The sequence below is a fragment of the Bacillus sp. 01N45 genome (assembly GCF_056399205.1).
The window spans coordinates 1-57671 of the sequence record NZ_JBFTQW010000017.1; the positions used below are offsets into that span (position 1 = coordinate 1).

The window sequence follows — 57671 nt, forward strand, 5'->3', positions numbered from 1 at the left end:
GGGACCTTCTTAACGTACGGAAAAAGCAAGTTTCCTTCTTAACGTACGGAAAAAGCAAGTTTTTTATATGAAAAATTCCTTAGCGTACGAAATCCGCGTTTTGTTGGTGAGACCCCGTATAGTATACTTTTCGCTTTCCTATTTGGTATTCAATATCTTATTACTAAATTGACATGGTACAAAAATAATAAAAACTAATAAATATAGCTCTTCCTAATTAGGAAGAGCTATATTTATTTAAGAAGTCATTTTTTGTTGATTTGATAAAAGTTGGTATAGTTTATTACTCTTAATTAATTGATCGTGTGTACCAAACCCCGAAACTTCTCCCTGATCTAAAACAACAATTTGATCAGCATTTTGAATAGTAGAAATACGATGAGCAATTACAATAGTTGTTTTTTTATAAATAAGATTATCTAATGCATGTTTAATCATATTTTCTGAATTAGTATCAAGATTTGCAGTAGCCTCATCCAATAATAAAAATGGAGTATCTCTTAAAAATGCCCTAGCAATAGATATACGTTGTTTTTGACCTCCTGAAAGATTAATTCCTCTTTCACCTAAAACAGTATCATATCCATCTGAAAAATTTGTTATAAACTCATGACAGTTTGCCAAAATAGATGCATTTATAATTTCATCTTCAGAAACTTCTCTTTGAATACCATATGTAATATTTTCACGAATTGTCCCCACTAATATAGGGCAATCTTGTGAAACATAACTAAACATAGATCTCCATTTATCAAGGTCTATATTCAAATGAGATTTTCCATCTAATAAAATTTCCCCTTTAAGAGGATCATAAAATCTTTCTAATAAATAAAATAAAGTAGTTTTTCCAACTCCACTAGGACCAACAAGTGCAGTAACAGTATTAGGCATAATTTTTAAATTAATATTTTCAAAAATACTTTTTTCATCATAAGCAAAACCAATATCCTTAAATTCTAATGTTCCAAATGACGGTTCCTCTAAAAAGTCATCTTTATTTTTTTCATCTTTTTCATCTAAAATATTAAAAATTCTTTCCGTAGACCCTTTAGCAGATTGAACATTTGTAATAAAGCGACTCATCACACCCACTGGTCCTACAATTTGAAATAAATATAAAATAAATGCTAATAATTCACCAGAAGAAAGATAACCTTCACTTACTCTATATGAACCAAATCCAACCACAACCACTATAATAAGAGTAATTGATACAGTCATTAATGGAATTAAAATAGACTCTATTTTTGCTCTTTTTATTCCATTTACATATAATTCTTCTATTTTCTTTTTTCCTCTTTCAAATTCAAAATCTTCCGTACCATAAGATTTTATTAAACGAATTTCTCCAAGAACCTGAGAAAGCAGAGCTGTAAATTCTGACATTTTTTCTTGTTGTTCATAAGATATTTTATAAATCTTTTTACTAATTGGTATAACTATAAATAAAGTAACTGGAACTGCAGATAAAAGTGTTAAAGTCATAGGCACATCTAATAAAAACAAAATAACAACAGCACCAATCATAGATAATCCACTTGAAAGCAAATCAGCAATTTCACTGGATAATAAATTCATAGTAACTGTTGTATCATTAGTAACACGACTAATAATTTCACCAGGTTGATTTTTACTATAAAAATCAACTTTAAGATTTAAAACTTTTCTCCATATCATTTTTCTTAAATTAAGAACAACCCTTTGTCCAACCAAAGATAAAAGATACAAAGAAAGTCCCATTGAAATAATCTCTACAATTAATAAAAATAAAACTAGAAATAATAATTCATATGAAAAACCTTTAGAAAGTTGTTCAATTTGCTCTTTTAATATTAAAGGTATAATTAAAGAACATCCTGAATTAATTAAGCCAAATATTACCCCCCAAAAAAGTGTAACTTTAGGTGGTGTTGTAATTTTCCATAATGCTTTTAAACTAACATCTTTATCTTTCTCCATACTGCATGTACTCCTTCATCTATTATTTAATTAAATAATTTACATTTCTTAAAAATTAGGATCTATTAAATATAATCAAAAATATATGAAATATATAAATATATCTAACTAAATAATCAGTTTTTTAAAACATAGCCATTAATAACATTTTATTATCATAATATTATTTAAACAAGATTTAATTTTACAAAATTATCATTAAATGAAAAAAAATACAAAAATAAAAGAAGGTGAAATATAATGGGAGCACTTTTTAAAGCTGGTTTAAAGGCTGCTACTCGTGGCGCAGGCGGTTAAGGTGCAGAAAGACTTTAGAATTGGTATAATAAATAAAAAATCCAGCTTAATTCTTAAGCTGGATTTTTTATTTATTTATAATTATATACGGATAAAAAGATTATTACTTAATTCTTTTACCTGTATAACCTTCAACTAAACCTTTATAAAATTCCATATAATTAGCCCACATTTAACATTCACCTCCACATTTCATTAAATAATTAAATATTATCTAAACCAACTACCAATTGCACGACCAAGATCACGCCACATAATTCTCACCTCTTTTTTTATAAATCATATATATAAATATACACTTGAAAAAAATGTAAGTCAATATTTTTATGGCAATTATTGCATAAAATTCAAAATATATATAAAAAACAAAAAAAGAACCCGCTGAAGTTCGGGTTCTTTCAGAAGTGATGATGTTTTCTCGGCTTCGGAAAGTGAGAAAATACCAAAATATAATACATCGAAATTTAGAGAATTTCAATACTTAAATTGAGTATATACTTCTTCAATCCAAATTAATTGTTGAACCTGCTAATAATTCTGGACGTAACTTATTAACTCTTTTCAGATAAAAAACATGCATATTTATTATTAAAAGTATGGGCATAAAGAAGATGCCTAATAATGCTATGATATTTATTAAATTTAGATATTCAAATACTGAAATTATTATTAACATAACAATAAAAACGAGAATATTACTACCAATTACAAAGATACTACCCTTCTTAGAAATGTTCCTAATAAAAATAGAATACTTATTCTTTTTTAACTCATAGTATATCTTAATATCCTTCTCTTTTACTGATTTTAAATCACGATATATCACTACCCCGTGACATCCCTCATCTTCTTTACCGTTCCTACTTAACACCACCTGAGATTTACTGATAACCCTCAATATTCTCCATTCTTTATCCCCGTAATTAACAAACATTTTAGATACAATAGGATTAAACTTTTCAAATGAATTAATTATTATATATACATATAAAGATATAAAGAGGGCCATTATACTAATTAGTAAAAAAAATAATTTCGTACCATACTCTTCTCCAAACTCATTATATAAAGGAAATGCCATGGAAATACTTCCAAAAACAAAACTTATTAAAATATTAGCTAAGAAGATTTGCAGTCTTTGAAAATTAGTTAAAAACCTCTTTTCAATATCTGTAATATTAAAATTATTAATCATAAAATATATAATTGGTATTAAGAATGGAATAAATCCCATTTTCGTTACTATATTTAATAGTTCTGTTAAATCATCCAACTAACTCCACACCCTTTTCTCATACAATTTAAATTTTATCTTATTAAAATAACTAACTCTTATACTAACTCCATTTTCTCATCCCCTTTATAAGCGAAACTTTAATTTGCTCATTCTAATTAAATTATACATTAATTACCACAAAAATTTCATTACACAAATATCGTTTGTAAAGGTATACCTTTACAAACAGGTAGTTCCCACTTATAAAACGTTGAAACCTCAAGTTTATAAAGGTGTGTCGAAAGTTTTTATAAACGTTTATTTATTGTTACACCTTTTCAAACAGAGTGTTATAATAATAGTAACAAATATAAGGAGTTCATATCGCATGGCAAATATTTATGGATATATACGTGTAAGCACAAAAGATCAAAATGAACAGCGTCAGCTACATAAAATGATGGAACGTGACGTGGAAGCTAGAAAAATTTTTGTTGATAAAGCAAGTGGCAAAAATTTTGATCGCCCGCAATATCAATTATTAAAAAAAATATTGAGTAAAGGTGATATTGTTTATATAGATGCATTAGATCGTATGGGACGAAATTATGATGAAGTCATTTCAGAATGGAAATACATAACAAGAGAACTACAAGCTGATATTGTCGTTTTGGAAAATGAAACTTTGTTTGATAGCCAGAAGTTTCGTGAGATGGGTGATATGGGAAGGTTAATGGAGGATCAGTTTTTATCCCTGCTTTCTTATGTTGCTGATCAAGAGCGTAAAAAAATTCGTCAACGTCAAGCAGAAGGAATTACTTTGGCTAAATTTAAAGGGAAACATTTAGGACGTCCTCAATTTAATCTCTCAACATTAAACTCTAAACAACTACTTATAATAAAAGACATTTATCCAAAGTGGAAAAATAAAGAAATTAGTGGGGTTGAATTTATGAAACTATTAGAACTAAAGAAAAATACATTTTATAAAATACTCAAAGAATATGAGAAGTCATTAGCACAGTTATAATCTTGTTCTCTTTTCCGGCAGAAGGCCCCCTCAATTAGTGTGAAAGTGTGATAGTATCAACAAATACGGAAGAGACGAATGGCGGTTGACGTAAGCCAAAATGTTTACTAATACCCACTTGCGCAGATTGCTTTCTGAAAACTGAGGGTATACGGTTGGTTGCAGAACAATTGTTGCCACCGTGAAATCTTCAACGCTCTATCGTCCCACGTTTACTGAAATTGCGAAAATCAGGATAAAGTAAAAGGACGTGTTGAGTCAACGTATAAGATACCTCAGTTTTCAGTATAGGGACCACGGGCAGATTCTGGTTAAATCAGTGATCGCACCAAACTCCCACTTCAAAATTTCCCTAAGGATGTTAAGTGCTAATAGTTCAATAGAGAACAATAAAAAATTATTCAAATTTCTTTAAAGGTACATTCCCACCCCTAACAAGCCAATATTTGAAATTGACCCATGTCCTCAAAATTTATTGATGTTTAATCAAATCTCATCGTCCGGTTGTCTAGATAACCGGACGATGAGATGACGATATTTTTTTTATATCTCACATTTATTAGCTAAATTTTATATAACAAATAAAAAAATCATCCAAATAGGATGATTTTTTATCATTTTCCGACAGAAAACTCCCACCTCGATTTGCTTGAAGGCTTGATAGCACCGATAAATAGGTGGGCGATGAAATTCAGTTGAGATAAGCTAAAATGCTTGCTACTATCTACTTGTACAGATTGCTCCATGAAAACTGTAAATATAGGGTTGTTGTAGAAAGAGGTACTAACCTATTAGCTTGATAAATGTACGTGGAGAATAATCTACAAGTTTAACTTACTTTTAAAAATTTTCAAAAACAAGTATGTCATCTTCTTATTCTTCTATTCCTTTTTATCCTTTCATAAATTATATTCATAACAAATTCTTCATTCTTATTCCAACACTCTTCCGCTTCCACTAATGTACAAATTTTTACTAATTCCTTAATAGCAGTATCTTTAACTAGAAATGTCGCTACAGTCCCTGTAGACGCTGAGTACTTATTTATTATTGCATTTATAATTTTATCGATTTCTAATGTATTATTAAATAGATTTTCTTGGTTATTTTGTATTAATATCTCATTGTCCGATTGTTCTTTTAATCGAGAACTAAGCATATATTCTACATAACCAATCGGTGAATCTATATCTACACGGAAGCTGATATCATCAATAATTTCTAATACCAGCTCCTCATGTTTTTTCCACTTTTCTAATACTGCCGGATGTACTTTCCCTTTACATCGCTCTTCAAAACGTTTAATTTTCTGCTCAAATGTGTTTGGCTGCTTAAAATTATCTGAATTTTTTTCAAAATGTTCTGAATCTGTACCTTTTCTTTTTTGACTATGTATAATAAATCTAATTTTTTGTACTTTCCTACCTAACTTAACTTCTTCAAATTCAAAGGATATATCTGTTTTTTGATTTAACTCTTTTTGAGAAGGATTTAACACCCGCTGTTTAAAGTTAGCATAGTTAGGGTATACATCAATTGCATCTAAGTAATATCTTAAATTTTCAAGACTAATTGTCCGTTTTTTTATATGTTCATATTGTTTTAACAACTCATAGATACGGATAGCGTATGTACTTTTCAATTTAATAACATTGGCTAATCTATAACTTGTAAATTTGTTACTTAATTCTAATAAAAATGGTTTTAATAATGGGTCAAAGCGCAGATCAATTGTGCCCATATTTCTATTATAAATTGCTGAAGAAATCCATGATACTTGGATTAATTTTTCTCTTATCCTAATTTCAATTACTTTGGATAATAATTCCTTTGTAATTTTACTTAACTCAGTATATTTCGTTGATCCACTCAAACCAAGTAAATCATGAAATTGTTTAATTGGAAATGTATAAGTTTTAAAATCCTGATCACTTGGTTCAATATTACTTGCCAAGCAAAGCAGCATCTTTTGTTCTACTAAATTTAAACGTGAATTTGCTTCTATTAAATTGTTAGACTTTGAAACAATGTTACTCTCTTTAATCTGTACATCTTGCTTTACAGTCATATCTACACAAGGCCTTTCCTTACGCTCTTTATTAATCCAATAACTATATCAAATACTTTTATACTTTTATAGTTCGGTTTTCAGAACTATTTTCGTTATAAATGAACAACCATTTTTGTTATAATGCTGTTTTCTAACTTTAGCTATATTAGATGCTTTTGCAAAATTAATATATATATAACAAGCAAACGTAGAATATTATGTTTGCTTGTTTATATTTATTAATTTAGAAACGATTTAAATTTAATTTGTAGAAAATAACTAAAATATGTTTATAGTATTGAATCTTAATTACATAGTTATGTCTAAGAATGATTCAGGTTCCTCTATACATTCTGATAATAAGTACAATAGAACTTATTAAGTGTTACAACCGCTTGTAACACTTCTTCCGGGTCATTTTTCTCTAGCATTTGCGTTATTGATAAGTAATGCATTTTAGTATTTAACTGGTTTAATTTAGTAGTCATTCTCAAACCTGTAAGCTCTTTTAACATTAAATGATATCTATGGGTATCATCAGGGTTACTAGGAATATTTTGTTTTATAATGTACTCACAATTTAGAGTCAAATTTATAAACTCATGATCTTTGTTCATGATTCCCTCCTAGAAATATTTTATTTTAACCAACTATTGCTTACTGTATTAATCCAATACTGCATGGCCCCACCTTCTCTATATTCTTGGACGACTTTTGATCCATTTAGATATTGAATTTGAGAAGCTGTGATGCCTTTAAGTATTTTAGTACCTTTTGGCACCTGGATTTTATATGCTGTACTAAGTGGATTTCCCCATGCCTCTAATACAGCTAACTCATTTCTAGTCTCTTCAATATTTCTTTCTTTATCCCCCCACCAATATCCAAGACCATACTTAGACTCTGGTTCGCCAGCTTTGCTTCGTCTATATAATACAATTGGTTCCTCAGTCTCAATAATATCTATCCTCAATTCTTTAAATGCAAAAACATCTGAATTTGTTCCTTTAAAATCAAAGTTTGAAAAACCTGCCTGACGAATTATTTCTCTCTTTAATGTTGCACGTTCCATTATGTCTAAGTTTAATTTATCTAGTCTATCTAAGGTTTGATTAATCTCCGCAACAGACCAATTATTTAAATTACTACTCTTAATATAGTTAATTTTTTCTTCTAAATTACTATTATTAAAAACATTAACAATTTGATCATTCTTACTTATATTATTTGTCTCCGCATACATATTAGAAAACGGGGAAAACACCCCAAATAAAATAAAAAATAGTGCAATAAAAATGTGTTTTTTCATAACTAGTTATATTCTCCTATACTATAATATTTTGATCACTTATAAATAATACAAACCCAATATATTTTTAAGGAAAGTGTTTTTTATAAATATATTTTTCTATTTGATTTTAGATGAAATCTAACTTTTGCAATATAAATTTCCAAATCGGTTCTTTTCCAGTTACTACAGCAGCTCTACCTATTATGCCCACTTTTAATTCATTAAGTTCCTTTGTGTCAATAGTCGCTTCTAATGCATACATGTAAGATTTAGAATCTTTATCAAAAGTGGGATGTGCAGATATATATGTCACTTTACCCATTTGTTTATCAGTATCTTTTAATTTGAAAGAATACTGTACCTTATCTCCCTTTTTTATCCCATTTATCTCTTGGGGCGGTAACAATATATGAACTTTTTTCTGAGTTTCTTTTGGAATAACAGAAACTATCTCTTGTCCGGATTCAATTAAATCTCCATTTTGTAACACGGAAGGAAATTGAACAATACCATCTCGTTGAGCTTTTATAACTACATTCTCCATTTGATTACGTAACCCACTTACTTCTTGATTTTTCAAGAAAATTTCTTGTTCTAAAGAAAATATGCGTTGATTAACCGCAGCAACTGTATTTTCTTGATACTGTTTTAGAGCGTATTGCTTTTGTTCCTTTTTTCCTTCTAATATTGTGTCCATTTTCTTTCTCTGTTCTTCTAAAGTTACTTTTCTTTGCTCCGCTCTTTTTTCTAGACTAGTAAACTGAGCTTCTAACGATTTTATCTTTTCATCCACAACTTGTTTTTGTTCATTTGGTACATTTGGTTTTTCTGTTTCATGTTTTAAATTTTTAATTTCTCTTTGTATATTTTCCTTTTCAGCATTTAAACCTAGTAATGCATCATCTTGATTGTCGACTACTTTATCGCTATCTAAAGATTTTATTTCTATATCCTTTTCATTCTGTAAAACTTGATACCCCTGTTGATAGGCGTTATACTCTTCGCTTATTTTTGGATCAACTTCATTTGAAAATACATTTTTGTTTCTTAAAATACTCTGTTTCAGTTGTTCTAACATATTTTTTTGAGATTCTAAATGTTTAACAATTTCATTAGATTGATTGTTTTTTTCCGTTAATTCTTTATTTTGTAATTGAAGTAAAACATCGCCTTTTTTAACTTCATCACCAGAATGAACAGCAATTTTCTCTATAATTCCTGGAACTTGAGAACGGGATACACTTACTTCTGAATTTCCTTGCACGAATGCCGGCCCTTTACTCACAATATCTATCTTCCCAAAATAAGCCCACATTAAAAATCCTAACAGACCTATCAAGAGAAAATATAGTAATCCCATAATAAAGCGAGGTGGCTTTTTTTCTAACAACTCTACACTATCTGTTAATTCATCAAATGAATAAAATTTACTCATATTGCTCACCTCGCATTGCAAACTGTTCTAATTCAATATGTTCTACATGAACAGTTTGATTTTTCCACAGACGATAATACTCACCTTTAGAAAATAATAATTCTTCATGAGAACCACGTTCAATGATGTTTCCTTTTTCCATTACAAAAATCTGATTTGCGTGTTGGATTGTACTTAATCTATGGGCAATCATAATTACTGTTACTCCTAAATTCCTTAATTCTTTCAGCATATCTGTAATATATTTTTCTGTCGTAGAATCTAAATTACTTGTTGCTTCATCTAAAATCAATATATCTGGTTTTTTCAATAAAGCTCTTGCAATAGCTAGCCTTTGCCTTTGTCCACCAGATAAATTCGAAGCATTTTCTTCCAAAAGCGTCTCATAGCGTAATGGTAAATCACTAATAAAATTATGTGCATATGCTTTTTTGCATACGTTAATAATCTCATCCAATGTAACTTGATTATCTAATCCAAAGCGCAAATTATCATAAATAGATCCACTAAAGAAGAATGATTCTTGTGAAACATAAGCAATTCGATCTCTCAATGAAGTACGATTTATCTCCTTAATATGATAATCATCGTAGTATATGTCTCCTTGATTTGGCTCATAATAATGCATTAATAACTTTGAAATAGTTGTTTTTCCTGAACCACTTTCTCCAACAAAAGCGACTTGATCGCCTTGTTCAATTGAAAAATTAATATCTTTCAAAACATCTTTACGTGTTCCATAACGGAACGTGACATTGGAAAAATCTATTTTTCCTGATAATTGTTTAGGTTTAATTTTTTTATACTCTGTTTCATTTTTTTCTGGATCTAAATCTAATATTTCATTTAACCTTTCCCCAGCTACTAATGCGGATTGCATAGTAGGCTGAATGCCTATTAAATTTTCAATAGGTTTTAAGAAGTAAGCTAAAAGTGCATTATATGTAATTAATTCACCAATTGTCATATTTCCTTTTAATACTTGAACAGCACCGACCCAAAGGATTACAGTTCCTCCAATTAATTCAAGCCCCATCTTGATAGAACCCTGTAAATTCGATAGCATTCCTCTTTTAAATATACGTTTTAATAAACTAACAAAGCGACTTTCTGTTTCAAAAAACACTTGTCTCTCCGCATTGAATGATTTTACTGTTGCAATCCCGTTTAACGACTCTACTAAGTAGGATGTTAATTTGGCATTACTCTCCATTTCTTCTCTATTAATAGTTTGATATGACTTATGGAAAGCAAAAATAATTCCAATATAAAATGGAATTAGTAAAAGTGTTACTCCAAATAAAATTGCACTATGCATATACAATAAAATAGCCCCTACCATAACCATAACAGTATCAATCATTAATGTTACTGTTATAGTGGATAAAGCTTCTCTGATTTTACTTGCGTCCATAAAGCGTGAAATAATTTCTCCTACTTTTCTAGTTTCAAAAAACTTCATAGGTAATCCTACCACATGATGATAGTATCCGAGCATTAATTGAATATCCATTCTTCGACTTAAATATAAAATTAAGTGTGTTCTGAAGTAAGAAATTACTACTTGAAAAATATACAAAATAATAATTCCTATAGAAACTATATGAAGTGATTGCAGCAATTGATTCGTTACAATATCATCAATTAAAAATTTAAAATAAAAGGTTCCTATTAATCCAAAGAAATTAAAAAAGATTGAGACAAAAAATAATGGTAACAACAAATGCGTTTGTTGCTTTAATAGCGATAAAAACCGCGAAAATGTTCCTTGAGAGACATCCCCTTTCTCAAAGTTATTTCCAGGTGTAAGTAATATTAAAATGCCCTGCCAAATTTCACAGAACTGTTTTAATTCAAATACACGGTGACCCTTAGCAGGATCGGCAACATATACTTTCCCATTTTTCACTTTATAAATCACCACATAATGTAATAAACCATGATCAACAACATGTGCGATAGCAGGCAATGGTATTTCATTTATCGCTTCTGGATTTTTTGCTTTTACACCTTTAGTATTAAATCCTAGCCTTTCAGAAGCTTCTAATAAGCCTTTTATATTTGTTCCTTGTAGATCCGTACCAGCTATTTCACGGATTTTTGAAATTGACATGTTAAGACCATAATGATGTGAAATCATCGATAAACATGCTGGACCACAATCCTTTAAATCATGTTGCTTAATACACTTGAATGTCTTCCGTATCAACACACTACCTACTCCCTAAAAAATGTAAATTGAAAGTTCTATATATTTAATTATAAATAAAAAAACAATACCAAAAGTTTTTTACAATTATAAACTAAAAATAAATTTTTTTGTATTTTTTTTTAAATTTAACATTTTTAGAAAAAAATAAAATTTATTATGGACAAACCTTACTTTTATTGTATAATAATACCATGTTAAACATCGCGATAATTAACTATAAAGATTTTTAAATTATAATCGGAAGGAGGAAAATAAATGCCTTGGGTTAAATTTTTCAAAGGATATTTCAAAGGTTATCAAAGATCTCAAGAAGGTAAAGCTTACTGGGAATAAAAATTAGTTAGGAGGAAAATAAAATGAACAACACATTAAATAAATTCGAAGAATTAAACGAAGCTGAGCTTGAATTAAATGGTGGCTGGGGTGAAGAAGCACTTGGTGATTTAGTTGGATGGATCACAAGTGAATCTAATAAAAACAAGAATAAATATTGTGGTCAATATAAAAACGTAAACGATCGTAATAATTGTTATTACCTTTGGGAAAACTAAAGTATTGATATAAAAAGGATGGTCATTATGCCATCCTTTTTATATTTGTAAAATACTGTATTTGGTTGGATAGTATACAATTACTATAATTTACAGCTATCTAAAAAATAATCCTCCAAAACTTTTTTCAGTAAATACGAAGATGTTCCACTCATTTCAAAAACAAGGAACCCTTTAGCATCAACCAAAAACATTTTAGGTTGATGTTCTACAAAATATTTATAAAATAAATATTTTGATTTAATATACTGCACTTCTTCAGAAACATGCGGATCAAAAGCTCCATCACTTATAACCATAATCTTTATATTAAAATCAATAGAAATATGAGGCAAATTTAATAATAATTCTTGATTAGACATTAAATCGCTATTCTTAATAAAAATTAAAAGCGCATATTTTGCAGTAGTATTTTTGAATCTAGTTTTTCTTTTAAATTTACTCAATTCTTTAAAAGCTGGAACTTTTTCACCAGCTAAAGGTTTTAGGGTGCATTCATTATTTTTAAAACACCTAATGAATTCCAAGATTTTCTTTTTTAATAAAACCATTTTTTATGAACCACATTTCTAGTAAAATAGTGTAATTGGCTATAAAATATTTAATCAAATTTAAAAAGTCTTAATTATTCATTTCCCTTTTGTAAATTGAAACAATACTAAACATCCTATAATTACTAAAATAGATTGTGGGATATCAAGTAAAATATTTTCCCACGTTACATTTAACACATTAGATATCCCTACACCATTTTGACTAAGCTTATAACCTTTAATGTAATGTATTAAGAACTGAATACATACCAAAAAGATATATAGCCATAAGCCTATTTGAATAACTCTCTTTTTCTCAACCATGTTTTCCCTCCTGATTATTTTGATAGTATAATAGATAAATTTATATGACCTAGATTAATATAACAAAATATCAAATTAATATCCAATAACCTTCCAATCAATTTAATTAATCTAAATTTTAATTTTTATATTAATATATAAATATAATATATTATACTTCCGTTATTATTAAGGAGGACTTTCTTATGAATACTGAAGAATTACAAGATTTAACGTTTGAAGAACTAGAAAAAATCGATATTGGGCACATGCAGTGGGCTCATGATCTAGGGTATTGGCTTGAAAATAAAACTGCTGGACTTTTTAAATAATATTAAAAACATCCAATGCCCCTCTCTAAAGGTATTAGAGAAAATCATTGGATGTTTTCATAATTTCTATGACACATCATGATAGGGATATTAACGCAAGTATCAATCTAAAACATGAAGCGATAAGGCTTTTAAACGCAGGGACTGTGGAGATAGCCTATAGCACTCTTTACTTAGAAATTCCCCTCTTCTAAACGACGTGAAAGTGGGGATAGTTCAAAACTAGCCTACCTTTTTTTTCTTCTATTCTTTTTTATATATTCATAAATACTATCCATAACAAACTCTTCTTTTTCCTTCCAGTACTCTTCCGCTTCCTCTAATGTACAAATTCTTATTAATTCATTAATAGCGGTATCTTTGACTAAGAATGTAGCTACAGCACCTGTAGATTTTGAGTATTTGGCTATTACTGCATCTATAATATTATCCATTTTCAATGAAAAATTTTCTTGAATATCTTGTTTTAAAATTGCGGTGTCGGATAGTTCTTTTAGTCGAGAATTAAGCATATATTCTACATAACCCATTGGCGAATCTATATCTATACGGAAGCGGATATCATCAATAATTTCTAAAACCAATTCCTCATGTTTTTTCCATTTTTCTAATACTGCAGGGTATACTTTCCCTTTATATCGCTCTTCAAAACGTTTAATTTTCTGTTCAAATGTATTTGGCTGCTGAAATTCATCTAATTTTTTTTCAAAATGAGCTAAATCAGTATCCTTTCTTTTTTGACTACGTATAATAAATCTAATTTTTTGTACTTTCCTACCTAACTTAATTTCTTCAAATTCAAAGGATATATCTGTTTTTTGATTTAACTCTTTTTGGGAAGGTTTCAGTACACGTTGTTTAAAATTAGCATAATTAGGATATACATCAATAGCATCTAAGTAGTATCTTAGATTTTCAAGACTAATTGTCCGCTCTTTAATATTTTCATATTGTTTTAATAACTCATAAATTCGGATAGCGTATGTACTTTTTAATTTAACAACGTTAGCCAATCTATAACTTGTAAATTTACTACTTAATTCTAATAAGAATGGCTTCAATAATGGATCAAAACGCAGATCAATTGTCCCTTTATTTTTATTATAAATTGCTGAAGAAAGCCAAGATACTTGAATTAACTCTTCTCCTATCCTAATTTCAATTACTTTAGACACTAATTCCTTTGTAATTTTACTTAGCTCAGTATATTTCGTTGACCCACTTAGGCCAAGTAAATCATGAAATTGTTTAATTGGAAATGTATATGTTTTAAAATCCCGATCACTTGGTTCAATATTACTTGCCAAGCAAAGCAGCATCTTTTGTTCTACTAAATTTAAACGTGAATTTGCTTCAATTAAAGTATTAGATTTCGAAACAATATTATTCTCTTTAATCTGCAAATCTTGTTTTAGAGACATATCTACATACGTCCTTTCCTTACTAGCTTTATTGCTACAATAACTATAACAAATATACCTCTTTTGTTATAGTTAATTTTTAATAACCAAATTTATTGTTTTCCTTAAGCACTTTCTAATTTTCATACAGGTATTCAGATTACTAACATTTAAAACATATAACATAGTTATGTAAACAAGTATGAAAAGGCTATATTTTAAAAATATCCTAATCAAATACTAACAAATTTGGTTCATCGTATATATAACCAAATTTGTTATCTTTAAAACCATTTTTGTTATAATAAAGGAACCAAATTCGTTACCATTAAAACCACTTTTGTTATAGATAGAACCAGATTTGTTATCTTTAAAACCATTTTTGTTATAATAAAGGAACCAGATTTGTTACCATTAAAACCACTTTTGTTATAGATAAAACCAGATTTGTTATCTTTAAAACCATTTTTGTTATAGTAAATCCTTAAAAACCCTTATATAGCAAAGGATTATATAGTCTTAAAACATATAATCATATAAAACATATAAAACATTAATATATAAAACAAACAAACATAGTAAATTATGTTTGTTTGTTTTATATATTAATAAAAATTTTAAATATTATTCATTGCTTTTTGTAAAATTAAGTCTTGATTCATCGCAATATCCTCCAATGTTTGGGTTAATTTTTCATCTTCATTCGCTGGAAGTAATAATAACCAGCTGATAAATTGTAACAATTAAGAAAGCAGATTGAACTTTTCAATCTGCTTTCTTAATTGTTTATTATGAATTTCCCCTCAAAATATCTTCAACTTCTTCTATATTTAATTTACTTGCTTTTGCAATCGTTTCAATTGGCACACCAAGCTCATGCATACCTTTAATCATTTGTATTTTCCCTTGCTGAACCCCTTCTTGAATGCCTTCTTTTTTTCCTTCATTACGAGCATGAGCAAACTTTGCGGCTTCATCCATCAAAACTTTTTCCCTTGCCTCATATGCTTCTCTGAAAGAAGAATCTTGACTCATGCGTTCCCATTTATTCATCGCTTTTTGTAAAATCGGATCTTGGTTCATCGCAATATCCTCCAATGTTTGGGTTAATTTTTCATCCTCATTCGCTGGAAGTAATAACAACCAACGAACAAATGAATCTTCCCAGGGATTTACTTGTTCATTCCGCCACTGTTGCATGAGTTTTGGAATCTCTACGATATGAACTTCGATATCACTACTCAATATCTTCTGTTGTTGTTGATTCCATAGGATTCCTGTTGTATGGAATGCCTCGTGTTCAGGAAACATAACGAAATTTAACAAATTGATCGTAATTGTTTTATGAAGAGAGCTGTATGGCATTCCTTTTTGAAGTTGGGATGTGTATAGCCTTCCCCAATAATATAAACTTCTCTTAATCATATCATGATTATTATTTAGTTGGATTTCTACGTTTACCTTTGTACCTGTATCTAATGTTGCGGAAATATCTAAAATCGATAATTTATCTTCTTCATGTTCGCGGTGCAAGTGTGGGTCTTCTAATTGTAACGAAACAATGGGTGATTCTAAAGAATCCTGTAACATCGCATTTAAAAAAGCAATTAGAATATCTTCATTTCCACTTGTGCCAAATAATTGTTTAAAAGCAAAATCAATGCGTAAATTCACTAATTGTTGGTTGAACATGGGTTTCCTCTCCCCATCTCATAAGATGTTTTTCTTTTATTGTACATAAAAGAGTGATACACATGCAAACAAGCTCTTATATCCATTGACATAAGAGCTTGTTTGACACCATACATAATAAAAAGACTAGTTGCGTTCCATAGAAACTGAAAGATGTCTTATTTAAAGAAAAACTCACGTTTAGTATACAAAATACGAACAAGAATGCCAATATATAAATTCATTTAAGACAGTACACTTTTGAACGCGTAATAACAAAAAGCGAACCAAAAGTTGTACCTTTATGAAAATTGGTCATTTTTTAGAAAGGATAATATTTAAAAAGTAAAACTAAGTTTATATCTTTTTATAATTTGTAAAAGACACCATTAAATATCCAAGTAAAAACTCAGTGATTTCATGCATACATACTAATATCACTGGGTTTTATAGATTTAACATTTTGTATCTTTTGTAAAACTAACTTTATCGACTTCATATGTAATACTTTCTAAAAGTCCTAAAATAAGAACAAGACTGAAACCAGCCTTGTTCTTAAAAAAAACATAAACATTAACGAACATTCATAAATTGATTTTATACAAAAACGAATACCAAAATAAATTTCTTTGGCTAACTTTTAATTGTCCGTAAAAGTATACTCTAACTTTTTCAGAAACTATCACTTTACAAAATAAATATTTTAATTTAACAAAATTATAAAAGTTATATACTTGCTAATATTTTCTTTTCATTTCTTAGTAAAGCCTACAATATTTTTCTATATCAGATAAAATTTAGAATGTTGTCGAATAAATAATATTTATATGTCTTAATTTAATAATACTTGAGTTATTACTACATATATCATAAAAAATTCATACTAGTAATTTTCTACCCCAACAAAATCTCAAAAATTATTTCGCCTACTTTTCTTGCAGAAAGAGCATGCAACCATCTTTCTCCTCTTATATTTACTACAACCAATTCAAGTTCATCAGTCCAACCCAATGCATTGTATCGTACATCATGATCGAACTCTCCCAATTCTTCCCCCTGTTCGCCATTGTTATTTCTCCAGAGCTTAATATGGAAATTAGCTTTACTCCCAAAACTAAATTCATCTCTTGTTTTTGCTGTAATGGGAGGATCCCCATGAAAGAGTTTTCCAGGTCCCCAATCCGCCTTATCTGAAACTTGGACATGTAAATCTATACTTGCATGATTTGCAATTGCAAGTTGTATATTTTTTTTTGGAAATGGAGTAATACCATCCTTTTTTGATAAATGTTCATTAGACATAATTAATCCTCCTTTTATTTACATTCACCTTTAATATGTTCTTTTATTACTTAATATAAACTGGGAATATTTGGTTACATTAAAAAGTTTTTGAAAAAATCTCACTCCAGAGAACATGAACTGGAGCATGACAAATGAGATACTTTAAAGGAAAACAATTCAAAAATATACAGAGACGTTTAAATTGGTATTAGGGTGTTTATTTACTTCAAACTGATTGGTGATATGATATATAAATAAATTAATAAATATAAAGAGGTTATACATAAATTAATGAGATAACAATAGCACTTGAAGAGGTGCTTGCATTATTTAATTTTTGGAGGTTATTATGACAAATACAGAACAATACTTGAAACGTAAAACGTCAGGACTTCATACACCTGCTGTAACTGAAATAAAGAGCTTAGCTGAGTATATAGATTTATTCTCGAGTGGGAAATTTACAAATTATTTATTTAGGGGAGAGCCGACCAATTATGACGAAACCCTATCTTCAGGTTTAAGAAATATAACACACCCTGGTCATAGACCAGAACATGGAGTCAAAAACGGAAATACATTTCTTAATATGCAAAAAGAATTTAAAAGAGAAGTTTGGCATAAATTAACTCCCGATGAACGTACACATTTTTCAGCTTTTTCCCAACATCATGGGATTCCGACAAATCTTATCGATATAACTACATCACCCTTAGTGGCACTATATTTTGCATGTCAAGATTATAAAAACCCGAAAAATACAAATGAAGTGCAGCTTGATGAAGAAAAAGGAATTGTGTATTTATTTAAAGATCAATTTGTTGACATAACAAATATTTTAACAAAATTTGAAGACGTAAATATACTAGAACTTTTTGCGACTTTTGAAAATGATATGTTCTTAGATATGTATAATTTATTTTATAAATTTAATAGAGAACACCCTGAAGAATTTTATAAATACTTCAAAAAACTATATATTGATTTGTATGAATTCTTAAAGTCTCCCCCTTTATCTATTCCTGTGATAGATGTAAATAAGTTCCCTCCTTACGAAGAAGGTAGATATGAATTGAATTTCTTCAAAAATTGGGAAGAGTTACTAAAATTTGATATGGAATTATTAAATTTTGATAAAAAGATAAAAAAACTTTCTTATCCTGTATTTATCTACACAGCCTATCTACAAATATTATTAGCAAGTCTGCATTATAATCCAGCGCTAGTTGACAAGAACACATATTTAAATCTATTTCCTAACTTTAAATATGCTCCTATATTATCTTTTGAACGGGGACGAAATCAACAAGGGTTATTTATATATCAAAATTATCTTCAGAGTGATGAATATACAGAAAGTCCTTATATTGAAGGTATACAAAGGATTGTGCCCGATAAAGTAGTTGTCATCAACAACAAAGAAAAAATTCTTGAGGAACTTAATTTTATAGGGATTAATGGGAAATTTATTTATGGAGATTATGACAATATAGCGAAATACATAACAAGTAAATTTCAATAAAATATAGATATGAACCACATTTCTCAATGAATAAAACAACTTAACATGGTAAAATAATATTTGGATGGGAGTCCAATACATATTATTAAAATTAAAGTGGTTCAAGTCGGAGGAAGGCACCTTAGGGTGTCTTTTCTTTTGTATATTAATTTGCTATATTTTGCCCATCTTCCTTTTCGGGGGATGGGCAAAAACACCCAAAATGCTGGTTCCACTCCATATAAAATTAGTCAGTTACAATTCCTAATTGATACAATGGTTCTAATAAGGGTAAAAAACTATTTATAGGAGGTCACTATGTACGATTTAACAATAGGGTTAGAATATGACAGGGCTTTAGATTTAAGCCCGAGATACCGATATGATTTTGTAGGGATTGATTATCAGAACGATTATATTTATGGATTTATTTTCGTTTTTCGTACGATAAAAAAAGGGAACGGAACAGGTAATGTATTAATTGATTTAGTTCACAACTCTAACATCAATGCTCTCCAAGCCCATATACATGGCGATTGTCATTTCCATACCTTCCAATACAGAATGTCTATGAGCAATGAATCAATTAAAATTACAGACCACATTTCTTTAGAGAAAGTAAAAAATACAACAAATGATGAATATTACGCACTTATAAAAGAACAAAAATATCGATTACTCAATAATGGCCTTAATAATCAAAAGCATACAAATTTATCTTTAGTTAAACATTTACTATTTACAGAATATAATCAGCACATAGCAAATGTAGATACTCTCGAATTTGCTCCAATTTTCAAGTTACAACAAGAGCATATAGGGTATAACTCTGAATACTCAAATTACATGAATGTGTCACAATTGGCTAAATTTGATGATAATCTAAAGCACTCCATAGAATGGAAGCAAGCCCGAAAAATTATCCTAGATAAAATGGAACATTTAAAAAAACAAAAGAAAAAAATACTAACTAAACTTTTAGAATGGAACGATTTAGAGAACTCTCGTTTGATTGAATCGTAAGAAAAAACGTTTTATGATGAATAGAATATTCAATAACAGTTATTTACATAAAAGAAAAAAGGCCTGCTATAGAAGCAGGCCTTTTCGATTTATTGATTTCAGTAAGGAAGAGGGCTTACTTCTTCATTTTCATGTCGATGATCGCATTTTCTGCAAAAAAGAATCCAATTTGGATGTTCGTCATACATCGGGATCATTTCAACTTCTTTTTCCTCTCTTTTGACACATACTGGACATAGCATATTCATTTCCTCCTTTTTATGCACGATATTGATTTTCATTTTTGTAAGACTGCATATTGAACTTCCTCTGAAACAAATAAACTTGCGGAATTCACTTTTATACTACATTTTCCTAACCGCCGCTTTACTTCTGATTGTAGTTTCTCACTTGCTTCCTCTAAAGATTGTGCTGGAATAATCGTAGATTGTGAGTCTGTTACCTTGCCACTGTACATCACTGAAAAGTTCAATTCATATTGATGTATCAAGATTCTTACACTCCTTTTCCTCTTAAATTTCCTCACAGATCATTCTTACTTGTCGCTTCTTCTTGTAATTTTTGAAGAGTACGCATTTGCGGTACATACCAACTTTTTCTTAATCGGATGATCGTAATACTCACAATTAAAATTAAAAAGGCTTGTAGGAAAATATCTTGTGTTTCCCATAACGTGCACAAATACAAAAGGCTTCCCGAACAAAAATAATACATAGCCAATAATAGATTTATATTTGCAATTATCATTTGTTTCCTTACAATCGCGGCGATTCCTGCTAAAACAACTGTACAAACTCCTATACTTAACAAAATATATGCAATAACCTTTAAAAAAAGCATCCTCACACCCCTTTCTCTCTGAGAACTCATTTAAACCACTTAAAGAGCCGAATAAAGAGCATAATCTCATTCGATACCAAATGTATTAACAGTTTCTTTAAAATCAATTACAAGTGAATTTGAAGCGTCATTTTTTCTGAAAGGGAAACTTTTTATGTTGAAAATCATATATACTTTGTTTTCCAACACATCCAATTGAAAACCCTGTAAAAAAAGTTGCACCTATGATTTTTAATCCCCATTGCCATGTGTTTTCCTGTAAAAAATGGTGCGAAACATAGAGACATACCCCTGTACAAATAATGATCCAGATTCCATATTCATCATATTTTCTCTGTTCTAACTTTTGTTCCTGGAACGGATATACCTGGATAAATAAAAAGGCTATCAGCAAAACTGACAGCCCAATTCCCAATACAATCATTCTTTATCGCCCCATTTCCACTCGATTAAACCTCTTTATAACGCTTCTGTAACAATTGCTGTACACGTGCCGCATACATTCTAAAATAGGGAATATTTTGTGTGGCAACCTTTCCAAAATCCATTTGCATTAATGTTTCTTCTAACAGTTTGAACTCGAATTCTAAAAATTTATCATGCTGTTTCTGAATCGAATGCGGGATATTATGCAAGGCATCCGCAATTTCTCGCACATATGTCACACTGGATTCATCTTGGCTTGAATAGGAAAATACATTTCGAATCAATACAAACGTTTCTTGCAATATTTCATACCCGATATGATGCAATACATTTTGATTCACCAACTCCCCTCATTCCTTTCTCTATGGTCCTTCAATTCCTGTATTGATTTGGAACTCATAATTTTCTACAAACCATTTCTCACCTTCCAATACTAAATTTAATTTCATAGTGTGTTTTTCTTGTTGTTCTGTTCCATCAACCGTTACAAGATAATCATATTTAACCGTTACATCCGCTTTATTATCAGCGGTTTTGATGTAGTACATATCTGTTATCTTTGCTTTCGTTTGAATGTGCATAGAGCCATCATCTTCTATATGGTTATGTGCATCCTCTGGCGCATTTAATAATTTATTTCGTGCTTCCCCTGTTATCATTTCTTTAATCTTTTCAAATCCTGGCTTTTCTTTTTGCTTGTTATCATTCTGTATTAACAGCTCTACAAACTGTTTTGCTACTTCTTGCCCTTTATCTTGGGTATTTTCTGTTAAAACTGTTACACGCTTTTCCAATGCTCGATTCTCTGTTTTTAGCTCTTTTACTTGTTCCGTCCATTTCTTTTCTGTCTGCTCAACTTTATGCTGTAAGGTGCGATTTTGATTCCATAACCATACACTGATACCCACTAGTACAACTATGATTAAACCAACGATTCCCTGTTTCATCCCTAATCCTCCCTTTCTTTCCGCTTATTTCGGCAAATAAGGTGCTGGGTCGACTTGACCAAACGTCAAAGATGTTTTGATCTCAAAGTGAAGATGTGGCCCTGTTACTTGCCCTGTTCTTCCGCAAACACCTACCTGTTGACCGACTCCAATGTTTTGACCTTCCTGTACAGTAATGGACGACATATGACCGTATAAACTCCAATATCCATTCCCATGATTGATTACAACTACGTTTCCATATCCGCCAAACCCCGAACCGGAAGCGCCAAATTTCGCCCACTCTACGACGCCACCTTTCGACGCGGCAATTGGTGTGACACCGTCTTGGCAAGAATAATCAATACCTTTATGAATAGTGCCCCAGCGTGGCCCAAATGGGCTTGTAATCGTTGTTTGAGCGATAGGACGAATAAACCCTTGTGAGCTTGCTGATCCAGTATCTACAACGCCGCCTGGCTTTCCCGCTTCACAATTAAAAGTAAGGCCGCCCATTTGCGCCACAAACTTTGTTACTAATACAGGCCATAAACCATTTGTACCATGCGGATCATTTGCGGCTCCTGGCGGTGCATATTTCGCTCCAATTGCTTCTATGGTTGTTATCCCCATACCGATATAGTTTTTATATAAGTTTCGGGCCATAGCGTTGATTCCTTCATCTAAAGTGGCAAACTTCATAAACCCTTTCATTTGCGAACTGCTAGGGTCCATGAGGCCCCCAGGGTTGTTATAGTTCTTTACTGCATTAGAAGTACCGTTACCCGTTTCCAATCTTGCAATGGCCGCTAGTAAAACGGGATCGATTTGGTTTTGTGTTCCTGCATTTAAAAAGGCTTGTGCTTTCCCTGTAAAAACGCCGCCTAAATGGGGCTGTAATTCTTCTGGTGCCACTGTTTTTCCACCTGGCCGACAAACCGTCATTCCATTACTTGGGATGGTTGCTGGTGCTTCCTCTTCTTTTTTGCCAATGCCTTGCCCCAAAACGATAAATAAAAGAAATCCAATACAAACGAACAATCCTATCGTGAAAGTAGAACTCCCAAAAAGAAATGTCAGTAACCAGGATTTCTTTTTCTTCTTCTTTTTTTGTTCTTGTGCAATCTCTTCTTGTACCGTTTTATCTACAACTTCTTTTATTTCTGGTCTCATATCATCCCTCCCCCCTTACAACATGTATCAAGATTGATTGGAATACTTTCGAACAATCAGCCCATATGTAAGGGCCAAAAGAATAGGTATAATCGCTAAAACATGAAATAGTAACGTTAAAAGAGTAGATTGCTGGTTTTGTATAAAGTCTAATAATCCAAAATGACCGATTCCTACAAACCAGATAAAAAAGGCTAGTTTGGCCCTGTCATCAATAGGGCAACGTAACTCATTATGGATAATTTGGAGAGTTAAAAGAATGAGCGTATACCAGATAAGTAACCCTAAACCAATCCATCCTAATAAATCTGTCGGCCATTCTCTCTGTATGAAAAGAATGATTATGTTCATCCACCCTAAACACCCAATACAGAGAAAAATACTGATACTCACCATTTTCATACACGTTAATCCCCAGTGTTTCATAGCTATATCGCTCCTTTTTTCGTAAAAAAATAGTAAAGTCCTAAAAGTCTAGGACTCTACTCATCTTTTTTTTGTGGCTCCAAATCATCTAAGTTATCTAAGTTTTGCGGATCAGTAGAAGGCATCCAATTTTCACTTCCCGCGGCTACAGCTCCATATTGTATATCTGGTGTATCGATTGTTTCCGCTTCTCCTTGAATCGGTTCATTTTTGCTTACTTCTTTCTCATTTACTCGTGTTAAATCAGTAGGGGAAATGGATTCCGTTGGGATAAATGAGTCAGAAGAATTTGTTTCTTGTACAGTTGACTCGACATCTATATTAGGGTTTTTTGCAACAATTTCCCCCGCTTCATTTACTTTTGCAGGAATAGCATCTGGAATATCTGCACTTGTTGTTTCTGGTGTATGAGGGACAATGACACCTTCTTCATTCACATCTGCACGAATTGTATCTGGTATTAAAGGTTCATTTGCCTCTGTTTCAATTGGCGTTGAAATTTCTTGTTGTGGAATATGTGTTGAAGTTTCCTGTTCTGGTTGTATCTCTTGGTTTGAAATATCCATCGGAATTTCTTCTGTTGGAATGTCTTGTTGTGGGATATCGGATGGGATTTCTTCAAATGTTTCATGATCTGGTGACACTTCCTCTAATGGAAGTTCTTGTGTTGGTACTTCTGTTTGAATCTCTTCATATGCCTCCATATCACTTGAAACTTCTTCTAGTGGCATTTCTTGTTCTGGTACCTCTGTTTGGATTTCTTCATATGCTTCCATATCAGTTGAAACCTCTTCTAATGGTACCTCTTGTTCTGGTACTTCTGTTTGTACATCTTCATGTACTTCTATATCAGTCGGAATTTCTTCTAATGGTACTGCTTGTTCTGGTACTTCTGTTTGAATTTCTTCATAAGCCTCCATACCAGCTTGTGTTTCTTCCCCTGTTGGGATTTCCTCATCTTCTAAAGATACAAGCTCTGGTTGAACCTCCATTTCTGATTCTTCTACTTCTGTTCCTTCTTGTTGGTCTTCCATTTCTTGTTCTAATGCTTCCTTATCTAAGCTGATAAGGTCTTGTTGCATTGGTGCCTCTTCTTCACCTGGTGTCGTTTGTTCTTTTCCTTCCTCTTCCTGCTGTGGTAAATTCCCTTCTTTATCACGATCCTGTAAAGAAATAAGATTTCCTTTCTTTTTATTCTCTTCTTTTTCTTGATCCGTTTGATTATTTGGTAAATCATTCGGTATATTCGCTTGCACTAACGGGTTGGCTTTGGTCTTTTCGTCATCTGTCCCAGCATTTTCTAACTGGCCGCCTGCCGCCGCTAATTCAGCCGCGCTGTTAAAATGTGCTCCCATTTTGTCTCCAATATAAGACATTGTGTTTCCAGCGTACTCTTTTCCTTTATCTACAAAGTTTTCAGTCATAAGAGATATATTTGTAACTGTCTCATACACGCCACGTGCTCGACTAAAGGCCGCAACAATATTTCCTCTAAACAGGTAGCAAAGAACAAAAACAAGAATTTGGAAAATCATTGTAGATACATACCCTGCAACGCCCGCTTCTGGCAATACATATAGTAATTCTGCCACCGTAAAGATGATAACAAGCATAACAGACATAAATATTTTTAATGCCAATGGGCGAATCCATTGTGAAGCCCAGCTTTCAATGACTCTGCGGTGTCCTGGCAATAGAGCCACCGCCATAACGATTGGTGAGATAATACTCATGACAAGGAACCATAATTGGAATGCTACAATCAATAAACAAAACGCAATTACTGGAACACCTGCGAATGTATTCACGACATAATACATGACTGTAAATACAAGGCGCTCTCCTACAGAGGAAATAATCATCATTTGGTTTCCTTGATCCTTTACCTCTTTTTGTACTATTTTTATACGATCTTCACCTGGCGCTTTTGCCAATAATTCATCTACTCGTTTAGCTCCCAATTTTTCTTTTGAATCTTCCCCATACTGTAGAAACAAATATGGTCGTTCAACTAACAAATCCCAAATCTGCTTTTTCACTGAAAAGATTGCATCCGCTTTGGAACGTCCTGGATCACCTGCAACCGTTCCTGTTGCTTTTGCTAATACCGTTACACTAATTTCAGAACTAATCGTATTTGCACTCTTTAAAATCGTACCTGCATTTCCAATGTACGTAACAATAAAAGCGATAACCAAAACCGTTTTCACTAACTCACTTAAACCTTTTGAGGGCTGACGCTTAATAAAAAAAATATAGCCCGCATAACAAGCCGATAACACACAAGCAATGCCGATAATTGCTGGGAATAGTCCAGAAGATGAAAAACCGCCTTTTCCAATACCAGCGATATTTTGCATAGCCGCACCTAATTTATCCGCTACGGTATCTACAATATCCAGGTTCAATGCTTGATCGACTAAAAAAATTGTTAACTGGCCAAGAATTACATTTAACTGAAACGCCATATTGGCAAGCCATTGACATGTTGTATACAACATTCTTTGTAAGTCTTTTCCTACACTATCATCACCAAATAAGTATCCACCAACTTTTTGAAACACGTTCTTATCTTCTTCCTTTGGTTGATATGTGTCGATTTCGTAATACTTATCTTTGTAAATCCCATCTGTGTACCCACTAAATAGATTTTCAGAGATTCGCGCTCCTTTTTGTTCCTGTTTTTCTTCTGTTTTTGTATCTTCCGCTAGGGCCACATGGGACCCTAACGGTAGTAAGAAGAATGCAAGAATCATACAAATAGAGAAAAGTTTTTTCATTCCTTTTGCCCCCATTTATGGACATGTACAGGTTTAACATCTCCTACAATTGAATTAAGACTATTTGTTGAATCCCATGCCCATTCATAATTTTTCCACTTATTATCCTTTTTATCTTTAACCATTCGGAGGTATAACCCCATTTGAGCCTTTTCTACAGGATCATAAAATTTTATTCTGTAATAAAATTCATCCTCACCCTCTTGTAAATCATATCTATACAAATCGTAGCGCTCTTTCATTTCTTTACTAATGTCTGGATTTTTTACTCGATCCTCTCCAAAATCATATTTTTTGTACTGTAGTTCATTTAATTTTTTTCGGTCCATTTCAATATAAGCCTTTAAATAAGCAACTGCGGCTTTATCTGATTCTTTCATATCACGCTCTTTCTGACTTTCTTGTTGATTTGCATTACTTTTCGTTTCATTTGAGCAACCCGAAACCCCCGCTACCATCAACATTCCTGCTACACATAATCCAGATAACATACGTAATTTTTTCATCGTTCCATCCCCCATATACAGATAATTTAGAATACTCTTATCTGTATTGTAATACGAATTACGCCAATTGTTGTGCGCGTTCTTCGTCTGTTTTCGTAGAGGAATCAAATGCAGTCTTTAATTCTTGGAAAACAGGATCAATTTCTACAACCGCAGTTCGGCCAAAAATATCCTGGAATAAGGCTTCGCCGCGTCGTAACTGGCGTAACATTAAGATATTTTCTTCTGTGACCGGTAAGTTATAGTAACGCAACATTTCTTCCGCTTCCTTATCGTATTTCAGCGCAAAACAGAACTTCATACCCACATTGGCAACCTCTTTGTTTTCGGATTGATAATCGGATGCGTTTTGTGTTCCTAAATACAATCCGATATTGTGATAACGTCCTTCTCGAATGATTTTGTCAGAAGACGCCGCACCCTCTTTATTTTTCAAAATACTTGATGCCTCATCTTGTAGGTATACTTTGAAAATACTACGATCGGAATGCATTAAGGATTTACCAAATGCCGCTAATGCAATTAAGATACTACGAGATAATTTGTCTGTAACACTTTCATTCTTTTCCTCTGATTTCGGAATGCGTAAATGTTGAATTTGTAATACTTGTAACGGGCGTTCTAGGCTTAATACGCGGTAATCTTGACCTGGTCTACCAAACAATAAATCTCCTAGCTGGATGCCTTCTAAGGTTGCTAAACGATTTGTAAGAGCGTTTAATCGTTCTAATTCAGTTGGCAATAAGTTAGGTTCTTTCTTCATTTCCTCTAGTTCTTTACGAACCAAAGTTAAACATGCGTCTTCTTTTTTCGCTACTCGTTCAATCGCTTTATATAAATAGTCATATCGGATATCTTCTAATCCTACATCCGATAGGAACGTTAAAATTTCAAGTGCTAAACTCTTTGCATCTTCTATTGTTGCGCTTATTCGGAATGGGTCTAAACAGCCCGCATCCTTTTTATCCTTCCCAAGCGTCCATACTTGCAAGGTATCCTCATTGAACCCTGGCAATAATTCTGGCCACCTTGTGCGGTCCCCTTTAGGATCGATTATAAATGCCCTTCCCCCACTCATCACAATCCAGAAAGCGAGTAAATTCATCAAGAAGGATTTTCCTTTCCCTGTTTGCCCCGCAAACATAACTGATAAACTCTCAAACGCTGTTACAATGTTATCTAATGCTTTCGCCGCTAGTTCTGGACGAACAAAAACAGGACGATTTAATTTCTTTGTCTTTCCAATGTAAAACCCTTGATTGTCACCAATTTGCGTTGTGGCCCCGAACATGCCCATTGCAAGTACGCCTGGTTCCACAAATAACTTAAAGTCCGTATTATAACGTTTAGAGCCTGGTAAGAACTCGTAGAAGTATGCTAATTGTTCTCCATATGGATTGACCAATTCAATTTTCATTTTGCGATATTCTGTAATCAGCGTATTGACGCGTGATTTTAATGTTTTCGCATCTTCTGCATATACACAAAACAGTACACTTAGTTCATATCCAGGTGCTCCCGTTGTTTCAAATCGATCTTTTACAATTTTGACGCCTCTTGCTTTACGATCAATTGTTAAATCTGTTGTACGACCGCCTACCATTGCTTGTTGGCGTTGATCGTTTAATTCCAGTTCACTGTTCGAAAGTTTTTGGGTAACCATCTGGTTTTCTAAATGATACGCTCGAATACTCATTTCAACAGGAAACTTTAATGAATGAGATTGAATGCGATAAATCCACTCTCCACCAGGAAAAGCCGATATTTCGGGCATATCTTTCACCGCAAGAAAAGCAACATGAGAGGTTTCCATTTCCCCTTCTTCATTTTGTCTTTCGAGTATCAGAGAGCGCCCTGGGCTTTCATCAATCACCGTATCCGTTAAGTGCACCATTTCTTGTAAATCTGGCCGACGTACTTTTACCGCCTTTCCTTCTTCATTTTTCAAGGTAACTGTAGAACCTACTTTCCAGTTTTGATCCCGATTCAGTTCTTTCATGCCACGTTTGAAGTTATGATGGAATAAAAAGCGCGTTGTTGACGGTTTCGCACGTCTTGTATTATGAAAGGCCCCTCTAACCTGGCTAAATAACACGTCTTCTACTTCTAAATAATTTTCAATTTCCTCTTCTAAAATATCCGTCACATTCATACCCGATATGTTTTGGGCTGTCTCTGCAAATCCTTCTCTAACCTTCTTCATAAACTTCCATGTTTCTACGACAGGATTACGAATTTGTCTTTCTTTCTGTTCCATATTCAGTTGTACTAAAACGAAAAAGCGATATTCCATGTTCTCTTTCGCAATGGCCGCATTTCGTAAGTATTCTTTTACCTTTTTAAAAAGAAAGCGTCCTGTTGGGGCCATTGGCCCTTTTAAAGTGGAAATATGTTCATCCAGAATTTCATCTGAATTTGTTGTACGAGGAATCACAAGCAAGTGGATATCATATTCTTGATGGGTAAATAGAGCGAGTTGATTGCGATAATATACTTTTTTTGTACTTTCGTCTTGATGATCGTATTCAAATCCGTCTACTTCATACACTGCGGATACTTTTCCGTCTGTACTAAACGCTAAATTCTTTTCAACGTGCTTTAATGGTGGTCTGTTCATCTTTTTCAACATATTCAACTTCCTCCTTTTGGGGTAAAAATGTTACATCATAAGCGTGTATGTCGTTCTCTTCTTCACTGAATGAATGTACGATTGGTAAATCTTTGACGTCATGTTGTACACATACATGACCATAAAACATATGTTTTTTAAGTTTGGGTACATTCACCAAGCGACTACTTTGATGCTTCCGTAAACGAAATGTGATCCAGGACCGAACAAAAGAGAAAAGTGATTTTCCATCCGTTTTATATTTATCTGCTCCCCATACGAGGAAAAGAGGAATCACACCATAATACATGAGCCAAACTTGATCGATCATATCCCCAAATATCCATTTAAAGGGAGGAAGGAAGCGGAAGGCTACAAGCCCCGCTTCTACCGCCGCAAAATAACCAAGTGCCCTCCATGTAACCGCACGCGGAAGACGATATCCCATAATTTCGTACTGTCTTCGCATATAGTTCATATAGCTTCCGAAACAATAGACAATGATAGATTTTGATTCTTTTTCTTTCATGTATCCCTCTTCCTTTCCATCCCTTACTTAGACGCCAAACAATCCGCCTAACCACGTTCCGATTGTTTTTAATGCATCTGGTTTGTTAATGAAGAATACAACAATCCCGCCGCCAACAATTAACGTAATCGCTTTTCCCCATGCGCGCTTTGCCGCTACGATCAAGATAACAATGATAAACGCACAATATAACGCGTATGTTCCTTGTGTCCTCATCATTTCGAAAAATCCTTCTAACCCGATTCCTAACACAAAATGATTTATATTGAACATATACATGCCCCTCTCCTATTTTGTTTTTAAGTCTGTTACGATCCATTGCTTTCCATCTTGTTTTACAAACAACGTATAACTTGTTTTCATTTTCGATTCAGAATGTGGATCAATCATAGACACCTCTGTTTGTACCTCATATGTGCCTTTTGTTTTTCCTGGATAAATCTTCGAGGAAAGTACATTTTCAAATTTCATGGCTCCTTCTAACCCCTTAATATCTGTATTGGCCAAAACATACGCGAGCTCTTTTTGTGTTGCGGTCGTATAGGATTTAAAAAAGGTTGGCAAAAATTCTCGAATGTCTTCTTTTACAGTGATTTCATGAATTTCCTCTCGTTCTTTTCCTTCTTTTTCTTCTGGTACTTCTGCTTTTTCATTCACCTTGACAATTTGAGGGAATCCACTAATCACAAAAGCCTTTCCATCTGATTGAACAGGAACTGACACTTGCTGGATCACCTCCTTATCCTCTGGCCCGCTGTTATCTGCTTTCATGCGGCTTAATTTGTATTTCACTTTAAAAATTACGTTTGCTTCTTTATCTGTAACCTCATCTACTCTTAATACAGTTGCGTATAGAAAATTGGAATCCCATTGCATACTTACAAAATCTAAACCAACTTGCGGATCAAATGTTTTCGGTATATAGGGATGTAAGCGCTCTGAACGCTTCTTCTTGCCTTCATCCCCTCTTTGCCATGTAAAGTATTCCTTTGCGAATCCGCGCGCAAATTCAATTGCTTCTGGACGTGAGGCAAGGTTTTGTTTTTGCGTAACTTCCTTTGGAGTAGTGCTGGCCTTTGCTTGTGTATCTCCCTTTCCTTTTACTACGGTTGTGACGGATACAATGAGCATCCAACAAAACAGGATCCAAAAGGCCCATTTTCCAATTAAGCGGCCTTTATAGGATGGAATCTTTGTCGCTTTCCTTGCCTTCCCTTGTTTACTTTCAAATGTTTTTGCAAACCACTTTTTCACCTTTTGAAACATATTCATCCCCCCTTCAATTTCGGTACTGGCGTAAAGATCGTTCGTAGCAATCACAAGCGAATGAAGCCATACCAACCGCGGTTAATTCATCTTTTATTTCATTTCTTGCATAATTGATAAAATTGTTGAGTTTCGTTTGACTGCCTGTGATATAGGGAAATCTAGCATGAACCACATACCGTTTATCTTCATCCCTCCCCACTTCAAAGGACGCTCCATCTGTAGCCCGAAACGCCCTTACAAACTCTAAACCTTCCAATATATCCATTTTCATCCCCCTTACGATCGACTATCAGCCATCTTCCATATTCCCACTACCACCAGGAAGAGAAGTAACACGCCTTCCCATCCTTGCGTATAGTAAATTTCCACCACCTTACTTTTTACCGCTTCCCAGGCTTCTCGTGATCCTGGTACTCTTTCAAATAACCAATCTGAAAAGACAACTAACAGAAAAATACTGGCGCTTATCGATAAAATAAACCGAAACACATTCTTAGAACCTCACTTTCTCATTTGGATTTTGAATATTCCGATAAATATTCCCGAATGGGTCTTGCAATATATCTTGAAACAGTGTGATATAAACTGGAATTTCTGGACTGCTTACCCCTTTTAAGTAGCGAATCAATTCTTTTTCCCTACTTTCACTACCTGCAACAAATACCAGGCGCCATATCGGTATTTCATATCCCATACCAGCATGTGTCCGATAGTCTGCCTTTTTTCCTTCTTGTGTCATGAAATCGTTATAACGGATGATCTTTTTTTCTAATACTTCTTTTGATCCGTAAGAACGTTCCATTTCCATGAATACACCAATGTTTTTATCAATCGCTTCTTTTAATCCAATTACCGCAACCCCGTCTGGGCGTATGACGCGATTTTTTCCTTTTGCATATTGGAATGTGGCCCGCGGTTCGTTAATCCATTCCTTTAGTTCCAATCTTTCTTCTCTCTTCGATATTAATGTCATGGCACATTCAATCTTTGCTAACATTAAACTGTGATACACAAAGGATGCCGAACGTTGGGACCAACTACTTTTCCAATGTACACTCCCTCTTAATCCACAAACTGTTTCTACTCCCTTTGCCGCAAGCGTATATACGTTTTGCGGCCTTCCAGATTTACGAACCTGGTTTCTTGAAACAGGTATGGGAAGTAATTCATTTTTTAAATATTTTTCTTGTACCAAACGATTCAAACGGTAGTATACTGATTTTTTCTTATGGTTCGGATATACTTTTTCTGTTATATACTCCATATCAACATAGATGTGATTGTGTATATCCATGAGTAAGTTTTGGTCTTCTTCCAATAGCAACATACTGCACATAGTCTCTACTCCTTTTCCCACATATCGAAAATGCTTTTTTCTCCTTTCATAACTGCCTTCATTTCATCCTCACCCTTTGATGGTTCAATGATTGGCGTTTCTTCTGGAAGTTCTATTTCTGATTCTTTTGTTTGTGTTTCTGGCTGTTTCACTTCTTGTTTTTCTTCTTTCACTTTTACCGCTTCGGTAGCTTGTTTTCGAAATGGGATAATTTGCGCTTGATGTGTGGGTTCAACTGGCTTTGTTTCGGAAACAGGTTCTTTCACTTCTTCATTGGAAGGTGCTTTTTCTTCTAATTCATCTAGCCCCGATGTCACAACAGGTTCTTCTTTTGTTAAATTGACTTTTTCGGCTTGTTGATACTTGCCTTTTCCATATAGAAACTCATCAATTTCCTTGTCGATTTCTAATCCTGCTTTCCCATTTTGTTGCTCTAAAGAATGAATCTTTGCTCTGGTCCATTCATTTGATGCATGAATTTCTTTTTCGTTTTTATAATTCGCCGCTTTTCCATTTGGTAGGTATCGGTCTAATGGTGGAACACGTATCGTACACCACACATTTTTTGCCTCACCTCTGATATAATCTTGTGTTTGAATCGCTACAACTAAGTTAGGAAGGTTTTGCAAATACTCTGTACGGAATTGCTTTTGCATAATGCCCTCTAACGTTTTTGCGGAATTATGACCTTGCCTACATACAAAGTAATTTCCGCCCGCTTCTGTTAACATGTCTGTTAGCTCTCTGTCTAACTGTCCCGAAACTTGCTGGGTAATTACCCATAATCCAAATCCATGCTTCCGATCCTTCGCAATAATTTTAGGAAGAACAGGTACTGGCACGTCATGGGCTTCATCTATTACGCCTAAATGTAGTTTAGAACCATGCGGCCGCTGTTGGGCGATTCGATGATATTGGTTACAAATGTAACCGACTGTAAGCAATGTATCTTCTTTTCCCATTCCTGCTAAATCGTAAAAGATAAGGTGTCCCTCATCCATCCACTTTCGAATTTCTAAGGAAAAGCCTGTTTGCCCGTACATACGCTTTAAATACAACGTATTACGGAAGATATCTAATCGGTTTAAAATCGCTTGTGTGCTGTCTTCTAACGCGCTTCCCACTTCATATTTCCAAAAGTGAGAGTAATATTTTTGTTCTGGCCCTTGTAAATTGGCGATTACATTTGCTCGAAACAGTTCATCACTAATGAAGAGTGGGATACTTAAAATGGTATGAATTTGACTCTTATCACAAAGCAACGTCCCAATAATTGCCCTTAGTAATCTTTCGGTTTGTTGTGCTTGCCCTTGAATCATTAACTTAATCATTTCCATAATGGATTCAACCACTGTTTGGATATCTTCATTTGAAAAACGATGAAACAAATTCAAAGCTGGCGGATGATCTGTGTTTCGAAAACGGATAAAGTGAACCTTACTCCAATCCACTTCTTTCCCATCCTTTTCCGCTTTCAATAGTCGATTCATTGCTACATATGCCAAATCTTCGGTTGGATCAAATAGAGACAATCCACCCGCTTCATTCGGATTTTCTAGCCATTTATCAATGACACTTTGCATTAATCTCATGGCAATGGTGCTTTTACCAGACCCAACTTTCCCCGTAATGTAACCATGATTCTTGAAAAAGTCTTCTCGAATTTTTACTAATCGATCCTTGATATAGGGATGCATCACATGGCCAATTGAAATGCCTTCGGCCAATAAATCATTTGGTATCATGTTTTCCCCTTTATCTAGATACAAGATGTTGCGCTCTGTCTTGCTGTTTTTATCCCCTGTTACGTTAGGAAGATGGAACAAGTTTAATAGCTCTGATCCCGTCCATATCATTTTCCCGTATACGGGATGTGGTACAGCTGGCATACTGCGTCTTAACCTTCTGTATCTAAGCTCATTCACATCGGCCATAATACTTGCGACCATATGTCCTAAGTTCTTGATAACAGGTACACCAGGATAATAGTCACTTGCGAATGAAACGGATACTTGAAACGCCACTTCATTTTTTGCAAACCGTTTATTTAATGCGCGAATTTCTTCTTTCTCAAAAGCATCTAAACCATGCTTTTTCTTCTTTCGAATGACCTTTTCTGCTTTTCGAATCCCTTTTGTCAGCTGATACCCGTTATCTGGTGTAAAAGCAATATCAATCCATGTCTTTTCTTCCATTGCGCTTCCTAACATCGGTAATACATCACGTGTATAGCGCGCGAGTGATAATGTGGCATCTAGCCGCTTTCTCTTTAATACCATCCGTCCTCCTACCGCTTTTCTTGTTGGAAATGGCATTTCTTCCTTTGGGACGGTATAAATTTCACTGTGGGTATAAGCGCTTTGTATGGCTTGCACAACCTGTTTGATTTTATCTTCTGGACCACCTACATAAAAGCGAACACGCTCATTTTCTCCCTCTGGACGATACATCGTCATGCGGTACCAATCGCGACCTTTTAACAGACGTTCTAAAGGCTTTCGACCCGAACCATGTACATGCCGAATCATTTGCCCTAGTTTATCTGGTGTGACTTCATCATCTATGTGCGGAATGAATAATACGTATCGATACCGCTTCTTTTCTAGATATAAATAGATGCCATGTAAGACAATCCGTATGACAATTCCCAACAGGATCAATAAAGCAATCCCACGAAACACACCGACTACAGTTGGCACCAGCTTCATCAATTCTGTGAGGATTTTTTCTTTAGAAAACCAGACAAATGCAACAGCTCCTATACCTAAAAGCATTTTCCAGTTCTTTTCTATGAAGTTTTCAATTTCTTTGTCGAGCTTGCTGTGCGCCACTTCTTCACTTCCTTTCTATCCTTGAAATGGCCTTATGCAAGGGCTACTAGTTTTTCACGATGCTTTTGTGTTCGTTCTTCAGCGGCTAGTTGAATAAGAATTTGAGGTTGCATGATCCCGTTTTGAGGTTTGTTAATTTGATCTAAGAGTGTTTTATAGTTGAAGAGTTCTTGTTTCACTTGTTCAATATCTAATTCACCATTTACCAATACTTGTTCTTTCCAAAAGGTTTCCCAGCATTCTTGACGATTTTGATACGCTTGTTTTCCCATCTTGCTTCCTCCTTTTAAGTGGGGAGGATATTCAGTGAAAGAATGTCCTCCCATGAATATTATGATTTGCGCGCTTTTTTGTAAGGGTCTAGCGTGACCAAGAGAGAAGAGAAAATCATGCTTTTCCCCATTCTTCCCGCCCATTCTTCTGTACGCTTATTTGTTGAAGGTGTATGTGTTGTATGAGGAACTCGACCGATATAAAAATCGCGTTTACTTCGCATATGCTTAATTGGTTTCATAAGAAATCCTCCTGTATTGTTTTATCTTTCTATATCGCTAAATAGAAATATTCTGTACATCTAAGAGGTTTCATTCATTATGAAGCTACTAAATCTAATTCTTCTAAATCTGTAGAAAGGATCGTAATTTCTTGTTGGTGCTCTTTGAACAGAACATGTTGGATATTTTTTCGCAACTGAAACCCATCTTCCACCAATGCAAGTAAATATGATTTCGTATATTTCCTATCATTGATTTGATAATGTACATCAAATATGCACATTTGATCCCGCCCTCCCTTATCAGTTGAGAGTGTTTTACACTTCTTGATTCTTACGTTTTCTAAATGCGTAAACAGCTAGGATACTACCAAGAACGACAAATGTAACACCGATCCATTTCCAATATGGATTTTCAGTTTTGCCGCCTGTTGTTGGTAAATGACTTTCTACTTTCTTAGGTTGTTCTTTCATCGGTTGTGGTTGTTTTACAATGTGTTGTGGTTTCTCTGGTGTTGGTACAGGTTTTTCAATGACCTGTGGTGTTTGTGGCTTCTCTGGTTGTGGTTTTGGTTGTTCTGGCTGTGGTTGTTCCGGTTGCTCTGGTTGTGGTGTTTCTGGTGTTGGTGGAACTTCTTTTTTCTGATCTGCTACAACATGTTTGATGATCTCACCATCTGTTTTAATTTCAAAAGAGAATGTTTCTTCATTAATTAAATATCCTTCTGGTGCGAATGTCTCTTTATACGTGTATTTACCAGCTGGTAATCTCTCAAACTTTGCAATGCCTTGTTCGTTTGTTTTTCCTTTCACGACTTCCTGGCCTTGCTCGTTATAAATCGTAAACTCTGCACCTGGTAGCTTGTTGTTTCCATCGGCTACGTCTACTTTTGTAATTTCAATTGAGCCTTTAATCTTTGTATTTTTTGCAACTAGCTCAATTGTTTTTCCGTTTTCAGTAACGCTAAACGGAATCGGGTCTTTTACCAGCACATAGCCCGCTGGTGATGTTTTTTCAATGAATTGATACTTTCCAAATGGGATATTATCAATTTTGATTAACCCGTTTTTGTCTGTCTTATGCTCACTGATTTTCTTGCCTTTTTCATCGGCTAAGATAAAAACAGCACCTTCTAATTTTGTTTTCCCATCTTCATCTACTTTTACAAGCTGTACATTCCCTTTTACTTGATCGTTTTTCACTTCGAATGTAAGTGTTTGATTATGCTCTTTTACTTCAAATGGATACTTTGTTTGATTTAATAAGTAACCTTCTAATCCTTTCGTTTCTTGGAAGTAATACTTTCCAAACGGAAGAGAATTTACTTTCGCAATCCCTTCTTGATTTGTAGTTACTTTTGTAACTGCTTTTCCTTCTGGCGTAAATACTGTAAATTCAAAACCTGGGAGAATCTTGCCTGTATCACTTACTTTTTTAATCTCAATATTGCCTTTGATCTGTACATTTTTCATTTCAACAACAGCAATTTCACCTGTTTTCACTTCAAAAGGCTTTGGTGTAGCATCTAACACATATCCAACAGGTGCTTTCACTTCTTTTACAGTGTATGTGCCAAGTTCTAAGTTGCCCATTTCAGCGATACCGTTTTTGTCAGCTGTAATCGTTCCCATAACTTGTTGATTGCTGTTTGCGATTTCAAATACTGCGCCTGGTAGTGGCTTTTTGTTTTCATCCACTTTCATCACCTTTAAGGCGCCATTTGCTTTCCAGAATACTTGTAAGTCTGTGCTTACTTGTTCTGTACTGCGCTCTAATAATACAGTTGCATCTTGAATCGTACTTGTTCCTTTATATACGATTGCATGAACATTCGTTAGATTTGAAACGACTTTTAGAGATAGTTCACTACTCTTAGAGGATTTTGGTACTTGAATACGGAACTTTTCTCCTAGTTGGAATGTTTCTTTCACTTCACCTTGTTCTGTGACAATACGTGTGCCTTGTGGTGCATTGTTCATTTGTACTTGGAATGTACCTTTTTTTGCATTTGTTTGAACGTTGTATGTTGTTGTTTCGAAATATTCACCGTTTAATTGTGCTTCTTGTTTATCCGTTGGAATGACATTCATCCAGACATCTTGTGTATCCTGGCTTTGATTTGCCGCGTGAATAATGTTCTTTGCCGCTTTTTCAACAGCCGCATTTTTGAACTGTAATTCATCAACGGAAATCTGGCCAAGTGCATTCCAAAGAGCTAATTGCGTTGCGTAGTGGGCTTCTTGCCAAGTGGAAACCCCTAAATTTTCTGGTATTTTCTGTGGGTACCCATTCAATAAGACACGATAGGATACATCATCTGTTTTACCTGATTCGGGTAAATCCTCTCCATTTGGGGATTTTAAACCGTATACCAGACAATACGCGATTTGACCACTGGCGTTCTTTAGTAGTTCTGTACGAACATCTTTCCCATACTGCGGACTATAGGCCCAATCCATCTGATACCTTTCTCGATTGATTACCTCCGCACTGGCTTGATTCAGTGGAATCAAGAAGCTCATAACGAATAAAAGTACACTCGTAAAGAGTAGTAGTGTTTGATACGATCGTTTCAAAACCATTTTTTACAGCTCCTTTAAGATTATTCAGTTTTCAAAGGACAGAATATTCAGGATTTTATCTTTCTAAATATAGAACAATAGACTTTAGTCATAATTATTTCGTCTTTTAGCCGAATTTCATTTACAATACACTTAGTAGGAATATGAACAAAATAGATGTAATTAATAACATGAGGTTAATTCAATCTGTGATGGGTATTGCACGATAATATGTTGGTCTGAAAAGTTTCTCGATCGGAACTTCAAGGAAATTTGCTATTTTTTTAGCTTTATTATCTTTGAGACTCCTTCTCCCAATTTCAACATCATATAATGTGCCGATTGGAATTTTAGCGCCTTTAGAAACTTCCTTAATACTTAAACCTTTGGATTCCCTATATTCTCGTACAATGGTTTTGTGTTCTGACGCTAGCATTTTTTCACCCTCCCTTCCCTTAATTACATTGTATTCGGCTTTAAGCCGAAAGTCAACATTAAACGTGTTAATCTTTTTAATTATTAACATCAAAAGAGTTAAAAGGAGTTGGAACCATGTTTGGACAAAGATTGAGAGAGTTACGAAATAAGAAAAACATTAGTGCTACCGCGCTTGGAAAAGCACTTGGAATTGCACAAACAACTATATCGAATTGGGAAAACTCTGGATATGAACCCAATTATGAAATGTTAGTAAAAATTTCACGCTATTTTGGTGTATCTGTTGATTATTTAGTAGGAAACGATAATGACGTCAATAAAAATGAAATAAGTCGTTTAGCAAAAGAGTTATATGAGGACTTGGAAGAACTTCCAGAGGATGAACGCAATGATATTGAAAAAGGGCTATTAGAATATCTGGAATTTCTAGGGTATAAATTAAAAAAAACAAAGAAATAAATTCTTTGCTTTTTTAATTAGCTTTTTGCCTAATATTAGATTTAAAGTTTCTATTTTCTTTAATATAAGTCTGTAATTTACTATGTAATTCAACATAATTACCTGTTTGTGACAATACTTTCACCAAAAAGTCATAATCAACTTGCTTACATAAATTCTTCTTTTTCATAAATTAATTACCCCTTTTACGAAATTTTTATGTACAAGTGGAACGGAACTTTATGCCACACCAACAAGTGTTCCACTCCTTAAACGACAAATGACACTACAAAAGTAGTGTCATTTTTAACATCAATCACCCAGCTCCCCCACCAGGGTCTACCATATATTGTAAAATTTTAGTGATACTTCCTTGCATCGGAAGTGCTGTTAAAGCCGCTATCGTGGCAAATAAATATAATCGTTTTGCCCATCCCTTCATATTTAACCACCTCTGAATTTATTTTAACACTTTTTTTGGAAGTTCCGCATAGAACAAATCATTATTTCGTTCAAAGGCCAATAAAGCTTCTCTCATTAAATTCATATCTTCTCTTGCTAGAGCTTGAACAAAAAGTTGAAGTGGTGTAAGAAAACCATTTTGTTTTTTTGTTTCTTCCATAAGAGAATCTGCTTTTTGTTTCATATTTTGTTTTATGTATAAATACCCCCTTTCTGTCGGATTTATAGGGTGTATATGATCTAAATTCTTTTCAAAATGAATGTTTAGAAAATCAAGTGTTGTTTGTAACATTTGTTGTTTTTTACGCATTTTTTGGTTACTTGGTGAAGCCACCAAACTTAATCCTTTGTCTAAATAATACTTAGACAATTCGTAGTCTGTTAATATATATGTCTCACCCATAATACAATACGCTGTAGCCTTTGGAAGTAAAGATACTCTTCCATTTTTGGAAATCATATCATCACATAATTCTCTTGCTCTCTCCAACTCATTATTCCTATGAAAACATGTGGCTAATAACTCCATAGTTCTTAACTCATATGAAGATTTTAAAAATGGATTTTTCACTTTTTCAATTTCAGTCTTTAATTCATCAATATTTGCACTTACTAAATTGTAACTTCTTGAATCAAAAAAAGCGTAAATCAGAGCAAACTCCATAGGAATTTTACTTATATCCTCTGCATTTTTTTGCTTTCCCATTTCTCCCTTTACCAATTTCAAAAATTCGCGCGGATTAAATTCCTCTGCATTTCGTAAATAAAGTAATTCATAAGCACTTGCAAATTTACGATTCAACAAATTATTTGATTGTTTTTCTCGATCAATTAAATGATTTAATAATTCTAATTCACCGCACATGTCTACATATTCAAACGCTATTCTTAAATTAACTTTCCGTTTAGCTTGGTTACAATAGTTAAACACTTCTGTTTTTCGAAAAGAATAATCATGGGGATATAACATGTTTAGTATTTCTGCATAAACAGAAAAGTCAAATTCTCTCTTACCCGAAATAGATTGATTCACTTTAGAATGGCTAATACCTAACAAATCAGCAAGCTGTCTATTAGTAATACCTCTATTAGTTAAATCCTTTTGAATTTTTTCTAAAATCATACCCCTTGTCACACCCTCTTTTATCTTTTAATATATAAATATCCAAAAGTTTTTATATTAAAAGAATTTTCTGTAAATATATTCTAACAGAAATTAGAAAAGGTTTCGTTCCAGTAGGAAATTCTGCATATTTCTATATTATTTTCTGAATTTTAAGAAAATTTTATTCGTATTTGCTGGTAACTTCTAACTTATTACTAGTTGATATTTAAAAAAAGTATGTGTAAAATAGTTCTTAACGATATGTATTTCAAACAAGAAAATTTTAACAAAAGCCTATTCATTAGTTTTAAACATTAATTATAAAAAAATAAAACCCCACCGCATCGTTTTTAATTGGATCAGGTCGCCAAACTCAAACCAATTAAAAACTCCAAGAGATAGGGGCTTTAATTCACACTATAGTTATATGTGTTTTTCTTTAGTATCAAACTTGATACTAAAATTATACCATAACGTATATCTATTGTGAATATAAAACCTCTGTTTTTCCTGTTTATTTGTGGTGGAAAAATAGGAGGTTTTTTTATGCTACTAAATAATTTTTTGCTAAGTACAGCAAAACGAGAATTAAGTCCAAATCTTGTTCATGTTCCCACAGGTGCTATCAATAAATCTGTTAAAAAAGTAATTAAAGCTATTGATATTATTCTGTTCGAGTATGAAGGTAAAACCACTAAAGAATACTTCGAACAAACACCACGCCGCTATAAGGCATTGGAAGTTGTTTTATCTTACCTAGTACAAGAAGGGTACTCTCAAATGAGACAAAATCAAATCAGTGAAAAATCGGGTATTTCTGTGCCGATCATCAACTTTATTCTGAATTGGTTAGAGGACCTTGAAGTATGCCATCAAATCAAAACAAGACGTCATGGTAAGATTGCACCATCTATTTACATATTAAGCCTCAATACCAATTATTTAAAAATCATTGAATATTTTAATCAAAAATGGGCGTTTTCCATTAATATTTTTTCTACATTTACAAAATTTCTATCTAAAAAACTAAGTAAAAAACAGGAGAAACCTATAGATCAAACTGAAAAACCAACTGTGCCTACATGCCAGGGCATAGATATATTAGATGCTGTTGCTTCTACAAATGAAGAAGTAGAAGAAAAACAGCCAATTAATGCCCCTAATTCAGGTGAAAAACTAGAACTACGATTCCGCGAAATGGATGAGTTTATGAGTGAAGACCAAAAGAAACTTTATATGTATATCATAAGTAAAGATACAAATATCACTGAAAAGGATGCTTATACAATCGCATTACGTATGCCGCCATGCATAGATTGGGAAGCAAGAAAAACTTTTGAGGACTGTGTACAGCTGTTTGAAGTAAACAAATCGCAAGTAAGTACACCTGCACATTTCATAACAACGTATACAAAACAGTTAACCGCAAACAGAAAGAGTAGAGAGCAACAAGCAAAAGAACGTACAATAAATATGGCGTTTGGAAAACCAATGAAGAGTCTAATACCATCAATGGATTTATTCAAAAAAATAATCGATCCAAACGCCTAAATCTCATTTTTCACAAAAAAATAATTGTTTTATAGCCTTGTTCAAAAAATTCCTCCCTAACAAGGCTTTTTGTTATGCCATTCTTTATTTTAATAGATTAAACATATTATCAATCTATTATATTTTTGCAAATTAAGGGCGTTTTTCACAACAAATCCACTATGAATTTATAACTGAATTGAACCTGCTCTTAAATCAGTAATTAAATAAGAAGAATTCTCTAATCCCTTGTGAGAGTAAGACTTATTGAGCAAAAATAAATCCTAATGTATTTAATCATTTTAATTTTTTTTAAAACAAGATTTATTATAAAAAGTATCCCATATTGGGAACTATATTTTTCTAGATTTTTAAACATAAACCCTCAGATCAAACTAAATACCAAAATAGAACTCTTCTTATCATTTAATATACAAATCTACGGAACACCGAATATCTGTAGACAGTATAAATACTAATATTCGTGATTTTCACCATAAATATATAGTACAGCACTTTAAAAACAAAGGATCATTTCTGTTCATTATGAGCATTTCAGTAAAAAGAATAACCTCAGAATTAATTCAGAATAATATGCGATAAATCTACAGAATTAGTTGCGACAACATACTTAGGTTATTCGGAACTTATTCTCATCTTAAACTCATTGATAGAACTAGGTTCCGCGGAATATTTAGAAACTTAGATTTACCTTGAAGCTCTCCTGGTAAGGGTATCTTGATTCAGCTATGAATCAGATTCCGTTGCCAGGCAGATTCTCATAAAACTACGTAGGCGGGGCGGCGGCCATTCCCATTCCTCGCATATCGTCCTCCTTCAACATCGGCCCATCATTCGCCTTCCACTCATTCCTATATATCTATATATCTATATATCCACCCATACCGCAACTTCACGCCCTGTCTAGCCATGCCCATATGTCTCCGGATAGCCCCGCAATGTCCTGGCCCTGGAATTCCACCAAGCCCCAAAGAAAACACCTCGACCTAGAATCCCCTATTGCCTGTTTGTTTGGTTCTCGTATATAATTGCGGTACACAATTTTTAGGACAAAGGAGTATATAAACATGACTTGGGAACTTTCTGTTGATGTTTTCCTTTCTGATTTGTTAAAACATGGCCGTAAATCTTCCACCGTTAAACAATACCGCTACGATCTCACACTTTTCACATCATGGATTCAGAAACATGCCAAATTGCCTCCAGAATCGTTTTTTCATTCTTTTGATACAAATATATTAGACAAATACTTAAAAGCTCTTAAAAAGGAACGTGGGGCGTCAATTTCTAATATCAAACGTGTACGAGGCATTCTGATTAACTTTTTACAATTTCATGGTGTGGCCCAGGATTTAAAAAGTGATGTCTCCCCTCCTGGACTAACTTCTAAACACTTTGCATCGGACAAAGAAATTAAAAAGCTATTCCGCGTCATGCGTAGTTATAACGGATTAACCGAATACCAAGCGTCAGGCAGAAAGTTTATTCTAGAACGTAACCTTTTATTGATTCATTTCATGTTAGATTACGGACTATCCATCCAGGACATACTCACGCTTTCTATGCATGATGTACACTTTGGGACAAATTCTATTACCCCAGGAGGGTTACACGCCCACAAACGATCTATTACCCTTTCAAAAGAGCATGTAAAACTTGCCTTATCTTATTACAACAAGATTCCTAACCTTGTAAGACCGCGCCAACAAACGGGCGATCCCTTTTTTGTGGCGTTTGATTTTGGCCCGCAAACATTCCGATGGGACTATGAAAAAGATCAACCCGCCGCTTTAACTAGAATCGCTGTACAACGCATGTTACAGAAGGAAGCGAAACGCGCTGAAATCCATATAACGCCTACTATGCTACGGAACCGTTTTATATTAAATGCGCTGCAGAATGGCATGAAACCCATTGAAATTAAAGCGTTTTTGGGATTAAAAAGCGTTGAGGCTCTGCATAGATACGTTCAATTTTGGAATAAACAGCAATGAAATAATAAATAAAAAAGTGCACAATCAAAAAATCAATTCTAGTATAATGGAATTGGTTTTTTGATACGATTCATACAGCAACTTGAATCCACATCTTCAAATATATTCCTATTATATAAATAATTTAATAATTTCATTGTTATTTGAAAAAAATTACAAGGTAAATATAGACAAAAAATTTAATTATTGTATAATAATTAAATAACAGCGATTCCAAAGAAGAATTATTTATACGTATAAATAATTCTATTAATATTACAATATTTTAATAGGAGGATATTATATGAACACTCAAACATTAAAAGAACTAGAAGAATTAACAATTGAAGAATTAGAAAAAATTGATGGTGGTTCATGGGCCGGAGATCTTGGAAGTTGGCTTGGACGAAAAACAGCGGAACTTTTTAAGTAAGTTAAACTAGAAAAATTAATGATAGTTCACTATTCCATAATTTTAGATACTGACTAAAAAAGAACAAAAAATCTTATAAAATAACGATTTGACCTAATTTATAGTAACATCATAAAAATAAAACTAACTATACTCTAAAAAATAGTTAGTTTTATTTTTTTATGGGGTCTCGCCACATGGCCATCAACATAGCGCAAATTTCGTACGCTAAGAAAAAAACTTTGCTACATATCCATCAAAGTTTTTTTAAAATTATTTAATTCTCGCTCTACCATCAGCTTTGTTAAATAACTCTTTAATTGTTTTAAAAACCTTTTGTTTAATTCCCACAATGCTGTTTTACTACTAGAATTTTTGCTTGTAAAAGAGAATATCATTTTTATTTCATTCCATCTTTAGATTTCCCAATATTTTATGTAAATTTATAATCAATTCGAAAGTAAACTTTTGAATATTAGTTTACATTCAAATCACCTTAAATATTGACTTTTCATCGAATACCCTGATATCCTCAATTTATCTAACAAAAGTATACATTCAAAACACTGTAAATAAAGAGGTCCAAAATCCATGAACAAAAAACCACATCTCATTGATGTCCAACCCATCCGTAACAAAGAACAGATCGAAGATATGAAATGGGCTCTCAAACGTCATTGTTCCGAACGAGACTATATACTATTTTTAATTGGAATTCATACAGGATTACGCGTCAGCGATCTACTCCAACTTGAAACGCAAACTATACTAAAGTTAAAACGAAAGAAACGAAAGGAATTCAAAATCAAAGAAGGAAAAACAAAGAAAGAACGCATGATTAATCTTACTTCTATTTTTGATGAAGTATATTCGTATGCCCAAACTCTAGAAAACACCTGGTTATTCCCTTCCCGTAAAGGAGATCAGCCCATTAGTAAGATCCAGGCTTATCGACAATTGCAAAAAGCCGGAGATTTTGCGGATATAGAATCTATCGGGACCCATACCATGCGTAAAACCTTCGGTTATTGGTTTTATAAGCAAACAAAAGATGTTGCTATGTTGCAAGAAATCCTAAATCATAGTACACCACAAATTACACTTAAATATATTGGAATTAATAAAGAAGAAAAAGATAATATATTAGATACATTCTATATTTAAATTATTTCAAAAAAATTCTTGTGTTTAAAATGAAAATAATGGATAATAAAAATTATAGGATCCTAATTTAAGAGAATTTATAAGACTATGCAAACTAATATAATAATTTATGAGACTTTAAGAAATAAGAATTTATAAGAYTATGCRAACTAATATAATAATTTATGAGACTTTAAGAAATAAGAATTTATAAGATTATGCRAACTAATATAATAATTTATGAGACTTTAAGAAATAATAAAAATCCGAAAATTAACGATAAAAATATATATAGGCATGCCAAGCTATCAAAATAACTTTAAAAATAGCTAGGTATAGTTTATGCCGGCAAATTATACCTGCTATCGAGGCAGGTGAAAAACATGTTGAAATTTTCATATAAAAAAGAACCAAATAAAACAGAACTAAATGTGCATTTTGAGTCAGACAAAATCATTTCTGTTTTATTCGGATCAACAACACTATTTGAAATCATAAAAAACATGTTAAATATAGAAAAAAAAGAAGTAGCTTAAAAGCTACTTCTTTTTTTATTTAAATTATCTATTATAAATCATTAACAGTATTAATTCTAAAAATATAAATATAACAAAATTATAATATTATAATTAATATTTTTTTAATGTAATGTCTTTATCTTTCTATCTTCTAGTACTCAACTAATTTTTAAATATTAAAAATTAAATCACAAAAAAGATTCCGCAACAGATCATTGCATGCCTTTTTTATAACGCTACGATGCGTTTCTTACTATTTAACATTAGAATAATTAAAGTAATTAAAGGAGGTACATATATGGACATTGGAAAAAAAATAAAACATTTAAGATTAATAAATAAAATGACACAAGAAGATGTAGCCAGCCAATTATTTATTTCAAGACAAGTTATATCTAAATGGGAACTAGGTAAAAGTCTTCCCGATCTAACCAATTTATTAGCCTTAAGCAATCTATTTAATGTTTCAATCGATTCTTTATTAAAGGAGGATTCAAATTTGCAAAATCAGATAATAAAACAAAGCAATTATAAAAGATATTTATTAATAGCCGCTCTCTACATATATTCTTTAATTACTATTGTTGTTATATTTTATTGTCTCATTGCCTTTTTACTTATACCAAAAGACATAAAAACATCCGATCTAAAGGTTATTAATTCCCACTTTTATCAAGAAAGCGATAAAAAAGAAATTCTATATATTTATAGTAAATTAACACCTTTCTTCTCAAATTATTCAGGAGATTATAGCATTCAAACAAAAGAACATGAAATAAACATTCATGCTAATCGAAATTCAATTCCTTTTAGAAATAAAGATGTTTTATTTTCAATTGAAAAAGACATACCCCATGGAATAGATTGGGAAGAAAAAGATGTTTACATTGTAGATGAAAACAATAAAAAAATACTTATATATAACCATAAAAATAAACAACTGTATTACCAACTAAAAAATTAAAAAGTAGGCGATCAAAATTAAAAACATTTACAAATACATTTTTATACTAACTACGCTTATTCTTAATATAATTAGTTCTCTACTCATTATGAATACAGCATTTACACCAGGAAATATGGTGTTTGCCATTACATTTTTATTTTTCACCATGCTATTCCAAACAACTACAATGCTATTCATTATATATATGATTAAAAGCGAAATATCTAAAAAGATAAAAATAATATTATATGTCTTTTTAACACTAGATATATTAATCTTTTTATTCTTAATCAATATGACATACATAGTAGCAACATCATTAAAATATTATTAACATTTTTATAGCAAGGGAATGCTTGTAGACTAATCTATACTGCATTCCCTTATTCTATGTATGCTATATTTCAATTCTTCTTTTTCCGACATTAGAACTTTATAAAGAATACGAAATTTAATTTTTAAACAAACCGAAAAACCCTTTTCGTTTTTGTTTCTGATTTTGGCTCTGTATTTCTCTAATGTTTTCCAGCAATAATTGATCTCTTTTTTCTAACTTCTTCTCTATAAAAACTTCAAGTTCACTATTTTTACTTTCTACTTCCATTAATTTTTTCTCTGTATTAAACAAATGCTCTTTTGTCGTAACTAATTCATTCGTAATTTCCTGCAATTTCTGAACAAGAGCTTGATTAAACTGATTTTGTAATTGTTGATTTTCTAATACTTCATCCAATTTCTTTTCTAATTCCGATTTTTCTTCTTTTGAAACAAACGAATTAATTTCTCCATTCCGCCATGCCCTAACCTGATCATAAGACCATTTTTGTACCTGTATTTTTTCTTTAATGGCTGTTAATTCTTCTATATTTTCCTTAGAATATCTACGATGCCCTCCCTGACTTCGTTCCGTTTGTATATTAAATTCGTTTGACCATACTTTTAATAAATCAGGAGTCACCCCTAAACGATCTGCTACAATTTTCGGTGTATACATTTCCGATTTTAGTTCCAATTTTAATTCCTCCCCCAAAAACGGAATACGTTTTTTTACTCATAAAACAAGATTAAATCAATATTTTAATCAAAATCGGAATTCACTTACAACTGATATCACAACCGATTTTAAAATCGAATTAATTTCGAAATACATTTCGATTTTAACACTAATACTCATTACTTCTCGATACCCACATCAAAATCTTTTTTCTATATACAATATTTTATGCAAAAAAAGAATCATAAGGATCCCCCAAATTGCTGCCATATCAACAATGTATAAAACCCTGTATACAAAATACATAGACATAAAAAGAAGAATCCCTGTAAATACAAGGATTCTATGAAACTATTTGCTACCGATAATAGGACGTTATGTTAACCAAGCATGTATAGAATATACAATCAAAAAAACACCGCACATCACTTTTTAAGAATGGTATAATAAGGAAAATGACTAGGGTGAAAAGCTAATGGAAGACTCTATGTTTGTGTTTCGAGTTATTTTCAATGCACTAACATCATTCTTTTCCAACGGGGTCTGGGTCGTTTTGTTCTTCTTCTTGTTAAATAAAACGTATGAAAACAAAACTTTCAGAACAACATCGAGTATTATTACTGTTGTTGTCTTAGTATTTTATTTGTTTTATTACATTCGGAATAGCATGTAATGCCTTTCTTTGAATAAGGTAGGGAAATCCCCCAGTATCCAAGACTAAATTTTACCCATACACCATTTTTTTGATGTAGCTCTTGAAGATAAAAACTATTTAATTTTCAAGGAACAGTTATTAACTTAAAACTTATTATACGAGGAGGGTGTATCATGAAAAAAATATGCTTTGTATTAATTGTCGACGCTGGTATAAATTATGGTTCAATATTTTCTCTACCATTTTTAAGGAATCAGGATGATTTGAAGGAATATTTTTCTAAGTATTATGATGTTTCAATTAATTATATTAGGGATAAAAACTCAGTTGACTATTTGGTAGTTCCCAAACCGTGTCCACCTTTTGATAATGAAAATAATCTTCCAATAATTGAAGTACCAGCAATCTTATTTATGGAAAAGAATTTTGAAAAAATAAAGGCTTATATAGACAATTATTTTTCTAATAACTCATAAAGAAAATAAAAGTACAGTAAAAAGAAGTCCGATAAAAAACGAGTGGCGTAGAATATTTCTATTAATCATTCGTTTTTTATTATATTTACATATATTTTTTAAAAGAGGATTATAGACGTTCTGAAAAAGATTAATTATAACAAGAACAGTGTTCGTACCCCAATAAGAGGGGTTTACTTTACTTCCAATAACGATAATTATGTAAACATAAAAGTCCTCCAGTTAAACAATCTGGAGGACTTTTAATAGCTTTTAAAAACAATGTTCCTAAATTATATTCCAAACGCAGTCATTCCTAAATAAACCAGAATATAACTGATTAAAGGAATTGAAAGAATCAAACTTGTTTTTAATAATTTATTTTTTTTATCAACCTTTACTTTACTTACAGGTTTTTCCTCTATAAAATCAACTATTTCACGATAAGTTTTTAAATTGTTTTCTTTTTTTATATTTTCAACTTTCAATGATGCAAACATAAGAAAAATAGAAAGTACCAAAAGTGTTATAAAACCATAATAACCAAAAAAGTAACATACAGGTACAAGAGAAATAGGAAGTATAATCATTAATGCTAACATGATATAACTCCACTTAAAGAAAGTTGATTTTTGAAGTTCTTCTTTCATGATCTTTACATCTCCTTTAACTAAATCATCCAGGGAGACATTAAAAAGAATACTCATCATTAATAAATTATGAATATCTGGATAGTTTCTTTCATTTTCCCAATTAGAAATAGATTGTCTGGAAACATGAATTTTTTCTGCCAACTCCTCTTGAGACATATTATCCCGTTTACGAAAATATTGTATTTGTCTACCAATGTTCATCTATACATCTCCCTTAAGTTTGAGGTTAAGTTAAAGACTAATTAAAGACTACCAAATTTCTTTATAATAACGTGATTCTAAGGTGTAAAAATGTTTTATCATGCTATTTTCCCTTTATTTTAGGTATAAGTGCTGGATTAACTAATACAATTGCTGATCAAAATTAAGCAACTGTTTAAAGAATAAACCTCTTTTGGATGGGAAAGGTTTGCTTTTACTTCCTACAGGTACAAACATATATCTTGTGAAGAATACATATAAATTAAAACAAAAGTTAACAATATTTTTTATAGTTAACATAAATACAATATAACAAAAATAAAACATGATAAAACCTTTAAAATATAAGGTTAATAACGATTTCTTTTTGTTAACTAATATTGAAAAATACCTTCCAATAAAGATGAAAAAATGTTATATTGTTAACAATATAACTAAAGGAGTGAATAGTTAATGAAAATTACTATGATGAATAAGGATTCTGGAAACTCACTTGATATGAACTTAATTGATGGTTTCTATATTGAAACTCCTACAAACGTTGTAGAAATCAGCAAAGATGAAGCTGACTCTCATTTTGTAGCAACCATTACCAATCCTAAAGAATTATTATCTCGCCTACTTATTTCAACAACAATTCCAGGAGAAGATACAGAAAGATTCTTCTTAGTTGGAGACGAAGCTGCAAAACATGCATTAGCTAACAATCATGTCAATAAACTTCATGACAAGATCACAAGCCCTATCCCTTATGTGATGTTTTTATCAGCTGTTTCTTTCTATCATGCTATTAACGAACAGCGCGAATCGGATGACAATACAATTGAAATTGAATATTTCCAAACAATGTTACCTATATGGTTACTTAAACGAACAGCCAAATTTAGTGAAGCTCAAAATGCCATGGCAGAAAGATTTGCTGGAGAGCATGAAGTAACAATACATACTCCAGGAATGGAAAAAACTTTAAAAATAACTGTAGAAAAAGCAACTTGTCGTATCGAAGGTGAAATTGCACGTTTAGCAATTAAAAAGAATTTTGAATTAGAAGATCGTGAAGAAGCAAGCCAATTTGATAACAACGATACAGTACTTGTTGATATTGGCGGCGGAACAATTGATCTAGTATTATCACCAGCCGGTTTAAAATCACCTAAGAACCGTGATTCTATGCAACCGATAGACAAATTATCTTATCTATCTCATATTGAAAAATTAAGAAAAGAAAAGTTCCTAGAAAAATTCTCTGATTTACGTTCATTTGAAACATTTATAGTAAACAATTTCCAAAAACCAAAAATGGAATTAGTTGATGGAAACACTGGCCAGCGTGTAGATTTAACGGACAAAGTTCGCTCTTCTTTAAAAGAGTTTGCTAAGTTTCTAATTTTAAAAATCCAAGATGTAATGCCTGCACCAGCTGATAAAGTTTATAAATATGTTTATTTCGGTGGTGTTGCCCCAATACTAGAAGCTAGCATCCATGAAGTCATAGAAGAAATGTATGGAGCTGAAATTGCGCAAGCAAATCATATTTTCTTACCAGATTCACGCAAATTAAATCTATATGGTCTTGAAGTAAAAAGTCGCGGCGAAATGCTGCAAAAAACAGAGAAATAAGTATAGCCAGAAAGGAGGAGCCGCATTATGGGGCGTACTAAAAAGGCCGAGAAACAAACAGTCTTTGGACTTCGAACAGACCACATGAGCGAAGAAGTCTATAATCACCTTGAGCAAAAAGCTCGCTCAAAAAAGCTTGCAACTTATCTTATTCAATTAGTTGAACAAGATTTAACACAGAAAGAGCCCTTTAATGCAAAAAAAGAACTTCTAAAAGTCTCAAAAAATCAAGAACAAATGATGAACGCCATAAAACAAATTACACAAACAATTTCAGATTTCCAGGTGGCTCCTGTATCTGCTGTCCTTATGCAAAACGAAGAGAATACCCATAATTCTCTGGCAGACGATTTATTAAAAGACGTAGGTCAAATGGGACAATTAATCACTAATATCAACATTACAGGATCATTAGATAAAGACGATTTAGAAGACCCGGATTTCTAAAACAAAAAGCGTTGCTCTCATATGAGCAACGCTTTTTGTTTTGTCTAAACTTAAAATATCCCAAATAATTTCTTCCTTTTGGGTTCTTGGTTAGAAATATCAGCTTTAGCGTTGATTTTTTCTAATTCCGTCATAATAAGATCAAGTTTCTTTTCTAATTGTTGATTTTTTTCACGCTCTGCTTCAAGCTCTTGTTTAAATACATCATTGCTTTGACGCTCGATTTCAAGTTCTTTTCGAAAACCTATAAATTCAGTCTTTATATCTTCTAAGAAATTCCGAATTTCACTTGATATAGATTGTAGCGCGTATTGCTCCTCTTCACTCTGAGACCTTGTCACAGCAACTTCCGAACGCGCTACACCCTGTGTCGCGCGTGTTTGCTGTGTCATCAACACGCTAACAGCGTGATTCAATGAAACCTTAGTTTTTTCTCTAATCTCTTTTAGAGTATTAAAAACTGTCACATCATCGGTATGATACAGTCTTGTATCGCCATCTTTATTAAACTCATAGCCTTGTTTTTCGAGTTCTAAGCTATATTTTCTGATTGTACTCTCTGCTAGATTGGTGATACGGGAGACATCAATTGTTTTTAAGTACACTTCACTTACAACATCGTCTTTTCTCTCCATCCAACCACCTCCATTATAGTATCGCTACACTCTTACCACAGTATCATTTTACTAATCCTTAATACCCATTGTACACTTTTTATTATGCTTGCAAGCAAGAATTTTTCACCTCTCGATTTCCACTTAATATTTGCAAGGGAATCCCATTACGGTTCGCATTCTTTGCTTTAGTGATTCGACGTACCTGTATCAATTCTATAACACATATAAATTTTGATTCTTGTTTTGGGAATACCTAATTTTAGTCAATTAATTACTTTTCAAACCTTAGAATACCTTTTCCTGTCTTCCCATTATTTTAGTTGATTCCTTAATAACCATTTATATCATAGCATTCATCTCGTGCTATAGCAGTGATATACTCTTGAATGAACCAATTATTAATGCAAATCCGCAATCCCATGAAATAGAAATAAAATTTATTTTTATTCGTCCCTAATCATAAGCATTTTTTTATTGATATAAATATTTATGAAGTAACTGCAAGAGCAAGAAAAAACGAATCAACAAATTCTCCAAGAGTTACAATCTGCTAATAAGTTAAATAAAACGCTATTATTGCAATATGGGCAATTAAAAAGAGAATTTGATGAAATGCGTGAATCACAAAAACTTATAGCATCCACTCAAGAACAAAAACAAGGATTCTGGTCTAGGCTCTTTTCAAAAAACAAAGACGTATGATAAAAATTACATCATACGTCTTTGTTCTTGTTCTAATAAAACAAAATCGGATTCTTTAGAAGGTTCTATCCCTAATTTATTTAATGTTGCCACCAACAAAAGTATTTGTTTTTCAAATCCATTATTTAATGCAATGTCAGTAATACGAATAACTTTCCATCCATTTGTTTTCATGTATTTATCTCGGTTACGGTCTCGTTTGATTCCTTCTGGTGTTCGATGAAAAGGCCCATCAATTTCTACGTCTATTTTCAAACCATTTAGAGAAAAAAACGCAAAATCTAACTTAAAACGTTTATTGGGCACTTTATATTGTACAGTAGGATAATAACCTTTAAAGCGTAATGCATCATATACTCGCTTTTCTAATTTGTTATAGCATTTCACGCGTTGTGAATCATTATTAGGATTATAAGTAGATGATGAAGTGAGAATTTGTGCTAAAAGAAAAAATATAATTGCGCAACCCAATACAACGAATAAACCTGTCATCTTTTCACACTCCAATAAAAAATTTTGAGTTAATGCTCAAAACGTAATATACCCAAACCCATTCTATATATCCATTTTCCAATCACATATCTTATACAAATAAAACAAAACAGTCTTTTTTTGTGTTCTTTAGATACAGATTAAGTTGGATTCTTTTGGAAAGTGCTTTGCAAAGATTTGTTGTATGATGCGTAAGTCAAATCTTTGCATTGTATGTATACCTCATTCCAAGTGAAATTATCAATAAATCGTTCGTGTAAATACTCTATGAATCTCGTTCTCTTGTATTTTACTTAAGTTTAAGTTGAAGTGAATTGTATATGAATTTAACTTCCTGTCCATAATTGTAAATAAAAAATTAAGGACAGGAGAGTGAGATAAATGTTTTTCCGCAAAAATAGGACTAAATTAAAAAAATGGTTAGATCGGCAAGGAATTGAACAACAGGAACTAGCCAAAAAGTCAAAGGTTTCTGTTCAAACCATCAGTAAAGCATGTAGAGATACAGATTACATCCCCAAACCTGAAATCATGAAAAAAATATTAAATACTATTAGAAAAATTGACCCTCACGCCAAAATCAATGACTTTTGGGACATGTAAAAAGCACAAGAAACAGTATCTTGTGCTTTCATAATTTTGCTTTGACTGAACCTATTTGAATCGAAATGTCTTTAGGTTGCTGTACTTGTGTAAGAAAATGCTGAATAGAGGGCGCTTGAAAAATACGGAAATTAGAACTAGAGATTGGATATTTGAGGTCAGTAAGGATTAAAAGTGAGGGAAATACCATATTATGTTTCGGTTGCCAGGATTCTTTTTTCCATTCCATGCTACGAAAATACGATTCATAACGTTTTATTTTCGTTTGGATCGTAGCCTTATTATAAATGGAGTTCTGAACTTCTATAAAAAATGGACTTTTACGCCAAATGGTAAATATGTCGGGTTCCATATAACCTTTCTTATACTTAGGTTCTACTTGAAATATCTTCGGTCTTTCGGTTCGTAATAACTGCTTATATACATCTACAATCGCTAAAAAATGACGTATCTTTTGGCTTCCTTTACGAATGGTATTTGGATAAGGAAAATACACGTATGGACGTTGTGATGTATCTACATCGATATATCCTTCGCGGCTTAACCGCTTTGTAACAGTATTACAGCATGTTACTGCATTTTTTACATTTCTAAAATGGAGATCAATAATATCATCACGCGACATACATCGAAATTGCTGTAAATGACCGATAATTTGCTTATCTCTATTCGTTAGCATCATCTAACACCCCAAAGATTTTGTCTTCTTGATGTTCTGGTTCTTCCTTCTTTATACTTTGCTCTTTAGATAAACGATACGGTTCTATTATTTCTTTCGCCTGGTCCAATGCCAAATAAGGAGCCTGCACCTTCTTTAAACCATCTAATTTTAAAATCATTTGACCCGATTGACTTAAATTTTCTGATCCAGGCGTCCCCACAATGTTACTGTTAATTAAATCCGCACATTTAAAGCCCATTCTTACCGTCAAATTGAGCTTTAACTTACCATCAAGTATTTTTGCATCAGGACGTTGCATACTTAGCATGAGGAAGATACCAAGTGATCTGCCGACAGCTGATATTTTTTCTATTATGGTGACACATTCCTTTTCGTCTTGTAGCATTGCTACTTCATCAATGGCAATAAAAATATATGGTAAGGGTTTATCTTTTGTTATTTGATTGTATTCATCAATATGACCCAGCTCATATTCTTCCATTACCTTTCTCCTATGCAATACCTCTTTCCATAATTTTGATAACATACTTGTCATTTCGTGTTCTTCCATGCAAACATACTTCACGTGCTTCACTCTTCTTAAAAAATGAAACTCTGAATTTTTCAAGTCCCCCAGGTACAAATGTAAATGATCTGGTGACATATGTTGGATTAATGTAGCTAAAATTACGCGCACCATACTACTTTTTCCGCTTCCTGTTTCTCCTGCAATCAGTAAATGAGGTGTATTTGAATCAACCATATCATACACAATTGCATTTCCGAATTGGTCCCGCCCTACTACCACAGGAAGACGATATTGTTTCAATAATGGTTGCCATTGTTTATAGCTGTAATTGTAAGGCTGTAACCTTGCATCAGAATGAAATACATGGAGTACGAACCTTTTAATAGTACCTTCCATCATAAGATTTTCACCTAGTATTTGCTGAAAACAAAACCATTTCTTATGAATTTGAGCTGGATCAACGCCGTTTGGCAATGTAAAGGTGTACCGTACACTTTCATTCTCTTCGAAAACATCATGAATCTTAGGATAAATGGGGACCTTTCCCCCTCGTGTAATGTGCTCATCGTATAGCTTCGCTTTCTTAAATACTTCTTCTAATTGATATTTATATTTTTTCTTTTTTAACCATCCTTTCATTGGTAACCCTCCCTATAACATGAGTAAAATACGAATAAATGCATAACCAATGAACCCAATTCCTCCAATTCTTACACCGTAATACAGACCATTAGAAAGGAGATTGGATGCAAAAATATAATCATTTCGTACTAAGTACTTTTCCAACAAAACAGCTCCAATTGTAAGGCCGCCTACTATTCCCAGAGCTACATACGTATGAAAAAGCGGTGAAGACATATGAAAAAATGCGAACGGACTAATAGGGCCAATACTATATATTTTTGTTGGCTTTTTCTTCTTATAAGATTGGTCCATAAAGGCTTGAAAAGAAATTGTTTCTTTTCGATTCAGCATGTTTTCCCTCCTAAAAAAAGAATATCGTTAACAAATTGGGGGTCCAGTCCAATACAAAGCATATACAATCTAACACCATATGAGAGGTATTCTTAATGCATTCAAATGTCTCAACAAGTACATTTGTTATAAAACTCGTAAGTTCATCTGGTAACTTTCGTATTTCTTGTACTGTCTAATGGTTCTGTCACATACCAACTAATCCATCTATATAAGAAATCTGTTATATCCGTTGTACTTATTGCATTTTGATTAAACGCATCCTACTCACAAATACTTTCGTTTGTT

At 32.7% G+C, this 57671-nt stretch carries 62 protein-coding genes and 2 pseudogenes (1 of these 64 running past the window's edge); 17 read left to right on the forward strand and 47 right to left on the reverse strand.

Annotated features, from left to right (window positions below):
• Positions 1-237: 237 nt before the first annotated feature.
• Both AC1DMU_RS26660 and AC1DMU_RS26665 read right to left on the reverse strand, forming a co-directional pair.
• Positions 238-1959, reverse strand: a complete 1722-nt coding sequence (locus AC1DMU_RS26660) for an ABC transporter ATP-binding protein (RefSeq protein ID WP_064474316.1) — start codon at positions 1957-1959, stop codon at positions 238-240.
• 799 nt (positions 1960-2758) lie between these two features.
• A complete protein-coding gene (locus AC1DMU_RS26665) occupies positions 2759-3529 on the reverse strand; it encodes a hypothetical protein (RefSeq protein ID WP_088064992.1) in 771 nt (256 codons plus the stop codon).
• Positions 3530-3860: 331 nt separating this feature from the next.
• Between AC1DMU_RS26665 and AC1DMU_RS26670 the strand changes: the two genes are divergently transcribed.
• On the forward strand, positions 3861-4502 hold the full coding sequence (locus AC1DMU_RS26670) for a recombinase family protein (protein WP_064474318.1): 642 nt from the start codon (positions 3861-3863) through the stop codon (positions 4500-4502).
• An 865-nt stretch (positions 4503-5367) separates the two neighbouring features.
• Here AC1DMU_RS26670 and AC1DMU_RS26675 read toward each other — a convergent pair.
• From AC1DMU_RS26675 to AC1DMU_RS26695, 5 genes are all read right to left on the reverse strand, one after another.
• On the reverse strand, positions 5368-6570 hold the full coding sequence (locus AC1DMU_RS26675) for a replication initiation protein (protein ID WP_426936083.1): 1203 nt from the start codon (positions 6568-6570) through the stop codon (positions 5368-5370).
• A 326-nt stretch (positions 6571-6896) separates the two neighbouring features.
• Positions 6897-7169 (reverse strand): hypothetical protein, encoded by a 273-nt coding sequence (locus AC1DMU_RS26680; protein ID WP_088064994.1) that lies wholly within the window; start codon positions 7167-7169, stop codon positions 6897-6899.
• A gap of 20 nt (positions 7170-7189) precedes the next feature.
• Entirely contained in the window at positions 7190-7861 is a 672-nt protein-coding gene (locus AC1DMU_RS26685; protein ID WP_064474321.1) for a hypothetical protein, read from the reverse strand.
• A gap of 109 nt (positions 7862-7970) precedes the next feature.
• Entirely contained in the window at positions 7971-9278 is a 1308-nt protein-coding gene (locus AC1DMU_RS26690; protein ID WP_064474322.1) for a putative HlyD family type I secretion protein, read from the reverse strand.
• Positions 9271-11487, reverse strand: a complete 2217-nt coding sequence (locus tag AC1DMU_RS26695) for a peptidase domain-containing ABC transporter (protein WP_088065040.1) — start codon at positions 11485-11487, stop codon at positions 9271-9273. Before AC1DMU_RS26695 ends, AC1DMU_RS26690 begins: the two co-directional genes overlap by 8 nt.
• A 359-nt stretch (positions 11488-11846) precedes the next feature.
• Between AC1DMU_RS26695 and AC1DMU_RS26700 the strand changes: the two genes are divergently transcribed.
• Positions 11847-12041, forward strand: a complete 195-nt coding sequence (locus tag AC1DMU_RS26700; protein ID WP_064474323.1) for a hypothetical protein — start codon at positions 11847-11849, stop codon at positions 12039-12041.
• Between the two features lie 83 nt (positions 12042-12124).
• Here AC1DMU_RS26700 and AC1DMU_RS26705 read toward each other — a convergent pair whose 3' ends face one another.
• Both AC1DMU_RS26705 and AC1DMU_RS26710 read right to left on the reverse strand, forming a co-directional pair.
• Positions 12125-12592: a hypothetical protein gene (locus tag AC1DMU_RS26705; RefSeq protein WP_064474324.1), complete on the reverse strand. Its 468-nt coding sequence runs from the start codon at positions 12590-12592 to the stop codon at positions 12125-12127.
• Between the two features lie 78 nt (positions 12593-12670).
• The gene (locus tag AC1DMU_RS26710; RefSeq protein WP_064474325.1) at positions 12671-12898 is read right to left on the reverse strand and encodes a DUF3937 family protein; all 228 of its coding nucleotides are present in this window, start codon (positions 12896-12898) and stop codon (positions 12671-12673) included.
• 185 nt (positions 12899-13083) lie between these two features.
• Between AC1DMU_RS26710 and AC1DMU_RS26715 the strand changes: the two genes are divergently transcribed.
• Positions 13084-13209, forward strand: a complete 126-nt coding sequence (locus tag AC1DMU_RS26715) for a hypothetical protein (protein WP_255298929.1) — start codon at positions 13084-13086, stop codon at positions 13207-13209.
• A gap of 227 nt (positions 13210-13436) precedes the next feature.
• On the opposite strand, the gene AC1DMU_RS26720 is transcribed toward AC1DMU_RS26715, so the two are convergent.
• The 4 genes and pseudogenes from AC1DMU_RS26720 to AC1DMU_RS26735 all read right to left on the reverse strand — a co-directional run bounded on the left by AC1DMU_RS26720 (position 13437) and on the right by AC1DMU_RS26735 (position 17582).
• Positions 13437-14630 carry a replication initiation protein gene (locus AC1DMU_RS26720; RefSeq protein ID WP_088064996.1) on the reverse strand — a complete coding sequence of 398 codons (1194 nt, stop codon included), beginning with the start codon at positions 14628-14630 and terminating at the stop codon, positions 13437-13439.
• Positions 14631-15235: 605 nt separating this feature from the next.
• Positions 15236-15343 (reverse strand): annotated as a pseudogene (locus AC1DMU_RS26725) (Rpn family recombination-promoting nuclease/putative transposase); the annotation flags it as partial.
• Positions 15344-15398: 55 nt separating this feature from the next.
• Complete coding sequence (locus AC1DMU_RS26730; RefSeq protein WP_426936082.1) at positions 15399-16301, reverse strand: Rpn family recombination-promoting nuclease/putative transposase; 903 nt, start codon at positions 16299-16301, stop codon at positions 15399-15401.
• 873 nt (positions 16302-17174) lie between these two features.
• Positions 17175-17582, reverse strand: coding sequence for a hypothetical protein (locus AC1DMU_RS26735; RefSeq protein WP_426936081.1), 408 nt, complete (start codon positions 17580-17582; stop codon positions 17175-17177).
• A gap of 331 nt (positions 17583-17913) precedes the next feature.
• Between AC1DMU_RS26735 and AC1DMU_RS26740 the strand changes: the two genes are divergently transcribed.
• Together AC1DMU_RS26740 and AC1DMU_RS26745 are read left to right on the forward strand one after the other, a co-directional pair.
• On the forward strand, positions 17914-19086 hold the full coding sequence (locus AC1DMU_RS26740) for an FRG domain-containing protein (protein WP_426936080.1): 1173 nt from the start codon (positions 17914-17916) through the stop codon (positions 19084-19086).
• Between the two features lie 297 nt (positions 19087-19383).
• Positions 19384-20088 (forward strand): hypothetical protein, encoded by a 705-nt coding sequence (locus tag AC1DMU_RS26745; RefSeq protein WP_426936079.1) that lies wholly within the window; start codon positions 19384-19386, stop codon positions 20086-20088.
• A 98-nt stretch (positions 20089-20186) separates the two neighbouring features.
• On the opposite strand, the gene AC1DMU_RS26750 is transcribed toward AC1DMU_RS26745, so the two are convergent.
• The 23 genes from AC1DMU_RS26750 to AC1DMU_RS26860 all read right to left on the reverse strand — a co-directional run bounded on the left by AC1DMU_RS26750 (position 20187) and on the right by AC1DMU_RS26860 (position 39229).
• Entirely contained in the window at positions 20187-20330 is a 144-nt protein-coding gene (locus tag AC1DMU_RS26750) for a hypothetical protein (protein ID WP_338782167.1), read from the reverse strand.
• A 35-nt stretch (positions 20331-20365) separates the two neighbouring features.
• Positions 20366-20578, reverse strand: coding sequence for a hypothetical protein (locus tag AC1DMU_RS26755; RefSeq protein WP_338782165.1), 213 nt, complete (start codon positions 20576-20578; stop codon positions 20366-20368).
• Between the two features lie 32 nt (positions 20579-20610).
• The gene (locus AC1DMU_RS26760; RefSeq protein WP_338782163.1) at positions 20611-20928 is read right to left on the reverse strand and encodes a hypothetical protein; all 318 of its coding nucleotides are present in this window, start codon (positions 20926-20928) and stop codon (positions 20611-20613) included.
• Positions 20929-21055: 127 nt separating this feature from the next.
• Positions 21056-21352, reverse strand: a complete 297-nt coding sequence (locus AC1DMU_RS26765; protein WP_000636253.1) for a hypothetical protein — start codon at positions 21350-21352, stop codon at positions 21056-21058.
• A gap of 25 nt (positions 21353-21377) precedes the next feature.
• Positions 21378-21698 (reverse strand): hypothetical protein, encoded by a 321-nt coding sequence (locus AC1DMU_RS26770; protein ID WP_426936078.1) that lies wholly within the window; start codon positions 21696-21698, stop codon positions 21378-21380.
• Positions 21699-21716: 18 nt separating this feature from the next.
• Positions 21717-22301: a hypothetical protein gene (locus tag AC1DMU_RS26775; protein ID WP_098851493.1), complete on the reverse strand. Its 585-nt coding sequence runs from the start codon at positions 22299-22301 to the stop codon at positions 21717-21719.
• 24 nt (positions 22302-22325) lie between these two features.
• Positions 22326-23453 (reverse strand): peptidoglycan DD-metalloendopeptidase family protein, encoded by a 1128-nt coding sequence (locus AC1DMU_RS26780; RefSeq protein ID WP_070180414.1) that lies wholly within the window; start codon positions 23451-23453, stop codon positions 22326-22328.
• Between the two features lie 27 nt (positions 23454-23480).
• The gene (locus AC1DMU_RS26785; protein WP_000683507.1) at positions 23481-23879 is read right to left on the reverse strand and encodes a hypothetical protein; all 399 of its coding nucleotides are present in this window, start codon (positions 23877-23879) and stop codon (positions 23481-23483) included.
• 56 nt (positions 23880-23935) lie between these two features.
• On the reverse strand, positions 23936-26659 hold the full coding sequence (locus AC1DMU_RS26790; RefSeq protein WP_426936077.1) for a CD3337/EF1877 family mobilome membrane protein: 2724 nt from the start codon (positions 26657-26659) through the stop codon (positions 23936-23938).
• On the reverse strand, positions 26656-27165 hold the full coding sequence (locus AC1DMU_RS26795) for a hypothetical protein (RefSeq protein WP_426936076.1): 510 nt from the start codon (positions 27163-27165) through the stop codon (positions 26656-26658). Before AC1DMU_RS26795 ends, AC1DMU_RS26790 begins: the two co-directional genes overlap by 4 nt.
• Before the next feature lie 58 nt (positions 27166-27223).
• Positions 27224-29794, reverse strand: a complete 2571-nt coding sequence (locus AC1DMU_RS26800) for an ATP-binding protein (RefSeq protein ID WP_320483822.1) — start codon at positions 29792-29794, stop codon at positions 27224-27226.
• Positions 29754-30302, reverse strand: a complete 549-nt coding sequence (locus AC1DMU_RS26805; protein ID WP_426936075.1) for a TcpE family conjugal transfer membrane protein — start codon at positions 30300-30302, stop codon at positions 29754-29756. The genes AC1DMU_RS26800 and AC1DMU_RS26805 overlap by 41 nt, the downstream gene beginning before the upstream one ends.
• A 27-nt stretch (positions 30303-30329) precedes the next feature.
• Positions 30330-30581 (reverse strand): TcpD family membrane protein, encoded by a 252-nt coding sequence (locus AC1DMU_RS26810; RefSeq protein WP_426936074.1) that lies wholly within the window; start codon positions 30579-30581, stop codon positions 30330-30332.
• Between the two features lie 9 nt (positions 30582-30590).
• The gene (locus AC1DMU_RS26815) at positions 30591-31568 is read right to left on the reverse strand and encodes a conjugal transfer protein (RefSeq protein ID WP_426936073.1); all 978 of its coding nucleotides are present in this window, start codon (positions 31566-31568) and stop codon (positions 30591-30593) included.
• Between the two features lie 13 nt (positions 31569-31581).
• Positions 31582-31836: a hypothetical protein gene (locus tag AC1DMU_RS26820; RefSeq protein ID WP_426936072.1), complete on the reverse strand. Its 255-nt coding sequence runs from the start codon at positions 31834-31836 to the stop codon at positions 31582-31584.
• An 11-nt stretch (positions 31837-31847) separates the two neighbouring features.
• Positions 31848-32060: a hypothetical protein gene (locus AC1DMU_RS26825; RefSeq protein ID WP_033715854.1), complete on the reverse strand. Its 213-nt coding sequence runs from the start codon at positions 32058-32060 to the stop codon at positions 31848-31850.
• Positions 32061-32064: 4 nt separating this feature from the next.
• Entirely contained in the window at positions 32065-32907 is an 843-nt protein-coding gene (locus AC1DMU_RS26830) for a replication-relaxation family protein (protein ID WP_000337181.1), read from the reverse strand.
• 5 nt (positions 32908-32912) lie between these two features.
• Complete coding sequence (locus AC1DMU_RS26835) at positions 32913-35738, reverse strand: ATP-binding protein (RefSeq protein WP_426936071.1); 2826 nt, start codon at positions 35736-35738, stop codon at positions 32913-32915.
• A 32-nt stretch (positions 35739-35770) separates the two neighbouring features.
• The gene (locus tag AC1DMU_RS26840; protein ID WP_098023119.1) at positions 35771-36010 is read right to left on the reverse strand and encodes a hypothetical protein; all 240 of its coding nucleotides are present in this window, start codon (positions 36008-36010) and stop codon (positions 35771-35773) included.
• Positions 36011-36069: 59 nt separating this feature from the next.
• Positions 36070-36252, reverse strand: a complete 183-nt coding sequence (locus AC1DMU_RS26845; protein ID WP_426936070.1) for a hypothetical protein — start codon at positions 36250-36252, stop codon at positions 36070-36072.
• Between the two features lie 77 nt (positions 36253-36329).
• Positions 36330-36515, reverse strand: a complete 186-nt coding sequence (locus tag AC1DMU_RS26850) for a hypothetical protein (RefSeq protein WP_000334852.1) — start codon at positions 36513-36515, stop codon at positions 36330-36332.
• 34 nt (positions 36516-36549) lie between these two features.
• Positions 36550-38814 carry a SpaA isopeptide-forming pilin-related protein gene (locus AC1DMU_RS26855; RefSeq protein WP_426936069.1) on the reverse strand — a complete coding sequence of 755 codons (2265 nt, stop codon included), beginning with the start codon at positions 38812-38814 and terminating at the stop codon, positions 36550-36552.
• Between the two features lie 181 nt (positions 38815-38995).
• Positions 38996-39229 (reverse strand): helix-turn-helix domain-containing protein, encoded by a 234-nt coding sequence (locus AC1DMU_RS26860; RefSeq protein WP_221818590.1) that lies wholly within the window; start codon positions 39227-39229, stop codon positions 38996-38998.
• Positions 39230-39345: 116 nt separating this feature from the next.
• Between AC1DMU_RS26860 and AC1DMU_RS26865 the strand changes: the two genes are divergently transcribed.
• Positions 39346-39690, forward strand: a complete 345-nt coding sequence (locus AC1DMU_RS26865) for a helix-turn-helix domain-containing protein (RefSeq protein WP_086396051.1) — start codon at positions 39346-39348, stop codon at positions 39688-39690.
• A 13-nt stretch (positions 39691-39703) separates the two neighbouring features.
• On the opposite strand, the gene AC1DMU_RS26870 is transcribed toward AC1DMU_RS26865, so the two are convergent.
• The 3 genes from AC1DMU_RS26870 to AC1DMU_RS26880 all read right to left on the reverse strand — a co-directional run bounded on the left by AC1DMU_RS26870 (position 39704) and on the right by AC1DMU_RS26880 (position 41254).
• Complete coding sequence (locus tag AC1DMU_RS26870; protein ID WP_000728845.1) at positions 39704-39859, reverse strand: hypothetical protein; 156 nt, start codon at positions 39857-39859, stop codon at positions 39704-39706.
• A gap of 126 nt (positions 39860-39985) precedes the next feature.
• Positions 39986-40111, reverse strand: a complete 126-nt coding sequence (locus AC1DMU_RS26875; RefSeq protein ID WP_261784577.1) for a hypothetical protein — start codon at positions 40109-40111, stop codon at positions 39986-39988.
• Between the two features lie 18 nt (positions 40112-40129).
• On the reverse strand, positions 40130-41254 hold the full coding sequence (locus AC1DMU_RS26880) for an AimR family lysis-lysogeny pheromone receptor (RefSeq protein ID WP_426936068.1): 1125 nt from the start codon (positions 41252-41254) through the stop codon (positions 40130-40132).
• Between the two features lie 528 nt (positions 41255-41782).
• Here AC1DMU_RS26880 and AC1DMU_RS26885 point away from each other — a divergent pair.
• From AC1DMU_RS26885 to AC1DMU_RS26910, 6 genes are all read left to right on the forward strand, one after another.
• Positions 41783-42787 (forward strand): Replicase RepFR55, encoded by a 1005-nt coding sequence (locus AC1DMU_RS26885; RefSeq protein ID WP_476941642.1) that lies wholly within the window; start codon positions 41783-41785, stop codon positions 42785-42787.
• A gap of 1067 nt (positions 42788-43854) precedes the next feature.
• Positions 43855-44781, forward strand: coding sequence for a tyrosine-type recombinase/integrase (locus AC1DMU_RS26890; RefSeq protein ID WP_426936066.1), 927 nt, complete (start codon positions 43855-43857; stop codon positions 44779-44781).
• A 283-nt stretch (positions 44782-45064) separates the two neighbouring features.
• Complete coding sequence (locus AC1DMU_RS26895; RefSeq protein WP_081257134.1) at positions 45065-45193, forward strand: ComC/BlpC family leader-containing pheromone/bacteriocin; 129 nt, start codon at positions 45065-45067, stop codon at positions 45191-45193.
• A 570-nt stretch (positions 45194-45763) separates the two neighbouring features.
• The gene (locus AC1DMU_RS26900; RefSeq protein ID WP_427326054.1) at positions 45764-46336 is read left to right on the forward strand and encodes a tyrosine-type recombinase/integrase; all 573 of its coding nucleotides are present in this window, start codon (positions 45764-45766) and stop codon (positions 46334-46336) included.
• Positions 46337-46698: 362 nt separating this feature from the next.
• Positions 46699-46851 (forward strand): hypothetical protein, encoded by a 153-nt coding sequence (locus AC1DMU_RS26905; RefSeq protein ID WP_476941643.1) that lies wholly within the window; start codon positions 46699-46701, stop codon positions 46849-46851.
• A 280-nt stretch (positions 46852-47131) separates the two neighbouring features.
• On the forward strand, positions 47132-47797 hold the full coding sequence (locus AC1DMU_RS26910) for a helix-turn-helix domain-containing protein (RefSeq protein ID WP_215559104.1): 666 nt from the start codon (positions 47132-47134) through the stop codon (positions 47795-47797).
• Between the two features lie 433 nt (positions 47798-48230).
• Here AC1DMU_RS26910 and AC1DMU_RS26915 read toward each other — a convergent pair whose 3' ends face one another.
• Positions 48231-48791 carry a MerR family transcriptional regulator gene (locus AC1DMU_RS26915; protein ID WP_088065026.1) on the reverse strand — a complete coding sequence of 187 codons (561 nt, stop codon included), beginning with the start codon at positions 48789-48791 and terminating at the stop codon, positions 48231-48233.
• A gap of 457 nt (positions 48792-49248) precedes the next feature.
• Here AC1DMU_RS26915 and AC1DMU_RS26920 point away from each other — a divergent pair, with 457 nt between their 5' ends.
• Both AC1DMU_RS26920 and AC1DMU_RS26925 read left to right on the forward strand, forming a co-directional pair.
• Positions 49249-49446, forward strand: a complete 198-nt coding sequence (locus AC1DMU_RS26920; RefSeq protein ID WP_427326057.1) for a hypothetical protein — start codon at positions 49249-49251, stop codon at positions 49444-49446.
• A 155-nt stretch (positions 49447-49601) separates the two neighbouring features.
• The gene (locus AC1DMU_RS26925; protein ID WP_427326059.1) at positions 49602-49904 is read left to right on the forward strand and encodes a hypothetical protein; all 303 of its coding nucleotides are present in this window, start codon (positions 49602-49604) and stop codon (positions 49902-49904) included.
• Between the two features lie 272 nt (positions 49905-50176).
• Here the strand turns inward: AC1DMU_RS26925 and AC1DMU_RS26930 are convergent, their stop codons facing one another.
• Complete coding sequence (locus tag AC1DMU_RS26930; RefSeq protein ID WP_147788147.1) at positions 50177-50737, reverse strand: helix-turn-helix domain-containing protein; 561 nt, start codon at positions 50735-50737, stop codon at positions 50177-50179.
• A 453-nt stretch (positions 50738-51190) separates the two neighbouring features.
• Here AC1DMU_RS26930 and AC1DMU_RS26935 point away from each other — a divergent pair, with 453 nt between their 5' ends.
• Both AC1DMU_RS26935 and AC1DMU_RS26940 read left to right on the forward strand, forming a co-directional pair.
• Positions 51191-52357, forward strand: a complete 1167-nt coding sequence (locus AC1DMU_RS26935; RefSeq protein WP_023441349.1) for a ParM/StbA family protein — start codon at positions 51191-51193, stop codon at positions 52355-52357.
• Between the two features lie 27 nt (positions 52358-52384).
• Complete coding sequence (locus AC1DMU_RS26940; RefSeq protein WP_088065029.1) at positions 52385-52804, forward strand: hypothetical protein; 420 nt, start codon at positions 52385-52387, stop codon at positions 52802-52804.
• 50 nt (positions 52805-52854) lie between these two features.
• On the opposite strand, the gene AC1DMU_RS26945 is transcribed toward AC1DMU_RS26940, so the two are convergent.
• Both AC1DMU_RS26945 and AC1DMU_RS26950 read right to left on the reverse strand, forming a co-directional pair.
• Entirely contained in the window at positions 52855-53439 is a 585-nt protein-coding gene (locus tag AC1DMU_RS26945; protein ID WP_088065030.1) for a hypothetical protein, read from the reverse strand.
• Positions 53440-54129: 690 nt separating this feature from the next.
• Positions 54130-54615: an endonuclease domain-containing protein gene (locus AC1DMU_RS26950; RefSeq protein ID WP_215559101.1), complete on the reverse strand. Its 486-nt coding sequence runs from the start codon at positions 54613-54615 to the stop codon at positions 54130-54132.
• A gap of 381 nt (positions 54616-54996) precedes the next feature.
• Between AC1DMU_RS26950 and AC1DMU_RS26955 the strand changes: the two genes are divergently transcribed.
• Positions 54997-55218, forward strand: coding sequence for a helix-turn-helix domain-containing protein (locus AC1DMU_RS26955; protein ID WP_088065032.1), 222 nt, complete (start codon positions 54997-54999; stop codon positions 55216-55218).
• Between the two features lie 28 nt (positions 55219-55246).
• Here AC1DMU_RS26955 and AC1DMU_RS26960 read toward each other — a convergent pair whose 3' ends face one another.
• The 4 genes and pseudogenes from AC1DMU_RS26960 to AC1DMU_RS26975 all read right to left on the reverse strand — a co-directional run.
• Positions 55247-55900, reverse strand: a complete 654-nt coding sequence (locus AC1DMU_RS26960) for a replication-relaxation family protein (RefSeq protein ID WP_215559100.1) — start codon at positions 55898-55900, stop codon at positions 55247-55249.
• Positions 55884-57047: an FtsK/SpoIIIE domain-containing protein gene (locus AC1DMU_RS26965; RefSeq protein ID WP_215559099.1), complete on the reverse strand. Its 1164-nt coding sequence runs from the start codon at positions 57045-57047 to the stop codon at positions 55884-55886. Before AC1DMU_RS26965 ends, AC1DMU_RS26960 begins: the two co-directional genes overlap by 17 nt.
• 12 nt (positions 57048-57059) lie before the next feature.
• Positions 57060-57383 carry a hypothetical protein gene (locus AC1DMU_RS26970; protein WP_215559098.1) on the reverse strand — a complete coding sequence of 108 codons (324 nt, stop codon included), beginning with the start codon at positions 57381-57383 and terminating at the stop codon, positions 57060-57062.
• A 10-nt stretch (positions 57384-57393) separates the two neighbouring features.
• A pseudogene (locus AC1DMU_RS26975) lies at positions 57394-57671 on the reverse strand (hypothetical protein); it runs 129 nt beyond the window's last position.

Bases quoted from the DNA above. Each gene is read 5' to 3' on its own strand.
- AC1DMU_RS26715 (WP_255298929.1), top strand. From the start codon at position 13,084: ATGAATACTGAAGAATTACAAGATTTAACGTTTGAAGAACTAGAAAAA.
- AC1DMU_RS26900 (WP_427326054.1), top strand. From the start codon at position 45,764: ATGAACAAAAAACCACATCTCATTGATGTCCAACCCATCCGTAACAAA.
- AC1DMU_RS26815 (WP_426936073.1), bottom strand. From the start codon at position 31,568: ATGTTTCAAAAGGTGAAAAAGTGGTTTGCAAAAACATTTGAAAGTAAA.
- AC1DMU_RS26820 (WP_426936072.1), bottom strand. From the start codon at position 31,836: ATGGATATATTGGAAGGTTTAGAGTTTGTAAGGGCGTTTCGGGCTACA.
- AC1DMU_RS26840 (WP_098023119.1), bottom strand. From the start codon at position 36,010: ATGGGAAAACAAGCGTATCAAAATCGTCAAGAATGCTGGGAAACCTTT.
- AC1DMU_RS26850 (WP_000334852.1), bottom strand. From the start codon at position 36,515: ATGTGCATATTTGATGTACATTATCAAATCAATGATAGGAAATATACG.
- AC1DMU_RS26885 (WP_476941642.1), top strand. From the start codon at position 41,783: ATGCTACTAAATAATTTTTTGCTAAGTACAGCAAAACGAGAATTAAGT.
- AC1DMU_RS26680 (WP_088064994.1), bottom strand. From the start codon at position 7,169: ATGAACAAAGATCATGAGTTTATAAATTTGACTCTAAATTGTGAGTAC.
- AC1DMU_RS26740 (WP_426936080.1), top strand. From the start codon at position 17,914: ATGACAAATACAGAACAATACTTGAAACGTAAAACGTCAGGACTTCAT.
- AC1DMU_RS26790 (WP_426936077.1), bottom strand. From the start codon at position 26,659: ATGAAAAAACTTTTCTCTATTTGTATGATTCTTGCATTCTTCTTACTA.
- AC1DMU_RS26720 (WP_088064996.1), bottom strand. From the start codon at position 14,630: ATGTCTCTAAAACAAGATTTGCAGATTAAAGAGAATAATATTGTTTCG.
- AC1DMU_RS26690 (WP_064474322.1), bottom strand. From the start codon at position 9,278: ATGAGTAAATTTTATTCATTTGATGAATTAACAGATAGTGTAGAGTTG.
- AC1DMU_RS26700 (WP_064474323.1), top strand. From the start codon at position 11,847: ATGAACAACACATTAAATAAATTCGAAGAATTAAACGAAGCTGAGCTT.
- AC1DMU_RS26910 (WP_215559104.1), top strand. From the start codon at position 47,132: ATGGACATTGGAAAAAAAATAAAACATTTAAGATTAATAAATAAAATG.
- AC1DMU_RS26845 (WP_426936070.1), bottom strand. From the start codon at position 36,252: ATGAAACCAATTAAGCATATGCGAAGTAAACGCGATTTTTATATCGGT.
- AC1DMU_RS26940 (WP_088065029.1), top strand. From the start codon at position 52,385: ATGGGGCGTACTAAAAAGGCCGAGAAACAAACAGTCTTTGGACTTCGA.
- AC1DMU_RS26785 (WP_000683507.1), bottom strand. From the start codon at position 23,879: ATGAAACACTGGGGATTAACGTGTATGAAAATGGTGAGTATCAGTATT.
- AC1DMU_RS26775 (WP_098851493.1), bottom strand. From the start codon at position 22,301: ATGAAACAGGGAATCGTTGGTTTAATCATAGTTGTACTAGTGGGTATC.
- AC1DMU_RS26860 (WP_221818590.1), bottom strand. From the start codon at position 39,229: ATGCTAGCGTCAGAACACAAAACCATTGTACGAGAATATAGGGAATCC.
- AC1DMU_RS26895 (WP_081257134.1), top strand. From the start codon at position 45,065: ATGAACACTCAAACATTAAAAGAACTAGAAGAATTAACAATTGAAGAA.
- AC1DMU_RS26805 (WP_426936075.1), bottom strand. From the start codon at position 30,302: ATGAAAGAAAAAGAATCAAAATCTATCATTGTCTATTGTTTCGGAAGC.
- AC1DMU_RS26660 (WP_064474316.1), bottom strand. From the start codon at position 1,959: ATGGAGAAAGATAAAGATGTTAGTTTAAAAGCATTATGGAAAATTACA.
- AC1DMU_RS26935 (WP_023441349.1), top strand. From the start codon at position 51,191: ATGAAAATTACTATGATGAATAAGGATTCTGGAAACTCACTTGATATG.
- AC1DMU_RS26920 (WP_427326057.1), top strand. From the start codon at position 49,249: ATGGAAGACTCTATGTTTGTGTTTCGAGTTATTTTCAATGCACTAACA.
- AC1DMU_RS26810 (WP_426936074.1), bottom strand. From the start codon at position 30,581: ATGTATATGTTCAATATAAATCATTTTGTGTTAGGAATCGGGTTAGAA.
- AC1DMU_RS26880 (WP_426936068.1), bottom strand. From the start codon at position 41,254: ATGATTTTAGAAAAAATTCAAAAGGATTTAACTAATAGAGGTATTACT.
- AC1DMU_RS26765 (WP_000636253.1), bottom strand. From the start codon at position 21,352: ATGATTGTATTGGGAATTGGGCTGTCAGTTTTGCTGATAGCCTTTTTA.
- AC1DMU_RS26960 (WP_215559100.1), bottom strand. From the start codon at position 55,900: ATGATGCTAACGAATAGAGATAAGCAAATTATCGGTCATTTACAGCAA.
- AC1DMU_RS26955 (WP_088065032.1), top strand. From the start codon at position 54,997: ATGTTTTTCCGCAAAAATAGGACTAAATTAAAAAAATGGTTAGATCGG.
- AC1DMU_RS26780 (WP_070180414.1), bottom strand. From the start codon at position 23,453: ATGAGACCAGAAATAAAAGAAGTTGTAGATAAAACGGTACAAGAAGAG.
- AC1DMU_RS26950 (WP_215559101.1), bottom strand. From the start codon at position 54,615: ATGACAGGTTTATTCGTTGTATTGGGTTGCGCAATTATATTTTTTCTT.
- AC1DMU_RS26730 (WP_426936082.1), bottom strand. From the start codon at position 16,301: ATGTTCAACCAACAATTAGTGAATTTACGCATTGATTTTGCTTTTAAA.
- AC1DMU_RS26925 (WP_427326059.1), top strand. From the start codon at position 49,602: ATGAAAAAAATATGCTTTGTATTAATTGTCGACGCTGGTATAAATTAT.
- AC1DMU_RS26945 (WP_088065030.1), bottom strand. From the start codon at position 53,439: ATGGAGAGAAAAGACGATGTTGTAAGTGAAGTGTACTTAAAAACAATT.
- AC1DMU_RS26970 (WP_215559098.1), bottom strand. From the start codon at position 57,383: ATGCTGAATCGAAAAGAAACAATTTCTTTTCAAGCCTTTATGGACCAA.
- AC1DMU_RS26930 (WP_147788147.1), bottom strand. From the start codon at position 50,737: ATGAACATTGGTAGACAAATACAATATTTTCGTAAACGGGATAATATG.
- AC1DMU_RS26795 (WP_426936076.1), bottom strand. From the start codon at position 27,165: ATGAAAAAATTACGTATGTTATCTGGATTATGTGTAGCAGGAATGTTG.
- AC1DMU_RS26670 (WP_064474318.1), top strand. From the start codon at position 3,861: ATGGCAAATATTTATGGATATATACGTGTAAGCACAAAAGATCAAAAT.
- AC1DMU_RS26890 (WP_426936066.1), top strand. From the start codon at position 43,855: ATGACTTGGGAACTTTCTGTTGATGTTTTCCTTTCTGATTTGTTAAAA.
- AC1DMU_RS26800 (WP_320483822.1), bottom strand. From the start codon at position 29,794: ATGTTGAAAAAGATGAACAGACCACCATTAAAGCACGTTGAAAAGAAT.
- AC1DMU_RS26905 (WP_476941643.1), top strand. From the start codon at position 46,699: ATGTTGAAATTTTCATATAAAAAAGAACCAAATAAAACAGAACTAAAT.
- AC1DMU_RS26745 (WP_426936079.1), top strand. From the start codon at position 19,384: ATGTACGATTTAACAATAGGGTTAGAATATGACAGGGCTTTAGATTTA.
- AC1DMU_RS26855 (WP_426936069.1), bottom strand. From the start codon at position 38,814: ATGGTTTTGAAACGATCGTATCAAACACTACTACTCTTTACGAGTGTA.
- AC1DMU_RS26735 (WP_426936081.1), bottom strand. From the start codon at position 17,582: ATGTCTAATGAACATTTATCAAAAAAGGATGGTATTACTCCATTTCCA.
- AC1DMU_RS26865 (WP_086396051.1), top strand. From the start codon at position 39,346: ATGTTTGGACAAAGATTGAGAGAGTTACGAAATAAGAAAAACATTAGT.
- AC1DMU_RS26750 (WP_338782167.1), bottom strand. From the start codon at position 20,330: ATGCTATGTCCAGTATGTGTCAAAAGAGAGGAAAAAGAAGTTGAAATG.
- AC1DMU_RS26685 (WP_064474321.1), bottom strand. From the start codon at position 7,861: ATGAAAAAACACATTTTTATTGCACTATTTTTTATTTTATTTGGGGTG.
- AC1DMU_RS26965 (WP_215559099.1), bottom strand. From the start codon at position 57,047: ATGAAAGGATGGTTAAAAAAGAAAAAATATAAATATCAATTAGAAGAA.
- AC1DMU_RS26875 (WP_261784577.1), bottom strand. From the start codon at position 40,111: ATGAAGGGATGGGCAAAACGATTATATTTATTTGCCACGATAGCGGCT.
- AC1DMU_RS26675 (WP_426936083.1), bottom strand. From the start codon at position 6,570: ATGACTGTAAAGCAAGATGTACAGATTAAAGAGAGTAACATTGTTTCA.
- AC1DMU_RS26710 (WP_064474325.1), bottom strand. From the start codon at position 12,898: ATGGTTGAGAAAAAGAGAGTTATTCAAATAGGCTTATGGCTATATATC.
- AC1DMU_RS26870 (WP_000728845.1), bottom strand. From the start codon at position 39,859: ATGAAAAAGAAGAATTTATGTAAGCAAGTTGATTATGACTTTTTGGTG.
- AC1DMU_RS26705 (WP_064474324.1), bottom strand. From the start codon at position 12,592: ATGGTTTTATTAAAAAAGAAAATCTTGGAATTCATTAGGTGTTTTAAA.
- AC1DMU_RS26760 (WP_338782163.1), bottom strand. From the start codon at position 20,928: ATGCTTTTTTTAAAGGTTATTGCATATATTTTGTTAAGTATAGGAGTT.
- AC1DMU_RS26830 (WP_000337181.1), bottom strand. From the start codon at position 32,907: ATGTGCAGTATGTTGCTATTGGAAGAAGACCAAAACTTACTCATGGAT.